General features: G+C 57.4%; 42 protein-coding genes (2 of these 42 only partly in view). 22 read left to right on the top strand and 20 right to left on the bottom strand.

The genetic code is table 11. The annotated features are described in order from the left end of the window. Window positions 1-550 carry the 5' portion of a GTP 3',8-cyclase MoaA gene (gene moaA / locus Q1A00_RS01580; protein ID WP_298401010.1) on the bottom strand. Its footprint begins 512 nt before the window's first position, so only the first 550 of its 1,062 coding nucleotides appear in the window; the start codon lies at window positions 548-550; its stop codon lies off the left edge, out of view. Between the two features lie 294 nt (window positions 551-844). Next, a complete protein-coding gene (gene apbC, locus Q1A00_RS01575; protein ID WP_298401007.1) occupies window positions 845-1,939 on the bottom strand; it encodes an iron-sulfur cluster carrier protein ApbC in 1,095 nt (364 codons plus the stop codon). Between the two features lie 180 nt (window positions 1,940-2,119). On the opposite strand from apbC, the gene Q1A00_RS01570 reads away from it, so the two are divergent. Then, window positions 2,120-2,752, top strand: a complete 633-nt coding sequence (locus tag Q1A00_RS01570) for a helix-turn-helix domain-containing protein (protein WP_298401006.1) — start codon at window positions 2,120-2,122, stop codon at window positions 2,750-2,752. Window positions 2,753-2,845: 93 nt separating this feature from the next. Next, complete coding sequence (locus Q1A00_RS01565) at window positions 2,846-3,460, top strand: superoxide dismutase (protein ID WP_299754930.1); 615 nt, start codon at window positions 2,846-2,848, stop codon at window positions 3,458-3,460. 77 nt (window positions 3,461-3,537) lie between these two features. On the opposite strand, the gene Q1A00_RS01560 is transcribed toward Q1A00_RS01565, so the two are convergent. The 4 genes from Q1A00_RS01560 to Q1A00_RS01545 form a co-directional block, all read right to left on the bottom strand. Further along, complete coding sequence (locus tag Q1A00_RS01560; RefSeq protein WP_299754927.1) at window positions 3,538-5,712, bottom strand: delta-60 repeat domain-containing protein; 2,175 nt, start codon at window positions 5,710-5,712, stop codon at window positions 3,538-3,540. Window positions 5,713-6,243: 531 nt separating this feature from the next. Next, entirely contained in the window at window positions 6,244-7,479 is a 1,236-nt protein-coding gene (locus tag Q1A00_RS01555; protein ID WP_299754923.1) for a hypothetical protein, read from the bottom strand. 285 nt (window positions 7,480-7,764) lie between these two features. Continuing rightward, window positions 7,765-8,013, bottom strand: coding sequence for a hypothetical protein (locus tag Q1A00_RS01550; protein WP_299754919.1), 249 nt, complete (start codon window positions 8,011-8,013; stop codon window positions 7,765-7,767). A 50-nt stretch (window positions 8,014-8,063) separates the two neighbouring features. Further along, window positions 8,064-8,675: a P-loop NTPase fold protein gene (locus tag Q1A00_RS01545; protein WP_299754916.1), complete on the bottom strand. Its 612-nt coding sequence runs from the start codon at window positions 8,673-8,675 to the stop codon at window positions 8,064-8,066. A 431-nt stretch (window positions 8,676-9,106) separates the two neighbouring features. Between Q1A00_RS01545 and Q1A00_RS01540 the strand changes: the two genes are divergently transcribed. After that, the gene (locus Q1A00_RS01540; RefSeq protein WP_298400992.1) at window positions 9,107-10,339 is read left to right on the top strand and encodes a hypothetical protein; all 1,233 of its coding nucleotides are present in this window, start codon (window positions 9,107-9,109) and stop codon (window positions 10,337-10,339) included. Between the two features lie 195 nt (window positions 10,340-10,534). On the opposite strand, the gene dnaE is transcribed toward Q1A00_RS01540, so the two are convergent. Then, window positions 10,535-14,329, bottom strand: a complete 3,795-nt coding sequence (gene dnaE, locus Q1A00_RS01535) for a DNA polymerase III subunit alpha (RefSeq protein WP_298400990.1) — start codon at window positions 14,327-14,329, stop codon at window positions 10,535-10,537. A gap of 481 nt (window positions 14,330-14,810) precedes the next feature. Between dnaE and Q1A00_RS01530 the strand changes: the two genes are divergently transcribed. The 4 genes from Q1A00_RS01530 to Q1A00_RS01515 all read left to right on the top strand — a co-directional run bounded on the left by Q1A00_RS01530 (window position 14,811) and on the right by Q1A00_RS01515 (window position 23,064). Then, entirely contained in the window at window positions 14,811-16,229 is a 1,419-nt protein-coding gene (locus Q1A00_RS01530) for an aspartate ammonia-lyase (protein WP_298400988.1), read from the top strand. A 147-nt stretch (window positions 16,230-16,376) separates the two neighbouring features. Continuing rightward, entirely contained in the window at window positions 16,377-19,898 is a 3,522-nt protein-coding gene (locus Q1A00_RS01525) for an AAA family ATPase (protein WP_298400986.1), read from the top strand. A 376-nt stretch (window positions 19,899-20,274) separates the two neighbouring features. Continuing rightward, window positions 20,275-21,255 carry a hypothetical protein gene (locus Q1A00_RS01520; protein WP_299754912.1) on the top strand — a complete coding sequence of 327 codons (981 nt, stop codon included), beginning with the start codon at window positions 20,275-20,277 and terminating at the stop codon, window positions 21,253-21,255. A 192-nt stretch (window positions 21,256-21,447) separates the two neighbouring features. Then, window positions 21,448-23,064 (top strand): choice-of-anchor Q domain-containing protein, encoded by a 1,617-nt coding sequence (locus tag Q1A00_RS01515; RefSeq protein WP_298400982.1) that lies wholly within the window; start codon window positions 21,448-21,450, stop codon window positions 23,062-23,064. A 299-nt stretch (window positions 23,065-23,363) separates the two neighbouring features. Here Q1A00_RS01515 and Q1A00_RS01510 read toward each other — a convergent pair whose 3' ends face one another. Next, window positions 23,364-23,627, bottom strand: a complete 264-nt coding sequence (locus tag Q1A00_RS01510; RefSeq protein ID WP_298490293.1) for a hypothetical protein — start codon at window positions 23,625-23,627, stop codon at window positions 23,364-23,366. A gap of 123 nt (window positions 23,628-23,750) precedes the next feature. Beyond that, window positions 23,751-23,873 carry a hypothetical protein gene (locus Q1A00_RS01505; RefSeq protein ID WP_298400979.1) on the bottom strand — a complete coding sequence of 41 codons (123 nt, stop codon included), beginning with the start codon at window positions 23,871-23,873 and terminating at the stop codon, window positions 23,751-23,753. A gap of 220 nt (window positions 23,874-24,093) precedes the next feature. On the opposite strand from Q1A00_RS01505, the gene Q1A00_RS01500 reads away from it, so the two are divergent. The 7 genes from Q1A00_RS01500 (at window position 24,094) to Q1A00_RS01470 (ending at window position 34,337) form a co-directional block, all read left to right on the top strand. After that, window positions 24,094-25,113 (top strand): LacI family DNA-binding transcriptional regulator, encoded by a 1,020-nt coding sequence (locus Q1A00_RS01500; protein ID WP_299754909.1) that lies wholly within the window; start codon window positions 24,094-24,096, stop codon window positions 25,111-25,113. Between the two features lie 156 nt (window positions 25,114-25,269). Then, window positions 25,270-26,760, top strand: coding sequence for an extracellular solute-binding protein (locus Q1A00_RS01495; protein WP_298482693.1), 1,491 nt, complete (start codon window positions 25,270-25,272; stop codon window positions 26,758-26,760). 168 nt (window positions 26,761-26,928) lie between these two features. Further along, a complete protein-coding gene (locus tag Q1A00_RS01490; RefSeq protein WP_298400974.1) occupies window positions 26,929-27,918 on the top strand; it encodes a carbohydrate ABC transporter permease in 990 nt (329 codons plus the stop codon). Next, window positions 27,918-28,976, top strand: a complete 1,059-nt coding sequence (locus Q1A00_RS01485) for a carbohydrate ABC transporter permease (protein WP_298400971.1) — start codon at window positions 27,918-27,920, stop codon at window positions 28,974-28,976. The genes Q1A00_RS01490 and Q1A00_RS01485 overlap by 1 nt, the downstream gene beginning before the upstream one ends. Before the next feature lie 7 nt (window positions 28,977-28,983). Then, window positions 28,984-30,840, top strand: a complete 1,857-nt coding sequence (locus Q1A00_RS01480; RefSeq protein ID WP_298400968.1) for a glycoside hydrolase family 3 N-terminal domain-containing protein — start codon at window positions 28,984-28,986, stop codon at window positions 30,838-30,840. A 45-nt stretch (window positions 30,841-30,885) separates the two neighbouring features. Next, entirely contained in the window at window positions 30,886-31,704 is an 819-nt protein-coding gene (locus tag Q1A00_RS01475; protein ID WP_298400965.1) for a glycoside hydrolase family 16 protein, read from the top strand. Between the two features lie 194 nt (window positions 31,705-31,898). After that, on the top strand, window positions 31,899-34,337 hold the full coding sequence (locus tag Q1A00_RS01470; protein ID WP_298400963.1) for a glycoside hydrolase family 3 C-terminal domain-containing protein: 2,439 nt from the start codon (window positions 31,899-31,901) through the stop codon (window positions 34,335-34,337). 221 nt (window positions 34,338-34,558) lie between these two features. On the opposite strand, the gene Q1A00_RS01465 is transcribed toward Q1A00_RS01470, so the two are convergent. The 10 genes from Q1A00_RS01465 to Q1A00_RS01420 form a co-directional block, all read right to left on the bottom strand. Continuing rightward, window positions 34,559-35,308, bottom strand: coding sequence for an SCO1664 family protein (locus Q1A00_RS01465; protein ID WP_298400960.1), 750 nt, complete (start codon window positions 35,306-35,308; stop codon window positions 34,559-34,561). Between the two features lie 56 nt (window positions 35,309-35,364). Further along, complete coding sequence (locus Q1A00_RS01460; protein ID WP_298400958.1) at window positions 35,365-35,892, bottom strand: DUF3090 domain-containing protein; 528 nt, start codon at window positions 35,890-35,892, stop codon at window positions 35,365-35,367. Between the two features lie 4 nt (window positions 35,893-35,896). Continuing rightward, window positions 35,897-36,589: a histidine phosphatase family protein gene (locus Q1A00_RS01455; RefSeq protein WP_298400956.1), complete on the bottom strand. Its 693-nt coding sequence runs from the start codon at window positions 36,587-36,589 to the stop codon at window positions 35,897-35,899. A gap of 169 nt (window positions 36,590-36,758) precedes the next feature. Beyond that, on the bottom strand, window positions 36,759-37,262 hold the full coding sequence (locus tag Q1A00_RS01450) for a pyridoxamine 5'-phosphate oxidase family protein (RefSeq protein WP_298400954.1): 504 nt from the start codon (window positions 37,260-37,262) through the stop codon (window positions 36,759-36,761). A gap of 101 nt (window positions 37,263-37,363) precedes the next feature. Next, window positions 37,364-38,482 (bottom strand): DUF3524 domain-containing protein, encoded by a 1,119-nt coding sequence (locus Q1A00_RS01445; RefSeq protein ID WP_298400952.1) that lies wholly within the window; start codon window positions 38,480-38,482, stop codon window positions 37,364-37,366. Window positions 38,483-38,744: 262 nt separating this feature from the next. After that, a complete protein-coding gene (locus tag Q1A00_RS01440) occupies window positions 38,745-39,437 on the bottom strand; it encodes an LIM domain-containing protein (protein ID WP_298400949.1) in 693 nt (230 codons plus the stop codon). A gap of 173 nt (window positions 39,438-39,610) precedes the next feature. After that, window positions 39,611-40,276, bottom strand: coding sequence for a phospholipase (locus Q1A00_RS01435; RefSeq protein WP_298400946.1), 666 nt, complete (start codon window positions 40,274-40,276; stop codon window positions 39,611-39,613). Next, complete coding sequence (locus tag Q1A00_RS01430; protein WP_298400943.1) at window positions 40,273-40,875, bottom strand: LysM peptidoglycan-binding domain-containing protein; 603 nt, start codon at window positions 40,873-40,875, stop codon at window positions 40,273-40,275. Before Q1A00_RS01430 ends, Q1A00_RS01435 begins: the two co-directional genes overlap by 4 nt. A gap of 171 nt (window positions 40,876-41,046) precedes the next feature. Beyond that, window positions 41,047-42,435 carry an LCP family protein gene (locus Q1A00_RS01425; protein WP_298400940.1) on the bottom strand — a complete coding sequence of 463 codons (1,389 nt, stop codon included), beginning with the start codon at window positions 42,433-42,435 and terminating at the stop codon, window positions 41,047-41,049. A 15-nt stretch (window positions 42,436-42,450) separates the two neighbouring features. Beyond that, window positions 42,451-43,212 carry a PP2C family protein-serine/threonine phosphatase gene (locus Q1A00_RS01420; RefSeq protein ID WP_298400937.1) on the bottom strand — a complete coding sequence of 254 codons (762 nt, stop codon included), beginning with the start codon at window positions 43,210-43,212 and terminating at the stop codon, window positions 42,451-42,453. 105 nt (window positions 43,213-43,317) lie between these two features. On the opposite strand from Q1A00_RS01420, the gene Q1A00_RS01415 reads away from it, so the two are divergent. The 8 genes from Q1A00_RS01415 (at window position 43,318) to Q1A00_RS01380 (ending at window position 57,463) form a co-directional block, all read left to right on the top strand. Beyond that, a complete protein-coding gene (locus tag Q1A00_RS01415) occupies window positions 43,318-44,814 on the top strand; it encodes an aldehyde dehydrogenase family protein (RefSeq protein ID WP_298400934.1) in 1,497 nt (498 codons plus the stop codon). Between the two features lie 268 nt (window positions 44,815-45,082). After that, entirely contained in the window at window positions 45,083-46,066 is a 984-nt protein-coding gene (locus tag Q1A00_RS01410) for a spermidine/putrescine ABC transporter substrate-binding protein (RefSeq protein ID WP_298482705.1), read from the top strand. Between the two features lie 3 nt (window positions 46,067-46,069). Continuing rightward, entirely contained in the window at window positions 46,070-47,137 is a 1,068-nt protein-coding gene (locus tag Q1A00_RS01405; protein WP_299754891.1) for a spermidine/putrescine ABC transporter substrate-binding protein, read from the top strand. A gap of 3 nt (window positions 47,138-47,140) precedes the next feature. Next, window positions 47,141-49,891 carry a response regulator gene (locus Q1A00_RS01400; protein ID WP_299754888.1) on the top strand — a complete coding sequence of 917 codons (2,751 nt, stop codon included), beginning with the start codon at window positions 47,141-47,143 and terminating at the stop codon, window positions 49,889-49,891. Between the two features lie 47 nt (window positions 49,892-49,938). Beyond that, the gene (locus Q1A00_RS01395) at window positions 49,939-50,310 is read left to right on the top strand and encodes a response regulator (protein ID WP_298400920.1); all 372 of its coding nucleotides are present in this window, start codon (window positions 49,939-49,941) and stop codon (window positions 50,308-50,310) included. A gap of 12 nt (window positions 50,311-50,322) precedes the next feature. After that, a complete protein-coding gene (locus Q1A00_RS01390; RefSeq protein ID WP_298482709.1) occupies window positions 50,323-52,545 on the top strand; it encodes an EAL domain-containing protein in 2,223 nt (740 codons plus the stop codon). 770 nt (window positions 52,546-53,315) lie between these two features. Further along, the gene (locus Q1A00_RS01385; protein WP_298482711.1) at window positions 53,316-55,658 is read left to right on the top strand and encodes a transglycosylase SLT domain-containing protein; all 2,343 of its coding nucleotides are present in this window, start codon (window positions 53,316-53,318) and stop codon (window positions 55,656-55,658) included. 341 nt (window positions 55,659-55,999) lie between these two features. Then, complete coding sequence (locus Q1A00_RS01380; protein ID WP_298400914.1) at window positions 56,000-57,463, top strand: STAS domain-containing protein; 1,464 nt, start codon at window positions 56,000-56,002, stop codon at window positions 57,461-57,463. 157 nt (window positions 57,464-57,620) lie between these two features. Here the strand turns inward: Q1A00_RS01380 and Q1A00_RS01375 are convergent, their stop codons facing one another. Next, on the bottom strand, window positions 57,621-57,671 hold the end of the coding sequence (locus Q1A00_RS01375) for an ABC transporter ATP-binding protein (RefSeq protein WP_298400912.1). 1,590 nt of this gene lie beyond the right edge of the window; 51 of the gene's 1,641 nt are visible here — the last part of the coding sequence; its start codon lies off the right edge, out of view; its stop codon occupies window positions 57,621-57,623.

Raw genomic sequence — 57,671 nt, 5'->3', positions numbered from 1 at the left:
GCTTAATCGGATGCAAACCGGCAGCGTCAGCCGCTTCGATCCCAGCCCACACCTCATCAAGATTGCCGCCGCGGGTCATTATGCGAAACTTCACCGGATCGAGCGTATCAATACTAATGTTGACCCTATCCAGCCCAGCCTCACGCAATGGTTGGGCCAGCTTGCGCAAGCGCAGAGCGTTGGTGGTCATCGCGATATGCTCAATCCCGGAAATCCGTTTCAGTTCGCGCACCAGATTAATCAGATCGTGACGCAGCGTCGGCTCGCCGCCGGTCAGGCGCAACTTGCGGAAACCGGCGCGAGCGGCGGCGCGAATGACGAGCAGCAACTCATCGTTGGTGAGCAACTCAGGGCGGGGAGCAAACTGCATGCCGACCGCAGGCATGCAATACACACAGCGCATATTGCAGCGGTCGGTGAGCGAAACGCGCAAATAGTCGATCCTGCGGCCATACTGGTCGAGAGCGGGAGTGTCGGTGGCGTAGCGGGGATGGCGGGATGGCTCGTAGAAGGTGATTGGAATTGTGCCGGGGAGCGGCTTAGCAGCCATGCATACACCTCATCGTGAACACGCAACGACGCAACGAACAGCCAAACCAACTAAAGATGTGAACAGCATTCACCCTCACCCAAGCTCTCGCCCGGAAGGGGAGGGCGATGAGTACCCTAGGCTAGGGGCGATGGTCCCCTTGATAAGCGGGCCAGCGGTCTGCGCCCCGTGCAGCCTCCACCCTAGCTCTCGCTTGGAGGGGGAGGTAGCTCCCACCCTAGCCCTCACCCCAAGGGGGAGGGGGATAGTGCTTGCCGCCGAGCGGGGAGCTACGAACCGGGTCTTCGAGTTTCCTTACACCGTCGCGTACTGCAACACCGAAATCCGGGCAGCAACTTGACGGGCCAATTCGCGAAAGATATTGGCGTAGGCATCGGGCGCGTCGCTAATCACAGCGGGCTGGCCGGTATCGCCACCCTCGCGCACGCTCATACCAAGCGGAATCTGGCCGAGCACCGGCACCCCTAGTTGATGGGCCAGCCGCTCGGCGCCGCCACTGCCAAAGATGTCGTAACGCTTGCCGGTATCAGGTGCAATGAAATAGGCCATATTCTCGACCACGCCGAGCAACGGCACATTCACCTTGCGAAACATCTCCATCGCCTTGATCACATCGATCGTCGCCACCTGCTGGGGCGTGGTGACAATCAGCGCGCCAGTCAGCGGCAGGCTTTGGGCGAGGGTCAGGGCCACATCGCCGGTGCCGGGGGGCATATCGATAATCAGATAATCGAGCGGCGCCCATGCCACTTGATAGAGGAACTGGCGCAGCAATTGGCTGACCATCGGCCCGCGCCAGATCACCGGCTGCGACTCATCGATCAAAAAGCCAACCGACATCACCTTAACGCCGTGATTGCTCAGCGGCAGCATCATCGGCTGGCCGTTAGCGTCGCTTACCGCAGTTGGCTGGCCGCGCACTCCCAACATCAACGGCAAGCTCGGCCCAAAGACATCGGCGTCGAGCAACCCGACCTGTGCGCCCATTTGAGCCAACGCCACGGCCAGATTGGCTGCTACAGTGCTTTTGCCGACACCACCCTTGCCGGCAGCTACAGCGATGACATTGGCCACCCCGGGAATGGCCGACTGCTCAGGAATGCCGGCGGGCCGGCGCACATTCGCGCTAAAATCGACATGTACCTCTTTCACGCCGGGAACGGCGCTCACCGCGGCGACGACCTCATCGCGGATCTGATCTTTAAGCGGGCACGCCGGGGTGGTCAACTCAATCGTACAGCGGACGATCCCATCACAAATCGCAACATGCTTCACCATTTGGCGCGACACCAGATCGCCGCCCAACTCTGGCTCTTGCACCTGCCGCAACGCGGCCAAAATCTGCTCTTCTGTCACCTGTGCCGGCTGCTTGCCAGAAAAGAGACCCATCCCTCTACTCCATAAAACCTAACTGCGTATCTCTTAGCATTATACCAGAGAATTAAGAAAGAATGATGTTACTAAAGTGGCAAAATTCGCGCTTCTTCCTTGACAGGCCATAGCGCGATTGATATACTCACCATAAGGCCATATCGATAGGATCATATACGTAAAGTGGTGATGCCGGCCATGAAAGTTGAGCGCAGAGAACAAGGGGCGACGCGGCGCAGCATCTTGCAATTGTTGCGCCGGCACGGAGAGATGAGCGCCGTTGAATTGAGCGCCGCGCTCGAAATCGGCGCGGTTGGCATCCGCCAGCACTTGACCGCGCTCGAGCGGGAAGGGCTAGTCTACATTAGCGGCTTGCGCCGGAACGTTGGCCGGCCAGCGCATCTGTATGCGCTTACTGAGCGGGCAGAGTCGTTCTTTCCCAAGCATTACGAACGGCTGGTCTGCGAGCTGATCGAGAGCATGGCGGCAGTTGGCGGTGACGCGGCAGTGAGTGAAGTGCTTGAGCAACGGCGTAAAACACTCAATGCTGATCTTGCGCCCAAATTGGCCGGCAAGCCGCGAGCGGTGCAGGTGGCCGCGTTAGCTGATATGCTCGCCTCACAGGGATATATGTGCGAATGCGAGCAGCTTGATAATGGCGATTTGCTCATGACGCAGTACAACTGCCCATTCGATTGTGTTGCGCGCCGTTACCCGCAGATTTGCGATCAAGAGTTGCGGCTCTACGAAGATCTGTTGGCAACATCGATCACCCGTGATATGACGATTGCCGAAGGCGGGCATTGCTGCCGCTATCGTATTCCGGCGTAGCATTAGTTTGATAATTCGCGGTACAATAGAGATACGCGTGAGCTGACGGCCAATGGTGGCCGTCATTGTTTGAAAATGTCTCGGAGGTTACTCATGGCATTTGAAGTTCCACCGTTGCCTTACGCCTATAACGCGCTCGAGCCGTACATTGACGAAGCGACGATGCATTATCATCACGATAATCACCATCAGACCTACGTCACCAACCTGAACAACGCCTTGGCCAACTACCCCGATTTGCAGGGTAAGACGATCGAAGAGCTGCTGAGCAATCTGGAAGCCATTCCCGAAGCTATCCGCACTGCGGTACGCAATAACGGTGGCGGGCATTGGAATCACACCTTCTTCTGGGAGATTATGGGGCCGAACGCCGGCGGTGCGCCCACTGGTGAGCTAGCCGCTGCGATTGACGCGGCCTTCGGTAGCTTCGATGCCTTCAAAGAGCAGTTCAAGGCGGCGGCGCTGGGCCGTTTCGGTTCGGGATGGGCATGGCTGGTTGCCGGCAAGGATGGCAGCCTGAGCATTATGAGCACGCCGAACCAAGACAATCCGCTGATGGAGGGCAAGACAGCCATCCTCGGCATTGATGTTTGGGAGCATGCCTACTATCTGAAGTATCAGTACAAGCGGGCCGCCTATGTTGATGCGTGGTGGAATGTGGTGAATTGGGCGAAGGTGGCCGAGCATTACGCGGCGGCGAAGGGTTAAGACAACGACAGTCGGCTGGAGTGCGGCAGCTTGGCTGCCGCACTTTATGGTTTTCACTCTCTTTGCACGGGTACCGCTTACCGTATCACTAATGGCGTAAACACCCGGCTCCGAACCTGTAGATAGCGCGCTACTCCGTAAAACGACTGGTTGTCGATCAGCGAAAATGTGCCGCCGGCCCAACGCATGTGATCGGAAGCGCATAAGACACTTCTAATGGAGCCGGTATTGCTAAGCGCGGTATAGGTGGCGATAGTCTGTTGGGCGCCGGTTGCCGAGATGTGGGCAATAAGCGGCTGACCCGCTGAAGATGAGCCACCTAGCCAGATTGCATTATCGGTGTTTTGGGCGCAGATCGTGTTGACCGACTGGACGCCGTTCAGTCCCGGAAATGTGTTGTCAAAGGCGCCTGTGCTGGTGAGACGGGCTATGGTTGGTTGGGCTGTATTGTTGACTCGGGTGAAGATCCCGCCGGCGATGATCGAGCCATCACTTAAGACGGCCAGACTATTCACTGTTGATGGATCACCGGCGTCGTTGGTAAAGGCGGGGGCAGTAAATTGATTGTCAATCGTCCCATCATTATGCAGCCGGATCACCCCCATCGTGCCGGCAACCAGTATCTTGCCGCCAGCAATGATTGCCACATCGTAGACAGCTCCACTCGTACTGATGTCCATATCTACCGTACTGAGATCGGCGCGCAAGCGGCGCAGCGAGCCGTTGTTGCCGATTAGCACCTTGCCATCGGGTTGCTGGGCTAACACCCATGGATCATTGTAATTGTTCAGAGCTGATAGATTTGTGACTTGCTGATCGGTATTGATGAGATATAATCCGTCATTTGTCCCCACGAGGGCGCGGCCATCAGCCAACGCTAAAGCGATTCTGCCCCACCTGCGCGGTTGATCGGCGAACGGCGCGAAATCAGGCTCGAGACGGCCATCGGCGAGCAGGCGGGCGATCCCGTAACGGGGTTGCCCGTTCACATGCGAGAACGATCCAACCACCAGCACACGCCCGTCTGGATAGAGGCTCATACCCATAATGTCGGCTTCGTTGCTTACCACTAGATTGTAGGCGGGTATGCGTTCGAGGCCATCATTGGCAAGATCAAGCAGTGCCAACCCATTGAAAATTCCGATTTGGCTTGCGTGCTGTGGCGCACTGTTGCCGCCAACCCACAGTTTCTCATCATTCCGCAAGGCGAGAGCAAATACATCAGAAGTCTCACTAAATTGTGTAAGCGTGTGGAATGTGCCATTGGCGGCATAACGCCATACCTCGCCGCGGTGAATTACCGGTGATCCCTGTACGCAACTGAAAGTATACCAGCCGCCAACCAGAAAACCCCCGTCGGGCAGCGGCAGCAGCGCGGTGATCTCTGCCAGCCACGACGGCGGCGTTTCGGGAAGTGGTTTGCGTATACCCTGTGGCGTATACCATGCAAACGACTCATCATTGCACGGCGTCGAAGATCCCACGACTATCGTTCCATCCTTCAGGACGGCGATCCGCCGGCTGATTCGCCAACCTCTCGGCACGAAATCGGTATCAAGCGCGCCATTCGGCTGCAACCGCGCTAGTCCGGCTTGCGTCACGTCATTGTACGTTGTGAAATCGCCGGCAATGAGATATCTGCCATCGTTTTGGCGGGCAATACTGTACACAGCGGCATTGGGGCCTGTTCCCGGTTGAAACAACGTGTCGGCGGAGCCGTCAAGATTGAGCCGAGCAAGATAAGGGGTAGGTTGCCAGAAGTTTCCGCCGACGACGATCTTGTTGTTATCGAACAAAAGTGTATGCACGATACCAAGAGTCTCGAATCGCAATGAGTCATCAATTTGGCCATTGGCATGCAGGCGGAGGAGATAGCGCGATCCGGGTAATGACTGAATCCTAAACCATCCGCCAATCAGTATCTTACCGTCCGGCTGCACGGCTGCCGCGTTAATAAGCCGTATCTTGAGGCGTGGGTCAACTCGAAACGATGGATCGATCGAACCGTCGGCGTCCAAGATGGCTATCCCTTGGGCGGGATGGTTGCCAATTGCGATAAATTCCCCCGCTATCAGCATACGATCGCCGCTAAGCGGGACAAGAACCCTTACTGTGCCGGGCCTCGTAAACGTAGCCGTTGCTACCGGTATGAGATCGGCCGTGGTAGTTGCCGAAACGGCTGTCGGGAAGGCTGTTGCTACGCTATAGCACAAGGCGAACACGAGACTGATCCGGCGAATGAAGCGGGACATTGCGATCTCCTTCCTGATGGTTGCTGATGCGAGTTATTGATAAGTTGGAAGGCGACCTTGTGGAGAGAAGTATCTAAATAATAAATTATTGAAACGAATTCCGATCTAATATACTAACGCTAAACTGAATAAGTGGTGTGAGCTGCGGTACTATCTTGTCTAAGGCGATGCCAGCGGAGCATCTAGCACGGTTCATCACTATCGACAGCAACTTCGATCATCTTCATGTTTGCTGTGCAGGTCTGTTGCAAAAATCTTGGGCGTTTATGCGGCAAATTCATTACTTTGCTTAATATAAGTTGTTCGTATTGTATTCCTGTCTTGATGTTCAAACATGCGTAATCTGCGTGTCGTCTCGTTGAGAATCTGCAACGCATTCTTCGTCACAACTTGGGCTATATTTGTGGGGACGAACGATAGGGCGAATGTTGTTGTCTATGAAGGGTCGGACTTACCTTACACATACACACTCCAACCCCACTATTCCCAGCCGCCGGGAATAGTGGGGTTGGTTACGGGCGCTCAGCCTGCTTATGGCACCCGCGCGTCCGGGTTAATCCGGTACGTGTTAATGATCGCGTTCGTCTTGTCGATCAGCGTGTCAAACTGCTCTTCCGGCACCAGTGTAGTCAATACGGCCACTTTATTGCCGCGCTGTTCGATGAAGCTGTTGCCCAACATTGACGCCTGCACATTATTTGATGCGGTGGACGTGTACCCCCAGACAAGTAGAATGCTGCCGTCGTTCTGTGGGCGAGGGTCTTCGTAGAAGAAATCGGGCTGGTTGCCGAATAAATTCACGAGATAGGCAACCAACTTATCCACCAATTGATCATCGCTATACTGCGTGCGATCTTCGAGTACATCCACGATAATCACGGCATTGTTCGTGGGATCGGTCCAGACCATTATCAACTCACCGGGCCGGCTACTGTCGGTGAGCGTCCAGTTAACCGGCAGATCGATACTAAAGACACCCGACGGGTGCGAATAGGTGCGCAACTGGCCGATCTCAACCGGGGCCAGACTGCCGCCGCTCGTATTGCCGCCGCCGATGGTAGTGCTGCCGAGCGTGGCGCTGGGATCGATGGCATACGTATTGATGATGTCGTCGGTCTGGTTGCGCAAGGTGTCAAACTGCTCATCCGGCACGAGGGTGGTCAAGATTGAGACCTTGTTGCCACGCTGTTCGACAAAGCTGTTGCCGAGCAAGGTGACTTTGAGATTGTTATCGGCGGTGGCGGTATACGACCAGACTACCAGTTGGCTACCATCATTCTGGGGGCGGGGATCTTCGTAGAGAAAGTCGGGCTGATTGCCAAAGCGATCTGCGAGGAAGGTGTTGAGTAGATTGACCAACTGGCGATCGGTAAAGCTACGGTTATCCTCAAAGATATTCACTAAAATCGCACCATTGCCGGTTGGGTCCGTCCAGATCAGCAACAGCTCATCGGGCGAACTATTGTCTTGCAGCGTCCAGTTGTTAGGCACATCGATGCGGAACACGCCGCTCGCATGGCGATAGGTTACGAGTGGGCCAATATCGACCAGCGCTAATTGGCCGCTTTGGGTTGAGGCAGCGGGCGGCGATGGGCGTGGCGTGGCGGTTGGTTCAGGCGGGCGGGTGGGGCGAGGGGTGCGGGTGGGAGCGGCAGCGGCTTGGGTGGGGGTTGCGGTCGGCGTGGCATTGCCACCGCTGCAAGCGGTGAGGGCAACGATGAGCAGACCGACAAAGGCGACGAACCAGTACCGGTGAGCGAAAAACATACGACCTCCCTACAACGAGCGCTTTCCTGCCGTCTTGCCATTTAAGACGGTAAACGACCTTGTGGTATCGAATTTGAGCAACCGTGAAGGTTGCATGCATATACGCTCTATCTGCAGAGAGGTTGCATTGCCGGCAGACAGATCGTACTGCTACTATAGCATTGCGTGGGGAGAGAGGGAATGGGGGAATTTCACGATAGTGGCAGCGGAAAGCAGCCGCACCCATATGCTTCATCCTAACAGAGCATATAGGCGCCGTGATACGCAAAGAGGTTCGCTTATTGTTCACAACTGACTATCAAATGTGCTTTCACGGACGATTGACGCCAAGGCAAGGAGATGTTCTACGCGAAGTACTTGTAAACTTGATCCTGCCGATGCGCCGAAACGATCGGCATACTGGCAACATTCACGAAACGGGCCTGTTCCCCATTTGTCTGATTGCACCGATCTCGGATTCTTCAACAGTTCATACATCACGCCGCGCCCGCGCATGAAATCATCAAGATGGTCTGGGTTGAGCCGGTAGTACATAGCGATCAAGAACAATACCCAGAACGGATACGACTCAGGCAATTGGTTTGCTAGCGGATGTTCTTGATAAATTCCATCACCCGCTTAAACCGGTTCACGATCTTGAGCATAGTGCGCGGTACGAGCAGCGAGCGTAGTGACAGTAATTGATCAATTTGCTGCACACCGGGGAAGTCGCCACCGCGTAATTGTTGGGCCATTTCACTAACTCTTCGGTACGGCACTTTGTGTGGAAGATGTACTTGCCTAATAGCCATCTGCTCGACATTGCGCGCAATGCCTAATTCGTATTCCACCTCGATCAACTTTTCTAGATAGCGCAACCCATAAGCAAGATCTTGGTCTTCGCTTAAGTATTCGCGGTATCGGCCAACAATAGCGCGAGCAGCGGCAATGTGATCAAGCGCCAGCACATAGGTGCATCCTTCCACCAGCATATGCACCTTCAGCCACTCAAACATGCGCACCATTTGTTCGGGCGAGCAACGGTCAAGGTCATCAATGAAGATAACCAGCCGGTATTGTTTCTGCTTCGTTGCATCAGCTTCGTGCGCGCTGTCCAGAATGGCCTCGACTAACTCGGCCATCTTGCCCTTCACGTCATCACGGTAGAATGGCCAGAGGGATTTGGAGCGATTCGTCTGCGATTGTGGCTCGGTCACATCGATCTCCTTCCGAATGCACCATACACTGTGTTGAATGGTTCTTGGCCTATGTCGTGAAGGTGTTATTGTCAATATCCTAAAATTGCAAAATGTTATAGAAAGGAAACAACTTTATTCTTGAGGCAGCGTAGCAGCTAAGTTGATCAATCGCTTGGATTTTCGTCAAGGAGAGGAGCATATTGGGAGCGGGTCTGGGCAAAGTGTTGACCCATACGTCTTTAGAGGCGCACACGAGACGACGAGATTTGGAGTCGATCGGCGTTTCCCCGGCATGCTCGGCGGTCAGCCAAGCGCCAGTCTGTGCGGGAAGCGTATTACTCGCAAAACCGTTATCTCTGGCGTTCCATTCCTGACAAATTTGCCATCTAAGTATCCGGTGCTACCCCCTATAATAGAAAGCGACCGCCGCTGCTGCGAGGGAGGATTGCATGCGCTGTTATGTTGCCATCGTATTGATCGTTTGCTCGCTGCTTTCGGTATCGGTGGCGGCTGCCCAATCGCAGCGAACATTTACCCTCGATTTTGAAGGTTTTCCTGATAATCAATCGATCGACGCTTACGGCGGGCTAGTGTTTCAATTTGGCTGGCGGTTTGGCGATCTGCGCAGCGGGCGCTACAACGCACCTTTCCCCGCGTCATGCCCTGATTTCGGCGGCACCTGCGCCTTTGCGGTGAATGGCAACGGTTTTGCACGGGTGAGCGGTGCCGGTACCGGAGCGATTGCACTACCGGCGGGTGTGGTTGCATTTAGTGCGGCAGCCTCCACCTCAGACCCGCTCACCTTCACGGCATTCGCTGCTGGCGGCATCGTGTTGGGGACGGCGGTGGTTGTGCCGAATACCTTTACCGGTCAGCTTGATCGGGTGACGCTGACCGCGCCGCCGAACCAGACTATCGCGACGATTGAGGTTAGCGGCACGCGCGACACGTGGCTGATCGATGATGTCCAGTACACGGTGGATCTGGCGCGCGGCGGGCGTCCGGCTCGTCTTACCTTAGCGCAGCGAGTGGATGATGTGGCACGGCCCGGCGAGGTGGTGACGCTCGATCTGGTGCTGGAGAATTATGGCCGTGGGTCGGTGTTTGATGCAACGATCGAGCTACCCTTTGATGACAATACGTTGATCTTGCTTGATGCGACGCCGAGCCGGGCTGGGGTGTGGGTGAGCGAGGTGCAGTCGGGGTTGATTACGATCCGCACCGGCCCGCTGGCCGCTAACCGTGATCTAGTGAGGATGACTATCCGCTTCCGGGTGCGGGATGATGCGCCGCATGGGGTTGCGATTGGCCGCGTGGCTCGTTTGGCCTACCGTGACAGCGTGACTGACTTTGGCCACGGGCAGAGTAATGTGCCGCGCACCACCATTGGCCCCGGCCCAGAATTGAACCACTGGCGCGCGCCGGAGATTACGGTGGCTGGTTCAACGCTCACCTATGCTGCCGCTGGCTTTGCTCCCGGCGAGCCAGTAGGGATTTGGTATAACCCACCTGATGGTGCGCCGCCGGTGGCGGTAACAACGGTGCGCGCCGATGGTGATGGGCGGGTGAGTGGTGAGCTGTCGCTGCGTGATGTCCCTGCTGGTGAGTATTCGTTCGTGTTGTTTAGTCATCATTCGCAACAGACGTTCGTGGGCGGGTTTGCGGTGGCCGCATCCCCATGAAGCGTCGTGAGCTGCACGGCCGCGCGGGAGAGAGCCGCACCGTCGGGCGGCTTTACTAGGTGGGGGTCTCTGCACCCGGAGGGGGGATAGCGCCGGGGATTGGTCTAACAACAATCACTTGACGCGCCTTTGCGTCCTTCGCGTCTTTGCGTTTGTCAACTGCTGCACCTGAGCCGCACCGTCGGGCGGCTTTACTTATGCCGCCAATACCCGCTCGTGGCCGAGTATCTGCTGTAGTTCTTTGATCAGCTCCTCTGATAGTTCGATAGTTTGTTGAGATTGCAGCACCACCATACCGACGCCATTGGGCAGGTAAAGCGTGACCTGATCATGGCCGTGGTTGGCGCTAAGCAAGCTGTGGATGTGCTGCATCAAGGCAACGTCAGCGTCGAAGTCGTTGCTGCGCGGCAGGTAGATGCGCAGATTGCGCGCTGGCGGGCCATCGGCGCGGGCCGGTTCGACTGTCTTCCCGTGGCCGTTGCCATTGCTATGCCCGTTACCATTGCCGTTGCTGGCTAGCTTAACCGGCTGGCGCGGACGCACTGCCGGCGGCTTGGCCGCTGGCGGGGCAGCGGCAGGCATAGCGGCGGCGGGCGCGCTGGCGGGAGCAGCAGGGGGTGTTGGCGCCGGTTGCGCGGCGGATGCGGGCACCGGCAACTCGATCACCATATCGCCGATCAATTCCTCACCCATCCCTTCCAAATCCATCTCAACCGGTTGCGCGCTAGCGGCGACATCAATTGTACTTGGCGCTTCCACGCTCTCAACCACCAACTGCGGCGTATCACGTCGGTTATCGACTTTCGCCGTTACCCGCACAACCGCATCGTTCTGTAAGAGATCGGCGGACTTCGCCAGTACCTTGGGGAAGACCACAATCTCGATGCTGCCGGTGAGATCTTCGAGCATCGCCACCAGCATCGAATCACCCTTCTTGGTTGCAATCCGGCGCACACCGCTCAACACGCCAACGAAGGTCAGCGTCTCGCCGATCAGCTCTTCGTTGATCGAGCCAAGCTCGGTGGCCCCGCTGAGGTCAATCCCTTCTAGCGCTTTGGCGATCGGATCGTCTGAAATATTCAGTCCCAACAGCTCTTTCTCCCACAGCAGCACCTCTTTCTGCTCGGCGGGAGTCTCGGTAATGAGCGGCAGCGGGATGCGGGCAACAGTCGGGCCGCTATTGCTGCTCTCGCCGAAAATATCGAACAGGCTGCTTTGGCCGATTTCACGCGCCTTCTGTGCTTCAACGCCGGCGTTGACCGCCTGATCAAGGATGGCCAGCTTTTGGCGGCGAGTGCCGGGCAGCGAATCGAGCGCGCCGGCCTTGATCAAACTTTCCAGCGTGCGCTTGTTGAGGGCGTGACGATCGACGCGGGCGCAGAGGTCTTCGAGCGACTGGAACGGGCCACCGGCCTCGCGGGCAGCGATAATCGCCTCGACCGGCCCCTCGCCGACATTTTTAATCGCCATCAGACCAAAGCGAATCCCGCGATCGTGAGTGACGCCGGTGGGCAATGGCTTCGCCAGCGGCTCGATGGTAAAGCCCTTCTGCGAACGGTTGACATCGGGCGGCAGCACCGCCACCCCCAACCGGCGCGCTTCAAGCGCGGCCTTGGTCACATCTTCAATCACGCCGCCGGCGCCGGTCAGCACCGCGGTCATATACTCAACCGGATAATTGACCTTGAGCCATGCCGTCTGATAGCTGAGCAAGCCGTAGAGGGTGGCGTGGGGGCGGTTGAACGAATAACCGGCGAAGGGTAGGATCAGCTCCCAAAGCTGGTCGGCCACCTCTTTACTAATGCCTTTGCGCTGGCACCCCTGCTTAAAGATCGCCTCGTTTTCGGCCATAAGCTCCTTGTTCTTCTTGCTAATGGCCTTGATCACGATATAGGCTTGACCAAGCGTATAATCGGCCACCGTCTGGAGCAGTTGCATAATCTGCTCTTGGTAAACAATCACGCCGTAGGTATCAGACAAGATCGGCTCAAGCACTGGATGGAGATACCGAATCTGTGAAGGATTGTTCTTGTTCTGGATATAAACCGGAATCTGCTCGAGCGGGCCGGGCCGGTAGAGCGCGACCATAGCGTAGAGGTCTTCAACCCGGGTTGGCTTCAACTGCATCAGGTAGCGGGTCATACCCGCTGATTCAAGTTGGAACACATTCTTGGTCTCGCCGCGACCCAAAGCCTCAAACACCTTCTGATCATCGAGCGGAATCTCATCAAGCCACATACGGCGTCCGGTGGTCTGCTCGATATACTTCAGCGCCTCGGCCACCACCGATAAGTTAGTGAGACCGAGGATATCCATCTTGAGCAGACCCATCTTCGCCAGCGTTGACCCCTCAAACGCCGCCATTAGCGCATTCTCGTCTTTGGTAGTGCGTTGCAGCGGTACAATCTCTTCGAGCGGGGTGCGGCTGACCACCACGCCACATGCATGGGTGCCAACCGAGCGCATGCGGCCTTCCACCTTCTGCGCTTCGATAATCAGCTCGCGCAAGTGGGGCTGGGTCTCATATATCTGCTTTAATTCAGGCACCCGCTCGAGTGCCTGCGCGATGGTGGTGCCAACCGGCAGCGACGGGATCAGCTTCGCCACCCGGTCAACCTCGCCGGGATCGAGGCCGAGCACGCGGCCCATATCGCGAATAGCCGCCTTGGCGCCGAGGGTGCCGTAGGTGATAATCTGGGCCACATTCTCGCGGCCATACTTTTGGGCAATGTAATCAAGAATCTCTTGGCGGCGTGAATCGGCGAAGTCGGTATCAATATCGGGCATCTCAAGCCGTTCGGGCGAGAGAAACCGCTCGAAGAGCAGCTTGTTCTTGACCGGATCGACATCGGTAATGCCGAGAGCGTAGAGCACAAGCGACGCGCCCGCCGAGCCACGCGGCAGACAGGGAATCCCGCGCGAGCGGGCAAACTTGACGTAATCCCACACGATCAACATATAATCGGGGAAGCCGGTCTTATTGATCACGTCCAGCTCATACTCCAGCCGGCGCATATACTCGTCGGGCGGCTGGCCGTGAAAACGGCGCATCAAGCCCTCTTCACAGACGAGGCGCAGGTATGACGCAGCAGTATGTCCTTCAGGTAGCTCGAATACCGGCAACTGGACGCGGCCAAACTCCAGTTTGAGTCGGCACATATCTGAGATGCGGCGGGTATTTTCCAATGGCTCGGTACCGTACCGCTTAAAGCGCGCCCACATCTCTTCGCCCGACATAATGTGGTAGGTTTCGTCCATCGCATATTCGCGTGCACAGAATTCGGCGAAGGTCATATTCATGCCCATCGCCATCACTTTATGCTGCGTCGCTTTATCTTCAGGACGGACGAAATGGGCATCGCTGGTGGCAACGAGGGGAATGCCAAGTTCGCGGGCAATGCGCACCAATTCATCATTGAGCGATTCGAGTTCGGGCGTATTATCGTGCAGTTGCAGCTCGATGTAGTAGCGATCGGGACCGAGCAGATCGCGGTAGTAGGCCGCTGTCTCGACGGCGGTGCGGCGATCGCCGCTCTTGAGATAGTGCAATACCTCGCCGGCCAGACAGGCCGAAGTGACGATCAGGCCCTCGTGGTGGGCTTCGAGCAGATTGCGATCAATGCGGGGACGGGCGAAGACACCTTTGCCCATGCCTTCAAGGTGGGCGCGGGTGGTGAGCTTAACCAAATTACGGTAGCCGGTCTCGTTTTGGGCCAGCAGCAGCAGGTGGAAATAATTCTTGGCCCCTTTGGTCACGGGGTCGCTGAGCGAACCGGGGGCCATATAGGCTTCGACGCCGAGGATTGGGCGAATACCGGCTTTTTTGGCTGCCTCGTAAAACTCCATCGCGCCGTACAGCACCCCGTGGTCGGTGAGGGCGATGCTATCCATGCCCAAATCGGCGGCGCGCTGGGCAATACCTTTGGTGGTGGCGTAGCCGTCGAGCAGGCTATATTCGGAATGGACATGCAAGTGAACAAAGTCGCGCATGGTATGCTCGCGTTAAAAAATCTTTACACTTGACAAGCGTGATCAAGGGCAGATAGGTGATCTAAACCTGAAACATTTGTCCGAAATGCTGATTGAGGTGTCGGTTTTTTGGTATTATATCGACATAAATCGCGCCCAATGGCGCGGCGGTTTGGTCTGATTATAGCACATGAGTGGATCGTTGCGAATAGGCATTTGTCAAACTGTAAGGGGTTTTTTAGGGATGCCAAGACGCAACAAAGTCGCAAAGGAAGGGAAACGCAGAGGTATGAAGGGCGCAGCAGGGATAGTTGTTTGGGATCATGCCGCGCTTTGTCTCTTGCTCTTATTTCCGTTGCACCTTGGCATTTATGTCGCTGCTTCCTCTGCGCCTTTACGTTTGCCCCTTTACATCTTTGCGTTTACAATCGGGTTGTAGTGAGATGCCCTATGCCAAACAGGGCGCAATGAGCGCCCCTGCCGCATGAAAGGAGCTAAACTCATGGCTGAGCGTTACCGCATTGAACGCGATTCGTTAGGCGAGATGCAGGTGCCGGCTGATGCACTGTACGGCGCGCAGACGCAACGGGCGGTGTTAAACTTTCCGGTGAGCGGGATGCGCCCCTACCGCGCCTTTGTCTGGGCGCAGACGATGATCAAGCGGGCGGCGGCTGAAGTCAATCGCGATTTGGGTCTGCTTGATCCGCAGATCGCCAATGCAATCATTCAAGCCGCCGAAGAGGTTTTAGCCGGTCAGCACGCCGATCAGTTCGTGGTTGATCCGTTTCAGGCTGGCGCCGGCACGTCGCACAACATGAACGTCAACGAGGTACTGGCCAATCGCGCCAATCAGATTTTGGGCTATAGCCTTGACGACCCCAAGAAGCCGGTTAGCCCGAACGACCACGTGAACATGGCCCAATCGACCAACGACACCATTCCAACCGCGATCCGGCTTGGATGTTTGTGGCGGTTGCCTGAACTACTGGGTGCGATTGATAATCTAGCTGATGCCCTAGAAGCAAAAGCGGTCGAATTCGACGACGTGGTGAAGTCGGGCCGCACTCACCTGCAAGACGCCGTGCCGGTACGGCTTGGTCAAGAGTTTGGCGCGTATGCGAAGGCGGTGCGCAATGACAAAGAGCGAATTGTCGCTGCTGCTGACCGGTTGCGTCGCCTAGGCATCGGCGGCACCGCCACTGGCACTGGCCTGAATGCGCATCCCGAATACCACGCTCGCATGGTGGCGAAGCTGAGCGAATTAACCGGCCACGAACTGCGCTCATCGGGCAATCTGTTTGAGTCGATGCAAAGCATGGCCGATCCTGCTGACTTCTCGGCCAGTCTGCGCACGCTATGCATTACGCTGGGCCGCATCGCTAACGACTTCCGCCTGCTCTCGTCCGGCCCTGCAACCGGCCTCGATGAAATTCGCCTGCCCGCCGTGCAACCGGGGTCGTCGATTATGCCGGGTAAGGTCAACCCGGTGCTGGCTGAGATGCTGAACATGGCATGCTATCACGTGCAAGGCTGTGATCTGACGGTGGCACTCGCGGCGCAGGCTGGTCAGCTAGAGTTGAACGTAATGATGCCGATTATCGCGCACAACCTGTTTGAGATGATGCATGTGCTGATCGGCGCGATTAACGCCTTTACCACTAAATGTGTGGTCGGGATCACCGCTAACCGCGAGAAGGCGGCGGGCTGGCTAGCCAAGAATGCGATTCTGGTCACAGCGCTCAATCCGGTGATCGGCTACCTGAATGGCGCGGCGGTGGCGAAAGAGGCCATGGCCACCGGCAAGACGATCAAAGAGGTGGTGGTTGAGAAAGGGTTGCTCACCGCCGAACAGGTTGATGAGCTGCTCGATGTTTACAAGATGACTGAAGGCGGTATTCAGGGTATTGCTGCCGCAGGGTAAGAGTGAACGAGAGAGGGACGCATAAGCGAACAGACACGTATTCGCGCTTATGCGTCCTCCTTCTTCTATTGTTCCCCTAGCATCTCGTGGTGAGACAAGCTATAATGTGCAGTGTCGCCTATCCGTTCCGCGTCTCGGAGAGCATCTATGGGTTTGGTCACCCTCTCCGCTCGCATCTTTCTACTCGGTGACGTTCGTTTTGAGACCGGATCAGAATGCATTACATTTCCCCACCGCGAGAGCCTGCGCCGATTGATAGTTCGGCTGGTCCTAAGTCCGCGCCGGCCGTTTGGGCGCAAACAACTGGCGTTTATGCTATGGCCCGATGTCGAACCGGCCGAGGCATTAGCGAATCTGCGCCGACATCTCTATCTCTTGCGCGAAGTGTTGCCGCCGATGATGCGATCGTGGTTGGTCGTGTCTACACAAGAAATTGCTTGGAATGCACCATCTGATTGCTATGTCGATGTCACTGCCTTTGAACAGGAATGGACAACTGTAGCAGAGATGGAGGCGGCGGCAGCGCTATACCACGGTGAGTTGGCCCCCGGTATTGATACCGATGACGAGATTCTCAGTCGGCGCACGATGCTTCATCAGCGCTACCTCCTGCTGCTTAAAACGCTAACCCGAGTATGGCTGGATCGTGGTGATTGGGAGCGAGCAGGTGCTTGGGCGCGTCACGCGCTGGCCCTCGATCCGTGGGATGAAGAGGTGGTACGGTGGGCAATGACTGCGGCAACACTGGCCGGCCAGCGCACCGCAGCGCTTGATATCTATCGCACACTGGCAGGAGATCTCACACGTGAATTAGGCACGCAACCGGCCACGGAAACGATGGCGTTGTATGACGATATTCTGCATCACCGCCTAGCACCTGCTCAGACGCCTTCCCGTCGGTTGCCGTTGAAGCCACTGTTTATCGGACGCGATGCCCAACTCCGGCAACTACTCGAATTCATCCATCAGGCCGAGCAATGTCAGGGGCAAATCGTCGTTATTTCCGGGCCAACCGGTGTTGGCAAGACCTCGCTAGTGCAAGAAGTGGTACGGCGGTGCGACGATGTAGCACGTGTACCCAAACTGCATGTGTTGTGGGGCTATTGTCAACCGACCCGCACGATGAGTGAGCAGCAGCCCTATTTGCCGTGGCGGCAGATCTTTGCCGCAGCGGCGCCGTCTTTGGCACAGGTGACGCTGACCGGTGATTGGATCGAGCGGTTGTTGCCGCTGGTTCCTGATCTGGCAGCCCTGCATCCCAAATTGACTGCGCCGGAGCAACCCGATGCTGTTGAGCTGCGATTGGCGATTCGACAAGGGGTACGGGCGTTGGCATTGGCTCGGCCGCTCTTGCTGATCATCGAAGATGTGCATTGGATCGACCAAGCCTCGCTTGAGGTGTTGGTTGAAGTGGCTGATTTGTGTCGTTTGTTGCCCCTCCTGATTATTGTTACGCACCGTTCTGGTGCTATTACTCCTGCATTGATGGCGACGAAGCGGAGATTGCGCCGCCAGCATCATGCGCATGATATAACCATACAACCGTTTACGCCTGAGGAAACCGATCAGTTTCTTGTTAATACTTTTGACCGACAATCGATCGATAGATCAATGCTGGACGATATCCAACGGTATACAGGTGGGTTGCCGCTCTTGCTGCAAGAGGCGGTAGTAAGTCTGCGCGAGGCGAGTCGTGTGGTGAAGAACGGTCTGACCGGTCTACGCGACTCGCTCAGGCTGAGGTTGCGCGAGTTGAGCGAGAACAATCGCCAGATGTTGGAAGCAGCAGCGATTTTGGGTTTTTCCTGCGCCGATGCGGTGTTGCAAGAGATGCTTAGTTGGCGGCCAGCGGTATATGCGTCAGCGCTCGATGAGTTGAGTTCGCGCCGCTTCTTAGTGGATACAGTTATTCACGGCACCGATGACTACGCTTTTTCACATCATCTGATTCACGAACTTATCGTAAACGATATTCCTGCTGATCGTACTATCGCGTTGCACAAGCGGGCTGCGTGTGCGTTAGCAACAGTATATGCCGGTCAGAGCGGATATGCTGCGCGGATTGCGGATCATTATGAGCAAGCTGGTTGCCGGTTGTTAGCCGCTCGGTATTGGCTCGATCATGCTCGTGAGAGCACCGATCTGGCGGTGTTTGCACTGGCAATTGAAGCCATTACCCGTGCCGAGTCGCTCCTGTTCGGTGCGAGTCGGGCCGAGCGAGAATTGCAAGCACGCAGCACCATTCAACGGGGTATTGTGGCGCTGTATCAAGGTGATTCGGCGTTGGCACTCTCGTTGCTCGAGCAGGCAGTGGTTGTGAGCCAAGAGTTTCCATCGCTCTATGTGCAGGCGTTAGTCATGCGAGCCTACACGCTCTATACCCGCGATTATGCCAGCGAAGCGTATGCCACGGCAACGCAGGCGCTGGAGCTGGCATTATTGCTCGACGACACTGCCAATCTAGTGCGCGCGCTCAATATTCGCGGTATTAGTGCTCTGATGTTGGGCCATGTTGCGGAAGCAATTGCCGATCTGCGTCAAGCGTGCGTTAGCGTTGAAGCCATTCAGTCGAGTGATGAGTCTGCGGCGGGGATTATCGTGCAGACGGCACAAAGTCTGAATCATCTTGGTACGGCCTTGGTTTTTGCGCAAGAGTATGCTCATGCCCGTAACGTGCTTGAGCAGACGGTCGCGATTGCTCAACGGAGTGGTTTGCGTCGATTAGAAGCGGCGGCATTGACAATGATCGGCCAGATGCTGCTGAACTGTGGCCGTTACAATGAGGCAGAACGGGTGTATACCCGCGCGATCGAGATTGCCGGTGAATCGTATAAGCCGGGGATGTGGGGCAGATTTGCCGGTCGCGGTTGGGTCTATGTGCGTATCGGCGAAGGTGATGCAGCCCGGCACGATTTTACCAGCGGATTGCACATCGCCACGCATGTGAAAAGTCAGTACGGTATGCTCTTGATGCAGAGCTACTTGACAATCGTTGATCTCGCCCAAGGCCAACCGGCACATTGGTCACTCGCGCAATTGATCAAGCAAGCTGAAGTTGCCCGGATCTATCCCGTTCTGTATATTGCCAGCTTGCTGGCGGGGCAAATCTGGGAGTTGCTTGCTCAACCGGAACAGGCGCTGGCGATGTATGAGCAGGCGTATCATGCTGCGCGAGAGATTAATGTGCCAACGTGCGTCATGTTGGCACGCGCACGTTATCTGGGCCGGCGCTTGGTGATGACGCCAAACAGCGACCTCTTTGCCGAACTTGAGGCACTTTGCGCACAGGCCAAGCATACCGGAGAATTGCCGACGCAAGCGGTGGTGGCATTAGCGCAAGCGAATGGCTGGTTGTTGCTCGGTCACGTAGCTCAAGCTGCATCAGCAGCCGAGCAGGCGGTGATGCTGTCGCGTGCTTGTCCTGATATGCCGTTGCTCGGCGAGAGCTTGCTGGTGCTAAGCGACATTTGCTTGCAGCTAGGAGATACAGTGAGGGCGCAGGCTGCGTTGGCTGAAGTACAAGCTATCGCGCACCGGTCTTTTGCACCGCTTATGATCCCACTCGGGTTGCCAGAGGCTGGCCGGTTGCGTCAGTACTGCCTCGATAGTCTGAGTTCCCATTCGTCGGTGCAGGTGGTTGCGCAGCGCAAACGGCGGGCAAGCTCGTAGCACTGGGGCAGTCTCAATTACTTTAAGGAACCCCGGCGAGCGGTGCGCGATCGCGGCATAGGTTGCTGATGGTGCTGCTATGCCTATCTCCATCGGCTGACAAAGTTTCCCCTCTGTAAGGAACGCGCGTTACGATGGCATCGTCTGCCATGGGCTATCGCGAAAACTACCCATCCCCTTCTTGCCGGCACAGATTCGCTGCACTGAAGTTTTCGAGCCTCTAGTGAGGCTTGTATAACCGCAGTGCATGCTTTGCTGCTGTGCCTTGGAGTCGAGGACGTTTTGAGGACGCTCGCCTGCTACACTACGAATGCTCGGCCATGCTTGCAGGCTGGGTGCTTTTTGTATCAGCAGTCACGTTCCTAGAGGTGTTCGTATGCGTCCAACGCTCCTGTTACTCGTTGTCTTGCTGTTGCTTTCCGCCTGCGGGGGCGGGACGCCTACCACCAGCGTACCCACTACCGCGCCGGCTCCTGCCCCCACCCAAGCGCCGGTACCCACAACCGCACCGACGGTAGCCGGTCAGTTTGACCCGCGTGCGGCAGAACCGTGCGCTGTCTTCAACCCTGATGAGTTGGCGGCCATCACCGGCGTGCCATTGTTGAATGCGTTTCCGGGGAACGATCGCTTCTTCGCCACCTGCGCTTATGTGTTCAACGACCAAGATCAGAGCAACGCCAATCTCGGCATTGACCTGCGCAATCCCGGCGCTGAAGCCTTTGCCAAGGTGATCCAATTCAACCAAGACTCTGGCAAAACCGTCGAGCAAGTCGATATCGGCGAGAGCGCAGCGATCGTTGAGAGCGACGGCGAATTCTCGCTGTATGCCGTGGTGAATGGTTGGAGTGTCACTCTTTACGGCTATAAGCTGAGCCGTGAAGAAGTTATCGCGATAGGCCGGTTGCTTACCGATCGGCTGGTAGCGTTCACGCCGCCGCCAGCGGGTGATGTAGCCGAACAGCCTGCCTCTCAGCCCGGTGCGTTGATCGGGATGGAGGTGGTGATCGAGGAGCCGGCGAATATGGCTGGCGTGACCACCCTAGAGAGTCTGAATATCGTATCGATTGCCGGTTTTGCGATGTGCTCATTCGATCCAGCAGCCGATCCATTTGTCGTCTCGTTTATCGCGCGGCCCGGTGAAGACCCGCCCACGCCGGTCGGCGTTTTTACCCTCTCGGCTTCCGGCGGCGTGAAGCCCAATCAACCGTCGCCGGCCAGTTTTGAGGTCGGGCTTGGCCGTTCCGATGAGCCGCAGATGTTTGCGGGCGAAGGGACAGTGATCGTCGCAGTGGATGGAAAGTCCGGCACGTTTGAGGCTGGCCGGTTGAAGGGCCGCTGGAGTTGCACGTTCAAATGATTGCGTGCAGCAGATAACGTTCTTTCGCTTGTCTTCGCATATATCTGAAGCGGACTAGAGCTAGGTGGCTATGGGCTGGGCACCGGCAACGTGATGAGCGCGCAGCGCAGCTTACCACTCACTTTCGTGCCGCCGTGTCTCTGTGTGAGCAAGGTTCAGACATATTACACTCGATACATAGGGGATGAACGTATGACCATCCGTGCCTGTCAGCACTGGTTCTTGATAATTCTAGCTGTAGTACTTACTGGCGGCGTGGATACTGCGCCAATCCGGGCGGCGGATATTCGTTGCTATGTGAAATGGAATGCGTTGGGTGCGAACAACGGCTCATCGTGGGCGAATGCGTACAATGACCTCCAATCGGCGCTTACAAACCTGTCGTGCAGCGAGATTTGGGTTGCGGCCGGATTTTATCAACCCGGTCTCACCCAGAGCGATAGCTTTGCGCTCAAAAGCAACGTCGCGATATACGGCGGGTTTGCCGGCAACGAAGCGAGCTTGAACGAACGCAACCCTACTGCTCACCGGACAGTTCTTACCGGTGACATTGACGATAATGACACCTATAACAGCAACAGCATCGTCACGAGCATCAACGGCACGAATAGCTATCACGTCGTGACGGCGATCGGGGTCAATAATACGGCCATCCTCGATGGTTTCACCATCACTGGCGGCAACGCCGGTACCGACAAAGGCGGGGGTATGTGGCTCTCTAATAGCAGTCCCAGCTTGAGCAATCTGATCATTGGCGGTAATGCAGCTAGCCAAGGCGGCGGGATCGCAAATGAATTTGGCTTTCCAATCGTCATCGATGTCACCTTTCGGCAAAATAACGCTCAGATCGGCGGCGGTATGGTGAATATCGGTGGTTCTGCCAGCTTGTTTAACGTTACTTTTCAGGGTAACCGGGCGCACCGAGGTGGCGGCATGGCTAATCTAAACAGTGGAACAACGCTGAGCAATGTCACGTTCAGCGGCAATGACGCCATGGGCGATACCAACAGCGATGGCGGCGGCATATATAACAGCTTCAGCGCCGCTTACCTCAAAAACGTCACCTTCCTCAGCAACAATGCGAACCGGAATGGCGGCGGCATGGCTAACGCTGACAGCACCATCATTCTGGAAGATGTCGTGCTTTCGCTCAATGCCGCTACCAATTGGGGCGGGGGGATCTTTAGCCGTAACCTGACCCTCGCTATGACCGGCGTGACCTTCTATGCGAATGTGGCTGATTACGGCGGCGGCGTGTTTCTGCAGAGCGCGACGGGAACGTGGGTGAATGTCACCTTCAGCCAGAATAGCGCCAACAGTTTTGGCGGCGGGATCTACCTCTACAGCAACAGCAGCCCGACCTTGACCAACATTACTGTGGCGGGTAATAGTGCCAGCACGAATGGCGGCGGCATGTACAACGACAGCTTTAGCAATCCGTTGCTTAAGAATGTGATCATTTGGGGTAATTCTGCCACGAATGGTAGTGGAATCCACAATTTTTCGAGCAACCCAACAATTTCGTATAGCGATGTGCAAGGTTGCTTTACCGCTGGGGTATGGAATGGTTCATGCGGCACCGATGGCGGCAATAATCTGCAGCTTGATCCATTGCTAGGTGCGTTGGCGAATAACGGCGGTTTTACGCCGACCCGCGCCTTGCAACACGGTTCGCCGGCGATAAATAGCGGTTTGTGCGGGATTGGTAACTCGATTGACCAACGCGGCGTGAGCCGACCACAGGGTGGCGCGTGCGATATGGGAGCTGTCGAGCGCGTCTTTCTCCATGTGCCGTTGGTGCAGCGGTAAGTTTGCTGCGGGGAGGAAGGGAGTAGCCACAAAACGATTGCTGGCGATGGTCGCCCTCACCCCCCCGCCCCCCTCTCCCTCCTGACGACGAGCGAGGGGGAGCCGCTTGTTCCCTCCGCTGTAGGGGGAGGCACTAGAGTGAGGCTAGTTAACGTTTACCGCAGGGGACGCCGAGGACGCAGAGGGTGAGGATTATTCCAACCCCCTCTGCGACCTTTGCATTCTCCGTGCCTCTGCGCCATTGCGGAGCCAGCCGTCTGGTGCTCCTGCGCCTTTGACTGGAGGCTGGAGGCAATAGTTCATCCGCATCCGGGCACCGTCACCGCTAAAACCCACCGGCGGACTACCGGCGGTAGCGTTTGGCACCGGATCATCCACGAGTAACGTCGTGACTCCCTCTTCCCTGATCCGCGCCAACCACGCGGGGCGAAGCGGACATACTCGCCCGACCGGAAGGCAAGGTTATCCGGGTAGACATCACCGGGATTCACCGCTGCCGGTGCAGTCAATGCCGCATTGCCCCTTGCGGCGAGGGTAATGCTATGGGCGAGTGAAGTGTACATTGCAACTCCGGTGGCATCGTCAACTGGCACGACTACTTGTCATCGTCGCGTTCCTCCTCAGCCAAGCAACCTCATTGCGCGATCGCGGCAGGACGAAGCGCTTACCGGACGCAATGCCCTCTGTCAGAGGAAATCACGTACCTGCTGCGAGAGGATGATTAAGAGCGACATATGACCAACGATATGGATGAACAACCCATACGGCGGCAGGAAGCGATCAATTTGAGCACTAAGCAATCCAATCAAGCACCACCCAACCACCTTTACGTTAAGTCGAGACTAACCCATCCAGATGAGTATTAGTAGAAGAAAGAACACGCAATGAAAAAAGTAGCGAGCACAACTTCACCCTGAAAGCGCTTTCACGGTTTTGTGCAACTGATTCGCGCTTTTTGAAAAGCCACCGCACCGCCGTTTCGGTACTATACGATTAGTTGGAAGCGTTTCCAGTCAGCGGTGGCAAGCGATGAATATCACCCTTGACGACATCGCCCGGCGGGCCGGGGTTTCGCGAGCAACTGCCTCGCGGGTGATCAACAATCACCCACACGTCAATCCGGCAGTGCGCGAGCGGGTGTGGCAGGCGATCCGCGAGACGAATTATCAGCCCAATTTACCGGCGCGCTCGTTGGCCAGCCGCCGCTCGCAGGTGATTGGGATCATTATTCCGCAGTCGATCCACACCCTCTTTGCCGATCCCTACTTCCCGCTGCTAATCGAGGGGATTGCCCACGTCTGCAATGAACGGCAGTTTTCGATCATGCTCGATCTGGCCACCACGACTGACGGCGACCCGTATCGCCACCTTGGCCGGCGCGGGTTTCTTGAAGGCGCGATTGTCGCTTCTGCGGTCGAAGACCAGTTCCTTTTACAGTGGCTAGCCCAAGAGACGATCCCGGTGGTGTCGGTGGGGCGGATTATGTCGCAGCAGGCGATTCCCTATGTGGATGTCAATAATCGTCACGGCGCACGCATGCTGGTCGAGCATCTGCTCGGGCAAGGGTATCGCCGGATCGCGACCATTACCGGCCCGATGAATATTGTGGCTGGCCGTGACCGGTTTGCCGGTTATAGCGATGCGCTGTACGCCGCCGGGTTGCCGGTGATGCCCGAACTCGTCGTCGAAGGCAATTTCAGCGAGCAGAGTGGGTTTAGCGCGATGCAGACGCTCTTGCGCCTTGTGCCGATCCCCGATGCGGTCTTTGCCGCCAGTGACATGATGGCGCTCGGCGCGTTGAAGGCGTTGCGGGCCGCTGGCCTCAGCGTTCCCGGTGACATTGGCTTGGCCGGGTTTGACGATATTCCGCTGGCGGCAGCGATGACCCCGGCGCTCACTACCGTGCGTCAGCCGATCGGCGAATTGGGTCAGACAGCAGCCCGGTTGCTGCTCGACCGGCTCGTGACCGCTCCTCTCGCACCCGTGGCCCAGCGGGTGATGTTGCCAACCGAATTGGTGATCCGCGACAGTTGCGTTCGCCAACGTTGAAAGGAGGTGCAAGCGATCAGGCAATGAATCCAGCGCCGGGGATGCGGGAAGAGCACCATGCATTCCAGTCGTTGCAGCCGCCCAACTCCCCATCAGTTCAAACCCATTTCGGCACGTAAATAGCAATGGCGTACTCATTCCAGAGGAGGAGATTCAATGAAATCGCTGAAACCGTTACTTGTTAGTCTCATGTTGATCGTGGCTGCACTGGTCAATGCCGCCTGTGGCAGCGGTGGCGCAACGACGCCGGCCCAATCAACCAGTGCTCCGGCAGCCAGCGAACCAACTGCCGCAGTCGCGCCTACTACCGCTCCCGCCCCAAACACAGCCTCAACCTCCAACCGCGTCAAAGTACGTTGGTTTGTTGGCTTGGGTGCTGGCACCGATGAAGGCGCTATCCCGCCGCAGAATGCCTTCGTCGAGCGGTTTAACGCCAGTCAAGACAAGATCGAACTGTTGCTTGAGATCGTTGACAACAACGTCGCTTTCGATACGCTCGCCACTCAGATTGCTGCCGGCAACGCTCCCTGTCTCGTTGGTCCAGTTGGCATCCGGGGACGCGACAGCTTCAAAGGCGCATGGCTCGACCTGCAACCATTGATCGAGAAATACAACTACGATCTGAGTGATTTCGACCCGAATCTGGTCAAGTTCTATCAGGTCAAAGAAGAGGGCCAGCTCGGCATTCCATTCGCGATCTTCCCCTCGTTCATCATCTACAACAAAGACCTCTTTGACGAGGCCGGCCTGCCGTATCCACCGGCGACCCACGGTGCGCCATGGGTTGACGAGAACGGGGTTGAACGCGAGTGGAACATCGAAACGCTTACGGAACTGGCTAAGAAGCTGACCGTGGACGTCAATGGCAACGATGCGACATCGCCCGACTTCAACCCTGAAAAGATCGTACAGTTTGGCTGGATGAACCAGTGGACAGATCTACGCGGTATCGGTACCTTCTTTGGCTCAGGCTCGCTGGTTGATGAGAATGGCAATGCCCAGATTCCAGAGCACTGGAAGGCAGCGTGGAAGTGGACGTATGACGGCTGGTGGAAAGATTGGTTCATTCCGAATGGCCCTTACAGCGGCGCTGACTTCCTGCAAGGCCCCGGCGGTCCCTTCTCATCGGGTAATCTGGCGATGATCCACATTCATATGTGGTACGTTGCGCCGTGGGCATTAGGCAATGTTAACTTCGACTGGAATCTGGCCGCGACGCCGAGCTACAAAGGCACCATTACGGCCAAGATGCATGCCGATACCTTCGGTATTCTCAAGGGGTGCCCGTACCCCGACGCTGCCTTCGAGGTATTGAGCTACATGCTGAGCGCCGAGCACGTCAACGAACTACTGACTATCTACGGCGGTATGCCGGCCCGGCTCTCGCTGCAAGACAACTACTTCGCCCGATATAATCAAACCAGCTTCCCCAACAAGACCGATATTAACTGGGACGTGGTGGTGGAGGCGATGGCGTATGCCGACAATCCCAACCACGAGAGCTGGATGCCGAGCTTCCAAGAGACGACCGACCGCTACAACGAGTTCTGGAACTACCTTGCCAACACGCCGAATGCCGACTTTGACGCCGAGGTAGCCAAGCTCAAAGCCGACCTGCAAAAAATCTTCGACGCGGCGAAGCGATAATCACTTTACACGACGGCGGCCCTGCTAGGCAGTCGCAGGGCCGTCATCAATGACGAGACCACGTTGACGCACTATATCAACGGCGCAAGATGAGGAAGGTGTTGGGTTGAAGGTAGAACGGTATACTCGTACCACCCTGCCCCACCCTGCCGACAAGGAGGCGTGACAATGGCTCCCTTACCAGAACTCAGCGGCATATTACGCAAGCAGACCGCCACAACGAAACGGCGTCGGCTGAGCAGATTAGAAAAGAAAGAGATCCGTTGGGGCTTATTCTTCATTAGTCCATGGATCGTTGGCTTTCTGCTCTTTTACCTATTGCCAATGATTGCATCGTTCGGTTTTTCGCTCTACGATTTCAACCCAGCCACACCTGATCAAGCGCGCTTTATCGGTTTTGCCAATTGGCAGCGGGCGTTGTTTCAAGATACCGAGGTCTGGCTGTCGCTGCGCCGCACATTTCATTTTGCCGCCATTTCATTACCAATCTCGTTACTCTTCTCACTCTTTCTGGCGGTGTTGCTCAACTCCGAGCACGTCTTGGGCAAGAGCGTCTACCGCACGCTGTTCTACATGCCGACCATGATCCCGCTCGTAGCAACAGTGCTCATCTGGAATGGCGTCCTTAATGAACAGACCGGCTGGATCAATGTGATCATCGAGCGACTAACCGGCATTCGCGCTACCGGCACGCAAGGCTTACGCTGGCTGGCCGACCCTAATCTGGTCTATTATGCCTACACGATGTTCGGGTTATGGGGTGTCGGCAATGCGATGATCATCTTTCTGGCCGGCTTGCAAGGCGTGCCAACCGAACTCTACGAAGCAGCCCAGATTGACGGCGCCAACTGGTTTCAACGCCTGATCTTTATCACCATTCCGCTAATTACACCGGTCATCTTCTATCAACTGGTGTTAGGGGTCATCGGTTCGTTGCAATACTTCCTCGCCCCCTTCGTCCTCAATGGCGGCACCGGCTTCCCTGAAGGCATGACCCGCTTCTTTATGGTCTACTTCTACAAGCAGTCGTTCAGCTTTTTTAGCATGGGCTACGGCGCGACGCTGGCATGGCTCATGTTGATTATCGCCATGATCATTACGATCGTGCTCTTTGGCACCTCGCGCTTCTGGGTCTTTTACGCAGGGGAGGAACGGTGATGGTACGCGCACAACAATTGACGACCTTGCCCAAAGCGACGCGAGTCGCGCTTACACGTATCGCCCTGACCAGCCTTACCATCGCAGTGCTGACCCTGTTCTTGATCCCGATGGTCTACGGCATCACCACGGCCGTCAAAACCGACAGCCAGATCGCCAAAACCGGCGCGCCGTGGTGGCCGGCTCGCGAACGTACCTTCGAATACGAAGGCAAGGCGTATGACGTGTATCTCGTCCCGATTGATGGCGAGATTCGGGAATTGGCGCTCTACCGTCCCGGCCGCCAAAGCAGCTTGTTTGTCGATCCAGAAAATCCGGCGGCAGGGCCGTTTGAATGGCAAGGGCAGTGGCGACAACTCGAACGTTCATGGGTACTCGATATTCAATGGAATAACTTCACCCGGGCATGGAACACGATCAACTTTCCGAACCTGTTGCGCAACACATTGATGTACGCCGGTATCACCACCTTTGGCGCAGTACTGTCGGCGGCGCTGGTCGCTTACGGCTTTGCCCGGTTTCGCATTCCCGGTAAGAACATTCTCTTTATGATTATGCTCTCGACGGTAATCCTGCCCGGCGCAGTGACATTGATTCCCACCTACTTTGTCTTCTTGCAGATCGGCTGGGTGGGCACGTGGTTACCGTTGATTGTGCCGGCGTTTTTCTCGTGGGGTACCAACGTCTTTTTGCTGCGCCAGTTCTTCCTTGGCATTCCGCGCGATCTAGAAGAGGCAGCTCAGATCGACGGCGCTAGCCCGCTCCGTATCTTTTTCTCGATTATCTTGCCGATGTCGCGTCCAGCCCTCACCGCCGTCGCCCTCTTCCACTTCTTCTGGGCGTGGAACGACTTCTTCGGCCCGTTGATCTATCTGGCCGGCCATCCTGATAAGTTCCCGATTACCGTTGGCCTGACCGCGTTCAACAATCTCTACTCGCAGTCGGCCAACCTGATTCAGGCGGCATCGCTCATCTCGGCAGTCATTCCCATTGTCGTCTTTTTCTTTGCCCAGCGCATCTTCCTCGAAGGTGTGGTGATTACCAATATTGAAAAGTAGGCAGCGTATGCGATGGCGATCGTTCCTCTTGCTTCCATGGATGTTGGCAATGCTCAGCGCATGCGGTGGGGCCATGACGGCCCCCTCGCCAACCGCCACCATCGCAATCTATCGTGATCCGGCAGTACCTATTCCTGCACGGGTCGAAGATTTGTTGCAACGGATGACGCTGGCCGAAAAGATTGGGCAGATGACCCTGATCGAGAAAAATAGTCTTACGGCTGATCAGGTGCGCGATCTGTTTATTGGCGGTGTGCTCAGTGGGGGTGGCGGCTACCCCGCCACCGACAACTCACCGGCAGCATGGGCCGAGATGGTCAATACCTTTCAACACGCAGCACTGAGCACGCGGCTCGGCATTCCAATCATCTATGGCGCTGACGGCGTGCATGGACATAACAATCTCTACGGTGCGGTGATTTTTCCACACAACATCGGGCTAGGGGCAGCGAACAATCCGGTGCTGGTTGAGCAGATTGGGCGAGCTACCGCTACCGAGATGGCGGCAACCGGGGTTTTCTGGAACTATGCACCGGGCGTCATGGTCGTGCGAGATGTGCGCTGGGGGCGAACGTATGAGGGTTATGCCGAACGGCCTGACCACGTGGCCACACTGGCTGCCGCTTTCGTGCGCGGGTTGCAAGCCCCTGACATCGCTGCCCCTAATCGGGTGATCGGAACTCCCAAGCACTACCTCGGCGACGGCGGCACGGCGTGGGGGTCATCAACGACCGAAAACTACCAGCTTGATCAGGGTGAAACGATGGGTGACGAAGCCATCCTGCGCGCTGTGCATTTGCCGCCTTACCGCGCCACCATCGCAGCCGGAGCACAGGTGATCATGGCGTCATATTCGAGCTGGAACGGTCAAAAGATGCATGCTAGCTCGTATTGGCTGAGCGATGTGCTCAAGCAAGAGTTGGGGTTCAGTGGGTTTGTCGTCTCTGATTGGGCAGCCATCGACCAGATTGACCCCAACTACGATCGCGCTGTGATAACCGCCATCAATGCCGGGATTGATATGAACATGGTTCCTTACGATGCTCGGCGCTTTATCAACGCTTTGACGCGGGCGGTAGAGGCGGGAGCAGTGAGCGAAGAGCGGATCAACGACGCTGTGCGCCGCATCTTGACCGTCAAGTTCGCGATGGGTCTGTTCGAGCAGCCCTTTGCTCAGACCAATTTGCTACCGCAGATCGGCAGCACCATGCACCGCGAACTAGCCCGCACAGCAGTCGCCGAGTCGCTGGTGTTACTCAAAAACGAACAGCAACTGCTCCCGTTGACTAAAGATATTCGACACCTTTACATTGGTGGTCAAGCTGCCAACGATCTCGGCATCCAAGCTGGCGGCTGGACGATCGAGTGGCAGGGACGGGTTGGTTCTATTATTCCCGGCACCACTATTTTGGCCGGTATTCAGGCTGCGGTCTCACCGCAGACAGTCGTTGAATACAACGAACACGGTCGCTTTACGGGTGATCCGGGCGCCGCCGATGCGGTATGCATCGCCGTGGTTGGCGAGTTGCCTTACGCCGAAGGGCGCGGCGATAGCGCCAGCCTGAGCCTCCCGATCAACGAACAACGAGTGTTGTACCGCATGGAAGAAACGTGTGCGCGCTTGGTGGTAGTGCTCATTGCCGGACGACCGCTCATCGTTACCGATTCGCTACCCCGTTGGGACGCCTTAGTCGTCGCGTGGCTGCCGGGTAGTGAAGGCGCCGGCGTGGCCGATGTCCTCTTCGGCGACCGGCCCTTCCGCGGACGCTTGCCGGTGACTTGGCCGCGTAGTCTAGACCAATTGCCGTTGGGAAGCGGCAATGGCGAGCCGCTCTTTCCGTATGGATTTGGCTTGACTCCTTAGCCAGTAACCCGTTTACACAGGAATACGACGGTGTTGTACCTACGAATGCAAATAACTCAACATCTCTGCTTGCTTTGGCTGGTGCTGCTGCTGGCAGGATGCGCGACCGCGCCGACAGCGCCAGCCCCGTTGAAACCGGTGCCAACCGTCTCGCCATGGACGCTGGTCTGGAGTGATGAGTTCGACGGCGAGGCGCTCAATCCGCGCAATTGGCTGTTTGACAAGGGCGCCGGTGGCTGGGGCAATAACGAGTTGCAATTTTACACCGACCGGCCTGAAAACGCGCGGATCGAAAACGGCGTGTTGGTGATCGAGGCCCGCAACGAAGAGTATCTAGCGTGGGAATATACGTCCGCCCGGATCAAGACCCATTACCTACACGCATGGACGTATGGCCGGATCGAGGCGCGCATCAAGCTGCCATCCGGCGGCAAAGGAATCTGGCCCGCCTTCTGGATGCTCGGCGAGAATATTGCGACGGCGCGCTGGCCCAACTGCGGCGAGATTGACATTATGGAGAACATTGGCGACCCGATGACCGTGCATGGCTCGGTGCATGGCCCCGGCTATTCCGCCGGCAACGCGATTACCAAATCGTTTACCAGCCCAGTGTCGTTAGCCGATGACTTTCATCTCTATGCTGTGGAATGGGAGCCGGACGAAATCCGGTGGTACGTTGACGACCAGCTCTACCATACCCTGCGCCGCGATCAAACGCCGGGCGAGTGGGTGTTCGATCATCCGTTCTTTATCATTCTCAATCTGGCGGTAGGCGGCAACTGGCCGGGGTATCCCGATGAAACAACCGTCTTCCCGCAGCAGATGTTGATTGATTATGTACGGGTGTATCAAAAGAACGGGTGAACGGTCCGCGCCATAGTTGAGTTGGTTGACAGGCGGCTAGCGGGTGCATATTGTTCGCCATGATGCGCAAGATTGCGGGCGTTCCGCGCTCTAGCGATGACAATCGATGGGCGCCGGCGGATCGGCGAGCATCGACATCAAGATCTGTTTGCGTCTCTTTGCGGCTATCCTTAACATTCACCCAGAGGAACATCATGACTAATCACACCGAAACACTCCTTGCGCAACTCACACTCGACGAGAAGATTGCGCTCGTGGCCGGGGCCGATGCGTGGCACACCGTCGCAATCCCGCGCCTCGGCATTCCGGCAATTAAAGTTACCGATGGCCCTAACGGCGCACGCGGCGCTAGCCGTAACGGCTCCCATCCTTCGGCCTGTTTCCCGGTCGGCGTGGCGATGGGCGCAACGTGGAACCCAGAACTGATACGCGAGATCGGCGAGGCGCTGGCCACCGAAACGAAAGACAAGGGCGCACACATTTTGCTCGCGCCAACCGTTAACATTCATCGCTCGCCCCTAGCCGGGCGTAACTTCGAGTGCTTTTCCGAAGACCCCTACCTCACCGGCGTGATGGCTTCGGCCTACATCACCGGCTTGCAGAGCAGAGGTGTGGGGGCGTGCATTAAGCACTTCGTCTGCAACGATTCGGAATTCGAGCGATTTAGTATGAGTTCTGACGTGGGTGAGCGACCACTGCGTGAAATTTATCTGCGCCCATTCGAGATGGCGATCAAGCAGGCCAAGCCGTGGACGATCATGTCGGCTTATAACCGGATCAACGGTGTCTGGGCCAGCGAAAACCGTCGGTTGCTGGTGGAGACTCTCAAGGGCGAATGGCAGTTCGATGGGTTGGTGATGTCAGACTGGTACGGCACCTACAGCGAGCGCGCCACCAGCAACGGTCTTGATCTAGAGATGCCGGGGCCGGCGCGCTGGCTAAGCCGTGAGCATGTGCTGGCGGCGATTGAGCGGGGAGATCTGAGCGAGGCTGACCTCGATGATAAGGTGCGCCGGTTGTTGCGTACCATTGAGCGGGTCGGCGGCTTTGCCAACCCTACGCCGGCGGCGGAACAGGCTAACGACCGGCCTGAACACCGCGCGCTTATCCGGCGGGCCGGCGTCGAGTCGATCGTGTTGCTCAAGAATGACGGGCAGGTGTTGCCGCTCAATCCCGAACTCCCGCAAACGATTGCCGTGATCGGGGCCAATGCGCATTGGGCTGCGATCATGGGCGGTGGCAGCTCGGAAGTCGCGCCGCACTATGTCGTCACGCCGTTGCAGGGCATCCGCGCTCGCGCCGGCGCGCAATGCGTCATTGATTATGCCATCGGCACGCCGATCTTCCGCCGCTTGCCCAACCTCGATCCGGAGTGGATTCGGGTGCCCGGCAGCAACCAGTCCGGGGTACGGATCGACTACTTTACCGATCTCGACCTCAGCGGCGCGCCGGTGCGTACCGATCGCCTGATGACCCTCGAAGCGAGTTGGTTTGGCGACCAGATCGAATATCTGAACCTTGCCACCTTCGCGACCCGGCTAAGCTGTGATTTACTGCCGCCGCAGAGTGGACGCTACCAACTAGGGCTGTCGTGCATTGGGCAAGCCCGGCTCTGGCTCGATGATGAGCTGGTGCTAGATGGCTGGAACAAAGAGCTGATGGACGGCAACGAGCAACGCCAGACGGTAACGCTGATGGCGAGTCGGCGCTACCGCTTGGTGGTCGAGTACCGCTGGCCAGCGCCCGGCAACTGGCGCGCGGTGCAGGTTGGTCTCTGGCCGGAACGGGAGGATGATCCGATTGAGGAAGCAGTGGCGTTGGCCGCCCGCTCGCAGGTGGCAATCGTCTTTGCCGGCTTGACCAAAGAGTGGGAAAGCGAAGGCTTTGATCGCAGCGATATGGAGCTGCCGGGCCGACAGAACGAACTCATTCAGCGAGTAGCTGCGGTCAATCCACGTACTATCGTGGTACTGAATGCTGGCTCTCCATTGCGCATGCCTTGGCTCGACGAAGTAGCAGCTGTGGTACTCGCGTGGTATGGCGGCCAAGAGGCGGGCAATGCGATTGCCGATGTCCTCTTTGGAGTAGCCGATCCGGGTGGACGCCTGCCCACCACCTTCCCCAAGCGGCTGGCCGACAATCCGGCCTACATCAATTACCCCGGCGAAAACGGCCACGTCCTGTACGGCGAGGGCTTGTTTGTTGGCTACCGCTATTACGACCGCAAAGGCATCGAACCGCTCTTCCCGTTTGGGTTTGGGTTGAGCTATACCACATTTGCTTACCGCAATCTCCGCCTCTCAGCCACAACGATGCGACCCGACGAGACAATCACCGTGAGCGTTGATGTCACCAATACTGGCTCACGCCCCGGCACGGACGTGGTGCAACTCTACGTGCGTGACAGCGTAGCGCGGCTGATGCGCCCCGACAAAGAGCTGAAAGGCTTTGCTAAGATCGCGCTGCAACCCGGCGAAACGACAACGGTCACGTTCACCATTGATCGCGAGGCGCTGAGCTACTACGATCCAGCAGGGCCGGGGTGGGTAGCCGAACCGGGTGCATTCGTGGCGTTGGTGGGCCGTTCGGCGGCAGACATCCGGCTGAGCGCGCCTTTCGAGCTGGTGGCGTAGGGTAACGCAAAGACACCATAGGGCCGGACGATTGTCCGGCCCCGCTAAGGGTGCAGAAGGTCTAATGCAAAGCCGCAAAGGGGACCAAGCCGCCCTAGCGCCGGACGGCCGTCTGGCCCCACCAAGGGCACGGCATCATTGGGATAGTGATCGTCCTCCGCGTCCTCGGCGGTAAACAGCACCACTTCCCTAGCGGGGGGATTGGGAGGGGAGCCAAATCATCACACTGGCGGCCAAGGCACGTGCGGGCCGGGACCGGGCGGCGGATAGCGACCGCTCTCAAGCAAGTTGTTCAGTCGGCGGCGCAATGCGCGCACCTCAGCTCGATCGAGCAGCATGTGCAGCGCTTGCGCCACCTGATCATTCTGCTCGAGCTGCTGGCGAAAGGCGGTAAACGCTGCCATCACCTCATCAGGCAACGGTTCACCGACAAAATCCCATAACACCGTGCGCAGCTTGGGTTCGACATGAAAGCAGATACCGTGATCGATTGCCCATAACCGACCATCACGTCCTTGTAGGCAGTGGCCGCTCTTACGATCAGCATTGTTAACCAGACAATCAAACGCGCAGAGCTGTTTAATCTCCTGCTCGTAACCGCCCTGCTTCAACATCGTAAACAGATGCACCTCCTCATCATTGTCAATGAAGAGCTGCACCATACCTACCCCATATGGCCCATCGCGTACCACGGTCGGCGGTACGAAATGAAAGCCGAGCGCCTCGCTGACCACATACGCCGCTGCCTCGCGCCGGTAGAGTGTGCCACGCGGAAAATCCCACAGCGGGCGCTCGCCGCGCTGCGGCTTATACACCGCCAACAGATGCAGGTCCTCGTACACAATGCTGGTAAGCAAGGTGTAGTTGCTGCTGTACGGCATCGCCGCTTCGATGTTCATCTCACCCTGCGCTAGCGCCGTCAACACGCGGGCGACGCTCAATTCACGCGAGTGGCTGCGATCAAGCTCCATACCGTCCCCTTGCCGTCTGATGGATTGGCCGCTCAACGCCAAGACGCAACAGCGGCTCAGCTATACACCGGCCCATGGCCGTTGCGGTGCGGGCAGAAATGACCGCTCGGATCGATCGGGCGACCGCAATTACCGCAGATCGGGCGTCCAGCGGCGACGACCCGCTCAGCGTGAATGCTCAACGCCTTCATCTGCTCGCGGGTGGCGTAAAAACGGGCCGAGAGCGGTTCTTCGTCGTTGCCTTCTGGCATACCTTGCGCCAGCAACACCACCCGATCGCGCTCGCTATCGTAGCCCAAGCCCAATTGATAAATGCGGAATTCCGGCTCAAGTGGCTCTTCGAGGCTCATATCGGCCACGATCAGATCGTCAGAGGTTGCTAAGCGGGGATTCCGTTCGCCGATTGTTTCGAGCAAGCGGTTGATCGCGTTGGCCAACTCGCGGATCTGCTCTTTCTCGGCCAACAAAGTGACTAACCGACTGCCACGCCGGGCCTGCAAGTAGAAGACGCGCCGGCCACGCGGCCCGACCGCACCAGCGGTGATGCGATGCACCGATTCCAAGTCAAACGTAAACTCTGCCATAATCCTACACTGCCTCCGTTGACGACGGGGACGTTGCCGCCGGTTCGGCCGGCGGTGTGGGTGATTTAGGGCGAAGATGTTCAAGCGACCCGGTCTCATTGTAGGCCAGCAGGCGAGGCCCCATCGGCTCGAAGGCGACGGCGCTCAACGAGCACGGATTGATGACCAGCCGCTGAAATAAATCGATGTGCATACCAATATAATACGCCAGCGCCAACCGGATCAGATCGGCGTGCGACACAACGGCAATCAGCTCACCCTGATGACGAGCACGCAATTGATCAAGCGCACTCACCATCCGCATCTGTGCTTCACCGAGCGTCTCACCTTTAGGAAAGCGCGTCCCACTCGGATAGTGCTGTACTCCGGGCCACAGCTCGTGCTTGTACAGCTCTTTCAATTCGGCCCCTTCCCACTCGCCGTACCGTACCTCACCGATCTGCTCGACAATCCGCAACGGTAACCCGCGCGGTTCGGCAATCGCACGCGCCGTCTCGATACAACGGTCGAGCGGGCTGGTATACAGAGCTGTGATGGGCAAATCGCCCAGCCGTTCGCTCAGCGCCGCCGCTTGCCGCCGGCCCTCTTCGCTCAGATGCACCCCCGGCAACCAACCGGCTAACCGACCATGCACCCAGTCATTCATGCCATGGCGGATTAAGAGCAAGGTGGTCGAACGGCGTTCTTGGTCTGGCACAACTGCACCTATGTCTTTCAATGATATTGAAGAGCATCGTAGCCGAGGTCAGCTTGTCCCAGCAGTTCGCGTCGTCGCTGACACTATGGCAAGATGGGGTTGCGGCCCGATGCCTTGATCTCTGCCTACTTTTTCCATGATACCACGGATACGCACTGATGATCGCCCTTTACGCCGGGTTCGCTACACTTACCGTCAACGCTGCCGCCAGCTTAGCCGCGTCGAGGGTAAAGGCGCGGCCAAAACCACCGACATACCGCGCTTCGCGCAGCTCAACCCGAAACAGGGTGAAATCGGGTAAGGCGAAGAGATGCTGCTGGCCGGGCAGTTGGTCTAGATAACATGCTTGCGCTGCCGCATAATCAGGCGCCTCGCGCCCAACCGGCTGCGCCGTGCCTTGCAGCGTTACCCGCGCCAGCGCCTGCGGATCGGCGACGCTGCCCGGCGCAGCGGTGATCAGCAACGAGAGGCGCGGTTCGGCCAGCAGATGGCCCGTATGCGCTGCCAACCGGCTCAGCAGCAGCAAGAGGGTTGGCGCATGTCCGTCGCGCCGCTCGACGGCGTACAGTACATACGAAACAAACGGCGCACCGTCTCCGGTAACAGTGCCAAGCGCGGCGGTATGGCTTTCGTCGATAAGCTTGCGCAGCGCCACCTGATCTTCATGTCGCATGAAGTTACCTCTTTCTAATTGGTACACATCTGGCTCTCTCCCAACTTCCCCGCTAGGGTTTAGGAGCAGGAAGCCGCCGCAATCTCCTCCACCAACGCGCATCAACGCGACCCCTTGCCAAAAGATTGTTTAGCCCAGATCTCATTCAACACCGCATCATAGCGCGACGCCAGCGTTTCCCAGCGGTACGGCGCGGCTAGCGCCGGCCAATCGCGTTGTCGTAACTCCGGCAGCTTAGTGATGAGCCGAGCGAGCGCCGCCGGCAAGTCGTCATCGGTAGCGTATAAGCAGTCGTTCTGCCATGCTGGCGGGATCAAATCGGGATAGTTGAGCCGCGCCGGCAAAAGTGGGATGCAGCCGCAGGCAATTGCCTCGACGATTGCTACTCCGAAATACTCTTGGATCGCCGCCGAGACTACAATGTCAGCCTGTAGCAACAATTGGAGATAGGCCGCGCGGTTGGCGGCATAGCCCCAATGGATCGTCTGCGCCTGCCACCGTTCGCGCGCGGCCACCAAATCAGGCATCGTGGGGTCAATATGCTCACCGGTCACAATCAGGCGGAAGGTGATCCCTTGCGCCGCCAGATATTCCAGCGCCGCCATCACCACCTGCGGCTGCTTATCGTATTCCCAGCGCGCATTCCACAGGATCACTGGTGGCGTGGCGGGATCGCGCGGCGGGCGCGGCAGCAGCGACGGCAGATCAAGGCCGGGTGGTAACACCTGCGCTTTGGCTGCAATCTGATCAACCGTCTGCAATTCGTGATAATCGTGATAGCGCCGCAACATAGCCGGCAGCGCCGTCAAAAAGTCGCGGCGGTGAAACTCAGAATTGAAGATCACGGCATCGGCGACCAGTGCGCTGGTGAAGTTGATCCACCCGAACGTGTAGTCGCGCTTGCGGCCCGGCGGTAGTGGGTAGGTCAATTGATTTTCGTGAAAATAGACTACTACCGGCACATGCCCCACCTGGCGCTGGGTCAAGGCCCGAAAAGTAGCTACATCGAGCATATCGGTGGTCACGATCAGATCAGGCGCATCGCGGCGCTCGGCCACCTGCCGGGCGAGCGTCACCGCTCCACCCCGCATGCGCCAACGCCAACCGCCGGCTTGGCTGAGCGTAATCAGTGTCACGTGGTGCGCGCTGTGCGCGGCGTAACCGCTAGCGACCGCCGCATGTGAACCGCCGTGAAAGGGATCAAGCCACCAGATGTGCATAAGTAAAAATATGAAGAGTATATGAGAAACAACGGAATGTACGAGTAGAAATCACGCAATATTTAGAGCAACATGTTGAGCTGCATTTTGTCTGTTTATTTCAAAATCGTCTCTTTTGTTATTTGGACAACCTTTAGTCTCCATATTTTTTTCAGTTCGATCACAGAGTGCTAAATATGCGCTTTCCTTTCATTGTTTGTCAATCATCCTTCACCGCGTTGGCCGGATAGCGATGATAGGACATCTTCTCGCCGCGCATCTATCACCCATCCACCCGCGTCAAATACGCATTCACCCCTGCCACGCCTAATTGTGCCTCAAGGGCCAACAGATGGCGCAGCGGTTGATGATACGGATGGTTTTCATCGAGCATGCGGGCGGCTGCTTTTTGACTACCGAGCTGCAACAGATGCCGATACGCCACCCATTCGGCATGCCCTTCGCGCAAAAACTCGTTGCGTAAGAGCGGACAATGTTCGGTTTGCCACGCATGAGCATATTCGTGAGCAGCGGTAATACGAAATACCAGCCTTGGCAGCCCATAGAGCAGATAAATGACGCGAATATGGTTCTGGCGCTGATAGAGACCAAGCGTATGTAAACCGGGCTGCACCGGGCCGCGCAGCCGAGTCATAGTGGGGGCATCGACTAACCGAAAAGCTACCCCGACATTCAGGCGCAAGCCTAGCCCTTCGGTCAGCATACTGGCCGTCTGCTGAAAGAGTTGCTGCGCCTGCGCCGGATCGTAGATCGCAACCGTATAGCAAGTGTCGCACTGCCGCCGGCCATCGTGCAAATTCCAAAAGCGATTACCGAGCGGCGCGCCGCAGGTGTCGCAACGGGGCCGGGTCGCAATGCACTGCGGGCAAAACCGGTCAGGTCGGTCAATTAAGACATAATAGCCATTCGTTAACGGTTGTCCGCAACTGGCGCAGTGCGAAAGATCAACCGGCATCGCGCACCTTGTCTAAATGAACAATAAGACGCTAAAGATATCATAACGCAAAGGCGCAAAGACGCTAAGGTACACAGCCAACCTTACACTCCCAACTTCCAAGCTTCGTACTCCATAGCAGGGATGCATCCCTACTCTTCGCGCCTTTGCGTTATACCCTTCGCACCCTTGTCTTACCCCTCGTGCGGCGGCGGGCCATCGAGCTGCTCGGCTAGCCAGCGCTGCATCAGGTTCAACCCGTGCGGGTGCAGGCTATGCCCGACCGGGTCTTCGTGGTAATGGTGGCGCGGTGCGTGTTGAGCCAACAGATCGCGGGTGGCGCGGGCCTGTTCGACTGGGATAACATCATCGTAGCTGCCGTGCAGTTGCAAGATCGGCAGCCGGGCCAACCCTGCCGCTGGCGGATCGGTTGCCAAGGCCGGATCGAGATAACCGTTAGCTGCTATCACGCCGGCTAGCTTTTCGGGAATGCGCCACGCCAACGCTAGACTAAGGATCGCGCCTTGGCTGAAGCCAAACAGATAGGTGCGCTGCGGATCGGTGCCGATCCGGCCCGGCAATTCGCTGACGAACTTAATCAACAGTTCAACCGCTCGCGCCCTCCCCACCGGATCGGGAATCAAGCGACCGGGAGCGCCGCTCAGTTCGTACCATGCAAACCCGCCCCACGGCAGTGCAATCGGCGCACGCGCGCTGACAATATGCATCCGGTCGTCGATCAAATCGGCCAGCTCAAATAGATCGCGTTCGTGGCTACCAAATCCGTGCAACATCAGCAACAATGGCGCCGGCCCGGTCTCGACTAGCGGGCGCCGTTCAACGGTGCGAATCGTAGTCATGGAATCACCAATTCTTGCCCGACGCGCAGGTTGTCGCCTTGCGCCGGGGTCAGATTATTCGCCTGCAAGATCGCTTCAATTGTAACCCCAAATCGTTCGGCAATAGCGCGGAGGGTGTCGCCAGCCTGCACCGTATAACGGCGCGGCCCGGCGGCAGGTGGTTCCGGTGTCGGGGTTGGTTCCGGCGTTGGTTCCAGTGTTGGCGTTGGCTCCGGCGTTGGTGTCGGTTCCGGAGTTAGCGTTGGTTCCAGCGTTGCCGTCAGGGTTGGGGTCTGCGTTGGCCGCGGGGTTGAGGTTGGCACCGCTGGCGGCGGGGTGACGGTTGGCAGATCAGGCGCTTCTTGAGTTTCAATTGCTTCGATGACCGGCGGTGACCACGCCGGTAGCAAAGTCAGATCGCCGATCCGCAATGGCGGCAACGAAGAACGGGCGATGGTCAGCGATGCCACTGCTGCGATGAGCAGCAACAAGCCTGCCCCTGCCGCCATCCCAGCATTGCTGATGCGGTTTTGCAGCAGCCGTAGGATGATAGCGCCGATCGGTGGCGCCACCAGCGCCAGCGCCAATAACAACCACAGCATTGTTTCCGATAACACCATGTATATCCTCGTAGAGCCGCGCGGCCGTGCGCTTCCCCATCATCAATGTCCCCGCCTATCATGCCTAAGCCCAGCATCAGATCGCGGCGTCACGGCCCACGCCAGATGGTCAGCGCGCATATCGGCCCGCAGCGATTGGGGCGCACCCGCACGGACGTGCGGCTCCCCATATCACGGGGTCAAGGCCCACGCCGGGTTGTAATCACGCCCCAACAGCAAGACAATATCGGCTCCGAGCGGTTGGGGCGGCGCATCAGCCGGCGGGTTGGCAAAGACCTGCGTCGCCGGCAACCCCAGATGAGCGGCCAAGCGGGCGAGCGCCGTCGGTTTGCCGGCATAATCGATAATGACTGTCGTCTCGCGGCGCTCGGTATTAGCAGGCGGCAAGGTGTGAAAGCCGGCATTATCCAGCGCCCGGCTAACCCGCGCCGCCAGCCCATTCACCGGCGTCCCATTCAGCACCTGCACTGTCGCTGGTTCATGATCGAGCCGCGGCCCGGCCCGCACCCGCTCGACCAACGCCGCCAAATCGCGCCGGTTCCAGTAGATGTCTGAGCCGATTTCGGCCACAACTGCCACCTCACGCGGGTTAATGCTGAAGGTTGCAATCCGATCGGCCTCGAGCGACTGGGCCAGTGCAATCAGTTCGCGTAACGCCGCTGGATCGTCAATCGGCAGTGTTGTCTTGATGCTACGCCGGGCTTCGGCTAGCAATGCTGACAGAGCGCTGGCCTGATCGAGCATCCCGCGCGAGCGCACTGTCGCCAGCGCCGCGCGCACAATGGCCTGCTGGCGGCGGGCGCGGTCAAAATCGCTCGATCCATGGCGCGAGCGGGCATAACGCAACGCTGTCGCGCCGTCGAGCACTTGCAAGCCAGCAGGAATGAAAATCCGTTCGTACCCATAATCAGCGGTCGGGAAACTACTATCGAGCAAGGGGTAAGGCACATCGATGACCACGCCACCGATCGCATCAATCAGCCGCTCGAAGCCGGCAAAATCAATCTGGGCGACATAATCGATCGGTAGATTGAGCAGAGTGGCCACCGTCTCGGTAGCGAGCGCCGCCCCAGCCGCCGCCGGGTCAACCCCGCGCCCGTACAGATCGGCGGCATGGTGATAGCCGTAGCTATACGCCGCATTGATCTTCTGCTCGCCCAGCCCGCGGATCACAGCCACCGTATCGCGTGGGATCGAGAGCAGGCTGACCCAGCGTTCATTCGGATTAACGTAGGCCAAGATCAGGGTGTCGCTACGCACCCCTTCAGCGCCATCGTCGCGCTGGTCAATGCCAAGCAGCAAGACAGTAAATGGCTGGCGAAAGACGGTATTCGCCGGCGTCGCCCCACCAGTCACCGGACGCGGATCACTCAGACGCATACTGGCGGCGAAGGCGTTCCAAAGCCATCCCAAGCCCCACACCGTCACCAGTACTGCCAGCGCCAAACCGCCAAACCTGAGGAAGCGCCACCAGCCCCGTCGCCGTTGCGCGCGCAGAGCGGCCACCCGTTCGCGCGCACTCACCCGTGGCTGTCGTCGCTCATCATCCTGCCAATCCATCGCCGCCGTACCCTGTTATTCTTCAATCTCCGGCTCATCGGGCGGTTCGTAATGGCCGGTAGCAATGATCGGCGCACTCACCATTAGGCGTCGCAAGCCGGGGGCATCGCTGCGCGGCAAGATCGCCAGCACCACGATGCTCATATCATCGCTGGGTTGGCCATCATCAAGCTCGAGCGCCCGTTGCATCACGCTATCCACTAGCGTTTGCGGATCACGCCCCTCGCGTGCCGGCCACGCGGCAAGGTAATTCGGCAGCCCCAAATCCTCGCCGGATCGTTCACCCGCCCGTAGCAGGCCATCGGTAAACATGACGACATACGTGTAGGCCGTAATCGGCAATTCGCTGATCTGGGGCCGAATCAGCGGCTGTAAGCCGATCGGCGCCGAGGGCGCGTTAAAGCTGCGCAAGCCCTGCGGCGTAACAGCGAAAAACGGTGCTGGATTATTGCGTGTCACCAAGATTTTGTGCGCGGCAAAATCGACCGAAAGGATATTGAGCGTCGCTGCTGCCTGCCCCATCCGATAGGTATAAAGGTAATCGTGGACAGCGCGCGCAACGGCTCCATCCCGAGCGCCATCTTTGAGCAGCGCAATTGCCCGCGTAGCTACCAGATGCGACAACGTTTTGGCGCTTCGCCCGCTACCCTGCCCATCGGCGAGCACAAACGAAAACCCGCCTCCCGGACGCTCAATCATCTCTAGTGTGTCGCCGCTCTCGATCTCGCCAGCGCGGGGCACTTTCGCAATTGCGACCCGCATCTCTAACTCTGCCATTGCCCGCTTCCCCTCTTGATCGCCCAATATCCGTTACAGCATACCACAAGTTGCCCCGTGCTATAATTCAGAGCGTTACCAGTTCTTGACACAAGGAGGACGAAGATGTCCGCACCGCGGATCTTTCACAATCTCATCGGCGGCGAGTTTGTGCCTGCCCAGAGCGGCAAGACCTTCGAGCGCCGCAACCCTGCCGATACCCGTGATGTGGTGGGGGTATTTGCCGACAGCGATGAGCGTGATGTTCACGCGGCAGTTGAAGCCGCAAAGGTGGCGTTTGCCACGTGGAGCAAAGTGCCGGCGCCCAAGCGCGGTGAGATTCTGCTCCGCGCCGCCGAGTTGCTGCAAGCGCGCAAAGAGCAGTACAGCCGCGATCTGACCCGCGAAATGGGCAAGCCGCTCTTCGAGGCCGGCGGCGATATTGTGGAAGCGATCGGTATGGCTCAGTACGCCGGCGGTGAGGGCCGCCGCATGCACGGCGTCACCACCCCCTCGGAACTGCCCAACAAGTTTCAGATGAGCATTCGCCAGCCGATTGGCGTAGTGGGTTTGATCACGCCGTGGAACTTCCCCATGGCGATCGCGTCGTGGAAAATGCTCCCCGCGATTGTCTGCGGTAATACCGTCGTGATCAAGCCGGGAGAAGACGCTTCGGTCAGTACCTACAATTTGGTTCAGTGCTTGATGGAGGCCGGCCTGCCGCCCGGTGTGGTCAACATCGTTACCGGCTATGGCCCCAAAGCTGGCCAACCGCTGGTCGAACACCCCGATGTACCGGTCATTTCGTTCACCGGTAGCACCGAGACCGGTCGGCTCGTGTATGAACTCGGTGCGCGACGGATCAAGCGAGTCAGTCTTGAGATGGGCGGCAAGAACCCGCTGATTGTTATGCCTGACGCCGATCTCGATCTGGCGCTCGATGGTGTCGTGTGGGCGGCCTTTGGCACGACCGGCCAGCGTTGCACCGCCACCAGTCGCCTGATCGTCCACCGAGCCGTGGCCAGAACGCTCGTGGATCGGATCGTCGCCCGCGCTCAATCGTTACGGATTGGTAACGGTCTCGACCCGGCGACCGAGATGGGGCCGCTGGTGAATGAGAAGCAGATGCAGCGTGTGCTCAACTACATCGAAATCGGCAAGCAAGAGGGTGCCACCCTGCTATGCGGCGGCTACCGGCTGACCGGCGGTGACTACGACTACGGCCATTTCATTGCCCCCACTGTCTTCACCAACGTCACGCCGCAGATGCGCATCGCTCGCGAAGAGATCTTCGGGCCGGTGCTAAGCGTGATCGAGGTGGATAGTCTCGATGAAGCGGTGGCAGTGGCGAATGATGTGGCCTACGGTCTCAGCTCGGCGATCTACACCCGCGATATCAACGCCGCCTTCCGCGCTATGCAGGCGCTGCAAGCCGGCATTGTCTACATCAATGCACCCACCATCGGCGCCGAGATTCACCTGCCCTTCGGCGGCGTCAAAGCCACCGGCAACGGCCATCGCGAAGCCGGCCCGACCATGCTCGACGTCTTCTCGGAGTGGAAGAGCGTGTATATCGATTACAGCGGCGCGTTGCAGCGGGCGCAGATTGATAATGCCGATTGATAGCTGTTTTGTTAAATAATGTCCTAATGGTGGGGGCGCGCACCCCACCATTGTTTATTTCTAACCCAATCTTGTCCTGATGAACAAATTGTCATCTTAGCCAACGGTTATTAGTTGCTAGTGAAGAGGTATTGGTAATAATGGTATGGTACGCTTTCTATGTCATAATATAGTTTATTAAAGATGGGTTAAAATGAGAACTCAAAATTTTGTAGCTATATGTTTATTGCTTCTTATGGCATGTTCGTTCATTCACCCACCAACACCCATGCCCGAAGCACGAAAACTTACTATTACTGGCTGGCTTGGTTATATGCCGCAAGAGCTGCTTGACGCATTCAGCGCCGAAATGGGTGTTGTGGTGGAATATATCGGGTATGACACCACCGAAGCGGCAATTGCTGCGCTTGAACAGGGCGCCGGGTATGATTTGATGATAGTCAGCTACCAGTTCATTCCTGATCTGATCAGCAGCGGTGCGATCGTCCCTATTAACTACGCCAACATCCCCAACACGCGCAACTTGAGCGCCAACTTCCGCGATTTGGCGTTCGATCCGGGCAATCGCTATTCGGTGGTTTACCAGTGGGGCACCACTGGCCTGCTCATACGCACTGATCTGCTCGACCGCCCAATTATGCGCTGGTCTGATTTGTGGGAACCAGCGCTTGACGGTAAAATTCTGCTCTGGCCAATACCGCGCGATGCGGTGAACGTATTGCTGAAATCGCTCGGTTTTTCCATCAATACCACGAATCCTGCCCATCTTGCCACCGCGCTTGAACGAGCGCCCGATTTTGCCCGCCGGGTTGGCTGGGTTGGTGAAGGGGTTGAAACCGTAACCCCATACCTCGTATCCGGCGAATACGTAGTAGGGTTAGGCTGGGCGTATGATGCGCTCGATGCGCAACGCCAAAGCGACCAGATCGCCTACATTACTCCCGGTGAAGGGACAATTCTCTGGGTTGACAGTTTTGTGATTCCAGCCGTTAGCATGCAGCAGGCGCTCGCCGAACAATTTATTGATTTCTTTTTGCGACCGGATATCAGCGCGTTAGTGACGAATGAACTAGCGACGGCAACCGCGAATGAAGCATCGTGGCCCCTCGTTAAGCCAGAATTTCGCGATAGCGAGATCATTTTCCCTTCGCTTACTACCTTGCAACGGGCTGAATTGGAATTGCCCCTTGATCCGGAAACGCAGGCAAAGTACGATGAAATTTGGAATGCATTTTTCGTTGCTAAACCATAATCTATGCGTCACTCCTTGCACCTCATCCTGCTCTTATTCCTTACTGCGTGCAGCGCCACGCCAATGGCCACGCAACCATCCGCTACGCCGGCACCGAAAAAGCTCATTGTGGCCGGCTGGGCCGGGTATATGCCGCAAGCGGTACTCGACGCCTTTCGCGCCGAAACGGGGATCGCGGTGGAATATGTCAGCTACGAAAGCCAATTTGACGTTATTGACCAATTGCGCGCTGGCGCCGAATACGATGTTGTAGTAATGGGTAATACGCTGATTCCAACCTTGGTTGCGGAAGGGCTGCTGGCCCCGATTGATTACAGCCAAATCCCGAATTTTCGTTATGTCAGCGCCAATTTTCGCGATCTGACCTACGATCCGGGTAGCCGTTATTCAGTCGTTTATCAATGGGGCGTAGGCGGGCTGGTGGTGCGGCCCGATCTGCTCGACCGCCCGATTACGCGCTGGGCCGATCTGTGGGATCCGGCCTTGGCCGGCAAGATAGCGATGTGGCCCGAAGAAGACCAACTCTTCATGATCACACTGAAGGCAATGGGCCAGACTCTCACAGTTACCGACCCGGCTGTGTTCGATCAGGCTGCCGAACGGTTGCGCCAGCTCTTGCCGAATGTGACGGAGCTTGACCTGTCAATGCCCAATGCCGCCGAGCTGGTTGCCAACGGCGACTATCCGGTGTTGTACGGCTGGTCGTATGATGCGCTCGCGGCCTATGCCCTCAATCCGGCGGTAACATTCGTTCTTCCTGAAGAGGGGGCACTGCTTTGGATTGACACGTTCGTTGTGCCGGCGCAAAGCGAGCGCAAAGTGGCTGCCTTCCAATTCATCAATGTTGTCTTGCAGCCGGAAATGTGTGCGCTGATTACGAATGAAATCTACGTGGCGACTGCGAACGATCAAGCAATGCCGTTGATCGATCCGGCTTTGCAGCATCACCCGTGGATCTTTCCGAACGGGGAAGTTTTGTTGAGAGCGGAATATATGCTGGAACCGCCGGCTGATCTGGCCGCATACCGGCATCAGTTGTGGGAGCAACTACTGGCAGCAATGGTGAGGTAATTCGTGCGACGTTTGCAGATTTGGCTGCGTTCTCTTGAGCACCGTCTCAATACGAGCTTGCAGGCTAAGCTGACGCTCTTTCTGAGCTTGATGCTAGCCTTGATCTTGCTGGTAGCGGCGTATGGCGTCTTCCTGTTCATCGAGTCGATTGAACATGAGGGCTGGGCTGGCCGCCAACGTGAGGCGGCCCAGAACGCCGTGCGCACCATTGACGATTTTCTGCTGCGCATCGAAGATACCTTAACGCTGGTAGGTGCGTTGTCGGTCGAACAAGTCGAACGCTCGCCTGATCTGTTGCCAGAGATTTTGAACCGGGTACCGGCGTGGATCGAGATCGTGCGGGTTGATCGCGATGGCCGCATCATAGCGGAAATAACCCGTGATCGCCCTCTGCTCGGTAATTTAGTGACGATCCCGCTGTCCAACTGGTTTCAGCAAGCGCGGGCCGGCCAACGCTACCTTGGCCCGCTCTTTATTACCGCAGATACCGAGCCGTACATTATTATGGCCATCCCAACCAACGATGGTGGGGTAGTAGCCGGACGGTTGCGCATGAACCTGCTGTGGGAAACGGTGGCGACGATCCGGTTTGGCCGCACTGGCAGCGCATATATTGTCAATGAGGATGGGGTCATTATTGCTCACCCTGATCCTCAAGTGGTGCTCGCCTACACCACTATCGGCAATCGGCCTGAATTTCGCACGCTTCCCCCCGACGGTAGCCAACAATATTATATTAACCTCGCTGGTAAAGAGACACTTGGTGTTGCCCTCAATATCCCCGACACTTCGTGGCGCTTATTCACTGAAGTGCCCGAAGCTGAAGCGACCGAGCTGTCAACGCGAGCGGGAGTAACCTTTACCTTAAGCCTGATTGTGTTTGGCCTCCTCCTTTTGCTGGCTACCAACTATTTGCTCAACCGCTTTGTTTTCCGCGTGCTCGACGAGTTGCGCCAAGGCGCCGAACGGATCGGCAGCGGCGACTTAACGCACCCGCTGCTGGTGCGCTCGGAGCGGGAAGTGGCAGAGGTGGGGCGTGCTTTTAATGCCATGATGCATCAACTACGCATGCGCAACGCTGAGATTGCCAAACAGACTGAGAGTTTGAAAGCCGAGATTCAAGAGCGTCGCCGGGTTGAACAAGAATTGATCAAAGCGCGCGATGCTGCCGAAGCCGCCTCGCGCGCCAAGAGCACCTTCCTCGCTACCATGAGTCACGAGCTGCGCACGCCGTTGACGGCGATCATTGGCTATAGCCAACTGATGGAACAACTGGTCAACAAGAACATCTACGAGACCGTGACTCACGATGTGGGACGCATCCGGGCCGCTGGCATGCATCTGTTGTCCCTCATCAACGATATTCTCGACATCTCGAAGATTGAGGCCGGGCGGATGACGATCAGCGCTGAGTATGCCGATGTGGCCGATCTGGTGCGCACTGCGGTGAATACGGTGTTGCCCCAGATGGATAAAAACCGCAACCGTTTCCAAGTCGATTGTCCGTCTGATATTGGGCTGCTCAATAGCGATGCCACCAAAGTGCGACAAGCGTTGATCAACCTGCTCAGCAATGCGGCCAAGTTTACCGAAGACGGCGACGTGACGTTGACCGTCACGCGCCACGAGCAAGATGATCAGACGTGGTTTCGCTTTGAAGTGGCCGATACGGGGATTGGCATTCCCCCTGACAAACTCGGTAAGCTGTTCAAAGCCTTCTCGCAAGTTGATGACTCGCCGACCCGTAAGTATGGCGGTACCGGCTTGGGCTTGGCACTCAGCCAGCGTTTGTGCGAACTGATCGGTGGGCGGATCACGGTTCAAAGTACCGTTGGTAAAGGGTCGGTCTTCACGATGGAGATACCGGCTGAGCTGGGTCATGTGTTGCCCGCGCCAACCCTGAGCTTAGCCGAGCTGCCGCCAGCAGAGGTTGCGAGGGAGCCGTTACAGGTGGCGGTTGATACTGCCGTGCCGGTTAGCAATGCTATCGTGCTGGTGATTGATGACGATCCGACAGTTAGCGATCTGATCCGACGGATAGCGCCAAGCAATGAGGTCTACGTAGTAACTGCCGAGACCGGCGCGGAAGGGTTGCGCTTGGCAACCGATCTGCTGCCCGATCTGATCGTACTTGATCTGAAACTGCCTGATTTGAATGGGATCGAAGTGTTAGCCCAACTCCGCGAAACGCCTGAAGTGGCTGCTATCCCGGTCGTGGTCTTGACGATTGACGATCAGGCACGACGTGGTTTGACGTTGGAAGTGGCCGAATATTTAGTTAAGCCGATTGAGCCAGAGAAATTGCTCACGGTGGTCAAACGCTATTGCCGCCGCCCAGAGGAAGGGACACCGTCCCACATTCTGATCATCGAGGACGATCAGGCGCTCGCCGAACTCGTGGCGCGCACGCTGCGCACCGCTGGCTGGCCGGTTGAGGTGGCGTTTGATGGTGAGACTGGTCTAACGGATGCTCTTACCCGTCCACCGGGCTTGATCTTGCTCGATTATATGCTGCCGAAGATGGATGGTTTGCAACTGCTTGAACATTTGCGGGCCGATCCCGTAGGGCAGAGCATCCCGGTGATTTTCATGACTGCCCGCGATCTGACAGCCGACGATCGCGAACGGCTGGCCCAAGCCGTTAGTGCGATCCAACGCAAGGCAGAATTGGATCTAGAACAGATCGTCATCCGCATCCAGCAGATGATGCAACGCAATCCGGCATCGTCTGTTGCTAATACTACCTCAAACTAAACGGGTTGCATGACTAAGGATTATATGATGAGGTGGGCGCTACAGCTATGGCTAAGATTCTGATCGTAGAAGATGATGCCAATAATCGCGATCTTATCGCGCGTATTGTGGAATTAATGGGGCACGAACCGATACTGGCGGTAGACGGTGCGCAAGGAGTGGCGCTAGCACGTAGCATGCAACCTGACTTGATCATCATGGATATGGGTTTGCCGGTGCTCAATGGTTGGCAGGCAACCCATCGCATCAAGTCTCAACCGGGAACGAGCCACATTCCGGTGTTGGCGCTAACAGCCTACGCTCTGAATGAAGATCGGCTGCGCTCGTTAGCTGCCGGCTGTGATGACTTCGACACCAAACCGATCGATTTTGGACGTTTCCGAGAAAAAGTGCAAGCCCTCCTTAGCCGCACTGCTTAGGATGAGTAGGCTATGAATCACGTCCAACGCCCCCCGTCAGATGTTGCTGAGACGCAACCCGGCAGGATTCTGATTGTTGACGATCAGGAAGTGCTGCGTTTTCTGTTGCGGCGTGAGCTTACTGCCCTTGGTCACACGATTGATGAGGCGCCCGATGGGCCAACGGCGTTGCAAATGCTGCGGCAGCACGCCTTTGATATTGTCCTGCTCGATATTATGATGCCCGGGATGGATGGGATACAGGTGTTGAACCACATGAAAAGCGACCCTGATCTCTTCGATCTATCGGTCATCGTCGTCTCGGCTGATATTGATATTGATCATATCGTCACCTGTATCGGTAATGGGGCCGATGATTATGTCTTCAAACCGTACAACATTGTGCTGCTGAATGCGCGGATCAATGCCAGTCTGGAGCGCAAGCGGTTGCGCGACCGCGAGCGGCGCTATCGGCTCGAACTTGAGCGGATGGTTGCTGAACGCACTGCCGATCTCGAACGTTCTCAAGAAGCGTTGCGTATCAGCGAAGAGCGTTATGCGCTGGCCGCGCGTGGCGCTAACGATGGTTTGTGGGATTGGAATATTGCTGCGGGTACAATCTATTTTTCGCCGCGTTGGAAAGAGATGCTTGGCTACGCTGAAGACGAGATTGGCGATACGCCGAGTGAGTGGTTTGACCGCATCCACCCAGATGATCGCGAGTTGTTCGAGGTGCGGCTGATGGCCCACTTCCGTCGCCTGATCTCGAATTTCCAGCATGAATACCGGATTCTGCATCGTGATGGTTCGTATCGCTGGATGCTCTGCCGCGGGTTAGCGGTTTGGGATCAGCATGACCAAGCAGTACGGATTACCGGTTCACAGACTGATATTACCGATCGCAAAAAGGCCGAGCAGCAACTTCAGCACGATGCGCTACACGATAGCTTGACTGGTCTGCCCAATCGGGTGCTGTTTACCGACCGGCTTGAACGCGCGATTGTACGCTTGCGCCGTGAGCCGCAGCGCCACTTCGCGGTGCTCTTTCTCGATCTCGACCGGTTTAAAGTTATTAACGACAGCCTTGGCCATGAGTTCGGTGATCGGTTGCTCATGGCAGTAGCCGTGCGGCTACAAGAATTGGTGCGGCCTAATGATACGGTGGCCCGGCTTGGCGGTGATGAGTTTACCATTCTGCTCGAGCCGATCGAGCACGAACAACAAGCCGAGCAGGTGGCCGAACGCATCCAGCACGCTTTGTCAGCGCCGCTCTACTTGCAAGGCCACAAGATAGTTATTTCGTCAAGCATCGGGATTGCCTATAGCAGCAGTGGTTATGCCCAACCTGCCGACCTGATCCGCGATGCTGATACTGCGATGTACCACGCCAAATTACGCGGCAAAGCATGCTACGTGCGCTTTGATCCCTCGATGCATACCGAAGCGCTGGCCAAATTGCAACTCGAACAAGACTTGCGGTTCGGACTCGAACGAAACGAATTCCGTCTCTTTTACCAACCGATTGTACTTTTGCGTACCGGCGTGATTGTCGGGTTTGAGGCGCTCATCCGTTGGCAACACCCGCAACGCGGCTTGCTGGCTCCCGGTGAGTTTTTGCCGCTGGCCGAAGAAACCGGCCTGATTGTGCCGATGACTTGGTGGGTATTGGAAGAAGCTTGTCGGCAGATGCAGCGCTGGCACGAGCAGAATCCTACCGAACCGCGCTTGTCGATTAGTGTGAATCTGAGTGGACGGATCTTTACCCAGCCCGATCTCATCGACCGGCTGCAGTACATTCTCCATCAAACCGGTTTGCCACCTCAGTATTTGAAACTAGAAATCACCGAACATACCTTTATTGAGTTTGGTAATTTCACCAATCATTTACTCGAAGGTATTCGTAGTTTAGGCGTTGAATTGTGTATTGATGATTTTGGTACTGGTTATTCTTCATTAAGTTATCTCCATACCTTTCCGGTGAATGTACTTAAGATTGATCGCTCGTTTGTCAACCGGCTCGATGTGAAATCGAGCCAAGGTGACATTGTGCAGACGATCATTCAATTGGCGCACAATCTCAATATGGAAGTGGTAGCTGAAGGGATTGAAACCCCGGAACAGTTCGAGCAGTTGAAACAATTAGCGTGCAGTCACGGGCAAGGCTGGCTGTTTGCCCCGGCCTTGAGTGAGGCGGAAGCGCAGGCGTTGATCAGCAATATGAACGGGGGGAGATACGCAGCCGGTTTGACGCGATAGATAAGGAATCCGGCCCTTCAGGGCCGGGCTAGGCTTACGAAGCCCGCGCAGCGGGCTGATGACCATCACTCCCCTGCCAGCATGGCTAAAAAGCCGAGCGATGCGACTTGGTTATCCGCCCGCGCAGCGGGCTGATGACCATCACTCCCCTGCCCCCGCCCTCGCAAGTGTGAGCGATAGCGCATAGGGAATGGGGAGGAGCGATCAGAAAGGCTACTTCCTTCCTCCGTTCCATTCCCAACCCGCTGCACCCTTTGTGGCTTGGCGTTGAAGACCTTTGCGCCGGCGTGATCGACCCTCACCTTCCGCCTTGGGGGTGGGGTTGAGGGTGAGGGTGAACCGGCGCATCCCAAGGCGATCAACGGTACCGGTACGTATGCGTTCTGTCCGCCCGTGAATTCCCAGCGGGGGAGAGCAAGGACGGAGTCGCGCATCTCTGCCCCCGGCGCAGCGAAACAATCTCCCACGAGCACGCAAGATACCCGCTTAGGCATACGTTCCGCTACAGCGGGGGATTGCTTCGGGGGCAAGACGCCCCGCCGAGCGGGATCGTCCCGTCCCCTCGCAATGACCTATAGTGCCCCGCTTAGGTGTTCTGTCCATTTTTAAGCTTTGGATGGAGAGGGGTGCTGTATCCTCTGTCGAAGAGGGAGGGCTAGGGCGGGTGGAACCACCACATTGCCATGCGATTTGTCGAAGTACACAATATCTGAGAGCCGCCCACGCCCACCACACCATGCTATACTGCTCTCGTGACGAAAGGAGCATGTATGGCGCTTACGCAGTTGCCCCGGCAGCGCGCCGCAGTGTGGCTCGCTTGCTTTCTCTGCTGCATGCTGGCGGGCTGCCTGATGCCGGTAGCGCAACCATCACCGACGGTCCCCCCCACTTCTCTGCCGGCTACGCCAACTCCACCGCCGATCACGGCGACTGAACTCTGGCAGCGCGCGTTAGTCGCTAGTGAGATTGGCGACGATGATACAGCGGCTGGCTTACTCAGTCAGTTGTTACAACTCTTTCCTGCTGCCGCCGAAGCGCCAGTTGCCCGTCTGTTACTGGCTCGCTCGTATGGCGATCGCGGCAATTGGACATCGGCGGCGGAATTGGTGCGGCCATTGTTGGCCGATCCAGCGACGCCGCTCTACGCCCCGGCGCTCTTCCTCACGGCCCGCGCTCACGAGGCGGCTGGTCTGCATGCCGAAGCGGTAGTCGCTTACACCCAATACGAAGAGCTCGGTACGCCGCTCGCGCCCTATGCGGCGCTGCGGGCGGCGGCCCAATTGCGCGTGTTGGGGCGTTTAGCGGAAGCGGAGGCACGTTACCTGCGCGCCGCCACCGGTGAGATGGCGGCAGGCCAGCGTGCCGCTGCGTATGAACAAGCGCTGGTGTTAGCGGCTACACTGGGCCGTCCGGCAGATGGGGTGGAATATGCGCGCCAAATCCTCGCGTTTGCCACCCAGCCTGATTACCGAGCCCGGATTTTGACGTGGGCGGCGGATTTAGCTGCCGAGGCCGGCGACCCGGCCACGGCCAGCGATCTGCGCCGCGAAGCGATTGCAACTCACGCCGGAGTAAGCGCCGCGCTGGCCGCCGATGCCCTCCGAGCCGGCAATGACCCGGCGCTCGATCCGTTTGCTGCCGCCCAAGCCTACCGCACGGTAGAACGGTGGAACGATGCGATCGCCATGCTTGATTTGGCGATTGCTGCCGGGCAAAACGAAGCCGAGGCGCTACGCCAGCGCGGGCTAGCCCGGCGCGCCTTGGGAGATTTTGCCGGGGCGCTGGCTGATCTGGCTGTGGCCCGTGATCGCGATCCCAATAGCGACACCGGGCGGCAAGCAGCGCTTGATTGGATCCAGACCTACGGCCAGAGCGGGATGGTGGCCGAAGCAGCCGAACTCTACCGGCAATACGCCGTGACATGGCCCGACGAACCACGCGCGCCAGTGGCGCTCGACCGGGCAGCCCAGTTGTACGACCGGTTGGGTGACGGCACGACCGCGATTGAAGTGCGGCTCGAACTAGGACAACGCTACCCAACCACAACCCTCGGCATTGCCGCGTTGCATCGGGTGGCGTTAGCCCGCTTTGACAGCGGCGACATCGCTGGCGCCGGTGAACTTTGGCGTGCGCTGGCCCAACGCGGGCAAGGGATCGGGCAGGCGCTCGGCGCATTTTGGGCCGGTAAAGCGGCGCAGCAGCTCGCTGATCCGGCAGCGGTTGACTACTTCCGGCAAGCGCAAGCTGCCGCGCCAGATAGCTACTATGCGGTGCGGGCCGCTGAAGAGTTAGGCGAAATCCCGACTGGCTCACTGCCGATCGGAGCGCCGATCGATTCCTCCGAGTGGATTGCGCTCGCCGAATGGGTGCAGAGTTGGAGCACGAGCGAGGGTCAACCGGCGCTGGCCGGTGTCGCTGAACGAGCGCGTCTCTTGCGTGAAGTAGGCTTGTACAACGAAGCCGATAGCGAATGGCTTGATGGGTTGCGGCAAGCGGGCGAGCAACCGCTGCGCTTGCTCGATCTGGCCCAGCGTGCCTATCAGGCCGGCGCAACCTACCCGGCGCTGCTGGCCGCCGAGCGGCTGGCGCGGCTAACGCCGCCGGCAGCTAACCCACCCCCACCTGCTCTGCTCCGCCTGCGTTTTCCGACACCTTACCCTGAACTCGTGCAGCGGGAAGCAGCCGCATTCGGCGTTGATCCGCTCTTGTTCTACGCCCTCATCCGCCAAGAAAGTCTCTTTAATCCAGCGGCGACCTCGTGGGTCGGTGCGCGCGGCTTAGCCCAAATCATGCCCGACACCGGGCGCGGCATCGCGCAAAACCTCGGCATCAGCGACTTTCAGCTCGACGATCTCTACCGGCCCGACATTAGCATTCGCTTTGGCGCCTTCTACCTTGGCCGCCGGATCAAGGACATGAATGGTAGCTTGCACGGGGCGTTGGCAGCCTACAACGGTGGCTTAGGCAACGCGCAACGCTGGGCCGGCGGCAATGTAGTTGCTGATCCCGACCGCTTTGTCGAAACAATCGATTTTAGCGAAACGCGCAACTATGTGTGGGCAGTATATGCGTTTTATGGGGTGTATCGAGGGATGTACGAGCACACGCGATAATCGGTGTCAGACCAAAGGTCGGCGGGTTTTTGACGTGAGAATCTCACGACGGTATCCAAACCATTAGCGCAGGTTGTAGCGAGAAGAGCTGCTACTTCTCGCATTCCAGTTGGGTACCGAGCAAATTTTTATGTTCTGCTAGGCAATGTTATCTCGTCACAGCGTTCGCTAAGCAGCAACTAATTTTCTTTCACCTATTTTTGACAATCACTTGCGAAACGGCCATAATAATGGCAGATACATACTTCCCGCTTGAGCCATCATTGCAGCGCCGCAATACTACCCACGATTCCGAAATGCTCGCAAAACAGTCACTGTTTTAGGAACCGAGGAAGGCTGTCATGGAACTACTCCTCGTGCTCTTTACACTCATCATCCTTGCTGCCAGCATCGTCTACGTGTTGCTGCAAGATTGGCGCGGTCAAGCGAACCGGCTTTTCGCTCTCTTTACCGGCTGCTCGTTGGTGTTGACATGCGCCGGTGCGGTGCGTTTTGCCAGCCGCAACGCGGATGAAATTTGGTTACTCTCAGGCTTGCTCACTTCACTGCTTGCGGCGATCTTTGGTTTTTTGGTCTGGCTGATCATGATATTGTTCATGCCGCACCGTTATCAGCAACCAGTGGTGCGCTGGGCTATGATCGCACCGTATGCCTTTATGACGGTCTTTCTCGCCGTAGATTGGTATGGGCGGTTGAATATCGTGGGTGGCGATGTCTTTCGCGCTGAGACGGGCGTGCTCAGCTTTGTGCGCGGCCCGCTATTCTGGCCGGTGTTTGCGCTCTACATTATCGGTTGTCTGCTCGCGCCGCTCGCCATGTTGGTGACGATTGCTATTCGCCATCCGGTGATGCGCACACCGGCGCTTTGGCTAACCGCCGGAGCGGTGTTTACCTTTTTGATGGGCTATATGTTTCGTGAACTGGGATTAGTCGCAGTCACCTATGTTAGTTTGCTGCCACTCCATCTTTCTTTCGGCTGGGTGACATTGCGCTACGGAGTTTTCCGTCCTTCACAAATCGCCTTGCAAGCCGCTATCGAGAATCTTCCCGACGGTGTGCTCATCCTCGATGCTGGCCGTCATGTGCGGTTTGCTAATCGCGCGGCGCAGCGGCTCGTGCCGGCTTGCGTGAGAGATGGACAGGCGTTTGAGCGGATGCTGGCCGAGAGTGGCTTTCACGAGCAGACAACGGCTGAGGATCAAGAGCGGGGCCGGCGCCGGTTTGCACACGCAACCGATGGCAAGATTGTCTTGGTGTCAGAAGTGGCGATCAACGATGAACAGGGCAAGTCAAGCGTGGTACTGATGCGCGACGTTACCCGTTCGGAGCGGCAGCAAGCCGAGTTGCTAACGTCACGGGCAGCACTGGCTGAACGCACCGCCGAACTCGAGCGTTCGCTGGCCGAGTTGCAGCAGCGCGATGAATTGTTGCGCCGGCTAACCTTGCCGATCATCCCGCTGAGCGAAACGGTGTTGCTTGTACCACTGATCGGAGCGTTTGATGCGGCTCGTTGCCAAACGTTGGTTACCCTGATTCTGCCGGAAATTGCTGAACGCAATGCGCGCACAGTGCTGGTGGATTTGACCGGGCTGACCGTCTTCGATCAAGACCTTGCCCGCGCCTTGCGCCACCTGAGCGATGGGGCGCGGTTGATGGGGGCGCAGGTGGCATTGTGCGGCATCCGGCCCGATATGGCCGAGGTCATGATCCATACTGGATCGACGTGGAATGGGATGCGCTCGTTTGCCACTCTGCAAGCCGGCGTGAAGGCACTGTTGGCAAGCACCGTAGTGGCGAGAGGGTAAAGAAGACACGAGGCGGACTCACACAGAGGCGCAAAGGGGTCTAAGGCGCGAAGACTGCCCAGAGACGCAAAGTTGGATAGCGCCAAGATGCAAAGGACGCGAAGAAACACAAAGCTCCTAACGTCAAGATGCAAAGAGCGCAGAGGGAGCGAAGGTTTTAATGTTTCCCACTCTCTGCGTCCCCTGCGGTAAACATACATCCACCCCG

The organism is uncultured Chloroflexus sp. (assembly GCF_938091255.1).
Taxonomy (GTDB): Bacteria; Chloroflexota; Chloroflexia; order Chloroflexales; family Chloroflexaceae; genus Chloroflexus.
Note: the sequence above shows the minus strand (reverse complement) of the source record. Positions and strands in the feature narration are given on the sequence as shown.

Excerpts from the sequence above, each read along its gene's own strand:
- apbC (WP_298401007.1), bottom strand. The coding sequence starts at position 1,939 with ATGGGTCTCTTTTCTGGCAAGCAGCCGGCACAGGTGACAGAAGAGCAG.
- Q1A00_RS01570 (WP_298401006.1), top strand. The coding sequence starts at position 2,120 with ATGAAAGTTGAGCGCAGAGAACAAGGGGCGACGCGGCGCAGCATCTTG.
- Q1A00_RS01565 (WP_299754930.1), top strand. The coding sequence starts at position 2,846 with ATGGCATTTGAAGTTCCACCGTTGCCTTACGCCTATAACGCGCTCGAG.
- Q1A00_RS01560 (WP_299754927.1), bottom strand. The coding sequence starts at position 5,712 with ATGTCCCGCTTCATTCGCCGGATCAGTCTCGTGTTCGCCTTGTGCTAT.
- Q1A00_RS01555 (WP_299754923.1), bottom strand. The coding sequence starts at position 7,479 with ATGTTTTTCGCTCACCGGTACTGGTTCGTCGCCTTTGTCGGTCTGCTC.
- Q1A00_RS01550 (WP_299754919.1), bottom strand. The coding sequence starts at position 8,013 with ATGTACTACCGGCTCAACCCAGACCATCTTGATGATTTCATGCGCGGG.
- Q1A00_RS01540 (WP_298400992.1), top strand. The coding sequence starts at position 9,107 with ATGCGCTGTTATGTTGCCATCGTATTGATCGTTTGCTCGCTGCTTTCG.
- dnaE (WP_298400990.1), bottom strand. The coding sequence starts at position 14,329 with ATGCGCGACTTTGTTCACTTGCATGTCCATTCCGAATATAGCCTGCTC.
- Q1A00_RS01530 (WP_298400988.1), top strand. The coding sequence starts at position 14,811 with ATGGCTGAGCGTTACCGCATTGAACGCGATTCGTTAGGCGAGATGCAG.
- Q1A00_RS01525 (WP_298400986.1), top strand. The coding sequence starts at position 16,377 with ATGGGTTTGGTCACCCTCTCCGCTCGCATCTTTCTACTCGGTGACGTT.
- Q1A00_RS01520 (WP_299754912.1), top strand. The coding sequence starts at position 20,275 with ATGCGTCCAACGCTCCTGTTACTCGTTGTCTTGCTGTTGCTTTCCGCC.
- Q1A00_RS01515 (WP_298400982.1), top strand. The coding sequence starts at position 21,448 with ATGACCATCCGTGCCTGTCAGCACTGGTTCTTGATAATTCTAGCTGTA.
- Q1A00_RS01510 (WP_298490293.1), bottom strand. The coding sequence starts at position 23,627 with ATGTACACTTCACTCGCCCATAGCATTACCCTCGCCGCAAGGGGCAAT.
- Q1A00_RS01500 (WP_299754909.1), top strand. The coding sequence starts at position 24,094 with ATGAATATCACCCTTGACGACATCGCCCGGCGGGCCGGGGTTTCGCGA.
- Q1A00_RS01495 (WP_298482693.1), top strand. The coding sequence starts at position 25,270 with ATGAAATCGCTGAAACCGTTACTTGTTAGTCTCATGTTGATCGTGGCT.
- Q1A00_RS01490 (WP_298400974.1), top strand. The coding sequence starts at position 26,929 with ATGGCTCCCTTACCAGAACTCAGCGGCATATTACGCAAGCAGACCGCC.
- Q1A00_RS01485 (WP_298400971.1), top strand. The coding sequence starts at position 27,918 with ATGGTACGCGCACAACAATTGACGACCTTGCCCAAAGCGACGCGAGTC.
- Q1A00_RS01480 (WP_298400968.1), top strand. The coding sequence starts at position 28,984 with ATGCGATGGCGATCGTTCCTCTTGCTTCCATGGATGTTGGCAATGCTC.
- Q1A00_RS01475 (WP_298400965.1), top strand. The coding sequence starts at position 30,886 with ATGCAAATAACTCAACATCTCTGCTTGCTTTGGCTGGTGCTGCTGCTG.
- Q1A00_RS01470 (WP_298400963.1), top strand. The coding sequence starts at position 31,899 with ATGACTAATCACACCGAAACACTCCTTGCGCAACTCACACTCGACGAG.
- Q1A00_RS01465 (WP_298400960.1), bottom strand. The coding sequence starts at position 35,308 with ATGGAGCTTGATCGCAGCCACTCGCGTGAATTGAGCGTCGCCCGCGTG.
- Q1A00_RS01460 (WP_298400958.1), bottom strand. The coding sequence starts at position 35,892 with ATGGCAGAGTTTACGTTTGACTTGGAATCGGTGCATCGCATCACCGCT.
- Q1A00_RS01450 (WP_298400954.1), bottom strand. The coding sequence starts at position 37,262 with ATGCGACATGAAGATCAGGTGGCGCTGCGCAAGCTTATCGACGAAAGC.
- Q1A00_RS01445 (WP_298400952.1), bottom strand. The coding sequence starts at position 38,482 with ATGCACATCTGGTGGCTTGATCCCTTTCACGGCGGTTCACATGCGGCG.
- Q1A00_RS01440 (WP_298400949.1), bottom strand. The coding sequence starts at position 39,437 with ATGCCGGTTGATCTTTCGCACTGCGCCAGTTGCGGACAACCGTTAACG.
- Q1A00_RS01435 (WP_298400946.1), bottom strand. The coding sequence starts at position 40,276 with ATGACTACGATTCGCACCGTTGAACGGCGCCCGCTAGTCGAGACCGGG.
- Q1A00_RS01430 (WP_298400943.1), bottom strand. The coding sequence starts at position 40,875 with ATGGTGTTATCGGAAACAATGCTGTGGTTGTTATTGGCGCTGGCGCTG.
- Q1A00_RS01425 (WP_298400940.1), bottom strand. The coding sequence starts at position 42,435 with ATGGATTGGCAGGATGATGAGCGACGACAGCCACGGGTGAGTGCGCGC.
- Q1A00_RS01420 (WP_298400937.1), bottom strand. The coding sequence starts at position 43,212 with ATGGCAGAGTTAGAGATGCGGGTCGCAATTGCGAAAGTGCCCCGCGCT.
- Q1A00_RS01415 (WP_298400934.1), top strand. The coding sequence starts at position 43,318 with ATGTCCGCACCGCGGATCTTTCACAATCTCATCGGCGGCGAGTTTGTG.
- Q1A00_RS01410 (WP_298482705.1), top strand. The coding sequence starts at position 45,083 with ATGCCCGAAGCACGAAAACTTACTATTACTGGCTGGCTTGGTTATATG.
- Q1A00_RS01405 (WP_299754891.1), top strand. The coding sequence starts at position 46,070 with ATGCGTCACTCCTTGCACCTCATCCTGCTCTTATTCCTTACTGCGTGC.
- Q1A00_RS01395 (WP_298400920.1), top strand. The coding sequence starts at position 49,939 with ATGGCTAAGATTCTGATCGTAGAAGATGATGCCAATAATCGCGATCTT.
- Q1A00_RS01390 (WP_298482709.1), top strand. The coding sequence starts at position 50,323 with ATGAATCACGTCCAACGCCCCCCGTCAGATGTTGCTGAGACGCAACCC.
- Q1A00_RS01385 (WP_298482711.1), top strand. The coding sequence starts at position 53,316 with ATGGCGCTTACGCAGTTGCCCCGGCAGCGCGCCGCAGTGTGGCTCGCT.
- Q1A00_RS01380 (WP_298400914.1), top strand. The coding sequence starts at position 56,000 with ATGGAACTACTCCTCGTGCTCTTTACACTCATCATCCTTGCTGCCAGC.